Origin of the sequence: Dankookia rubra (assembly GCF_004355005.1) — a bacterium.
GTDB lineage: Bacteria > Pseudomonadota > Alphaproteobacteria > Acetobacterales > Acetobacteraceae > Paracraurococcus > Paracraurococcus ruber_A.
In genome coordinates this window covers 1-40,954 of record NZ_SMSJ01000050.1, presented here as the reverse complement: position 1 = coordinate 40,954, position 40,954 = coordinate 1, and the positions used below count along the sequence as shown (strand labels likewise).

General features: G+C 72.9%; 37 protein-coding genes. 13 read left to right on the top strand and 24 right to left on the bottom strand.

Annotated features, from left to right (window positions below):
• The 6 genes from mutL to E2C06_RS25010 form a co-directional block, all read right to left on the bottom strand.
• A partial coding sequence (mutL, locus tag E2C06_RS25035) for a DNA mismatch repair endonuclease MutL (RefSeq protein ID WP_165982639.1) occupies positions 1-1,139 on the bottom strand: 1,139 nt, incomplete at its 3' end.
• A gap of 2 nt (positions 1,140-1,141) precedes the next feature.
• The gene (pgi, locus tag E2C06_RS25030; RefSeq protein WP_133291317.1) at positions 1,142-2,827 is read right to left on the bottom strand and encodes a glucose-6-phosphate isomerase; all 1,686 of its coding nucleotides are present in this window, start codon (positions 2,825-2,827) and stop codon (positions 1,142-1,144) included.
• 88 nt (positions 2,828-2,915) lie between these two features.
• Positions 2,916-4,256 carry a M16 family metallopeptidase gene (locus tag E2C06_RS25025; protein ID WP_241671459.1) on the bottom strand — a complete coding sequence of 447 codons (1,341 nt, stop codon included), beginning with the start codon at positions 4,254-4,256 and terminating at the stop codon, positions 2,916-2,918.
• Positions 4,253-5,680, bottom strand: coding sequence for a M16 family metallopeptidase (locus E2C06_RS25020; RefSeq protein WP_133291316.1), 1,428 nt, complete (start codon positions 5,678-5,680; stop codon positions 4,253-4,255). The genes E2C06_RS25025 and E2C06_RS25020 overlap by 4 nt, the downstream gene beginning before the upstream one ends.
• Positions 5,681-5,780: 100 nt before the next feature.
• On the bottom strand, positions 5,781-6,362 hold the full coding sequence (locus E2C06_RS25015) for a DUF3035 domain-containing protein (RefSeq protein WP_133291315.1): 582 nt from the start codon (positions 6,360-6,362) through the stop codon (positions 5,781-5,783).
• A 195-nt stretch (positions 6,363-6,557) separates the two neighbouring features.
• Positions 6,558-7,319, bottom strand: a complete 762-nt coding sequence (locus tag E2C06_RS25010; RefSeq protein ID WP_133291314.1) for an HpcH/HpaI aldolase family protein — start codon at positions 7,317-7,319, stop codon at positions 6,558-6,560.
• Between the two features lie 233 nt (positions 7,320-7,552).
• Here E2C06_RS25010 and E2C06_RS25005 point away from each other — a divergent pair, with 233 nt between their 5' ends.
• The gene (locus E2C06_RS25005; protein ID WP_133291313.1) at positions 7,553-7,822 is read left to right on the top strand and encodes a hypothetical protein; all 270 of its coding nucleotides are present in this window, start codon (positions 7,553-7,555) and stop codon (positions 7,820-7,822) included.
• Between the two features lie 27 nt (positions 7,823-7,849).
• On the opposite strand, the gene E2C06_RS25000 is transcribed toward E2C06_RS25005, so the two are convergent.
• Positions 7,850-9,025, bottom strand: coding sequence for an MFS transporter (locus tag E2C06_RS25000; RefSeq protein WP_165982642.1), 1,176 nt, complete (start codon positions 9,023-9,025; stop codon positions 7,850-7,852).
• A 140-nt stretch (positions 9,026-9,165) separates the two neighbouring features.
• On the opposite strand from E2C06_RS25000, the gene E2C06_RS24995 reads away from it, so the two are divergent.
• The 6 genes from E2C06_RS24995 (at position 9,166) to E2C06_RS24970 (ending at position 16,754) form a co-directional block, all read left to right on the top strand.
• Positions 9,166-10,788 carry a flavin-containing monooxygenase gene (locus E2C06_RS24995; RefSeq protein ID WP_133291311.1) on the top strand — a complete coding sequence of 541 codons (1,623 nt, stop codon included), beginning with the start codon at positions 9,166-9,168 and terminating at the stop codon, positions 10,786-10,788.
• 6 nt (positions 10,789-10,794) lie between these two features.
• Positions 10,795-11,646: an alpha/beta fold hydrolase gene (locus E2C06_RS24990; protein ID WP_133291310.1), complete on the top strand. Its 852-nt coding sequence runs from the start codon at positions 10,795-10,797 to the stop codon at positions 11,644-11,646.
• A gap of 43 nt (positions 11,647-11,689) precedes the next feature.
• Positions 11,690-12,559: a dimethylarginine dimethylaminohydrolase family protein gene (locus tag E2C06_RS24985; protein ID WP_133291309.1), complete on the top strand. Its 870-nt coding sequence runs from the start codon at positions 11,690-11,692 to the stop codon at positions 12,557-12,559.
• The gene (locus E2C06_RS24980) at positions 12,556-13,950 is read left to right on the top strand and encodes an FAD-binding oxidoreductase (protein ID WP_241671458.1); all 1,395 of its coding nucleotides are present in this window, start codon (positions 12,556-12,558) and stop codon (positions 13,948-13,950) included. The genes E2C06_RS24985 and E2C06_RS24980 overlap by 4 nt, the downstream gene beginning before the upstream one ends.
• 157 nt (positions 13,951-14,107) lie before the next feature.
• The gene (locus E2C06_RS24975) at positions 14,108-15,331 is read left to right on the top strand and encodes an MFS transporter (protein WP_241671457.1); all 1,224 of its coding nucleotides are present in this window, start codon (positions 14,108-14,110) and stop codon (positions 15,329-15,331) included.
• 28 nt (positions 15,332-15,359) lie between these two features.
• Positions 15,360-16,754 carry a phospholipase D-like domain-containing protein gene (locus E2C06_RS24970; RefSeq protein ID WP_206664682.1) on the top strand — a complete coding sequence of 465 codons (1,395 nt, stop codon included), beginning with the start codon at positions 15,360-15,362 and terminating at the stop codon, positions 16,752-16,754.
• Between the two features lie 146 nt (positions 16,755-16,900).
• Here the strand turns inward: E2C06_RS24970 and E2C06_RS24965 are convergent, their stop codons facing one another.
• The 5 genes from E2C06_RS24965 to E2C06_RS24945 all read right to left on the bottom strand — a co-directional run bounded on the left by E2C06_RS24965 (position 16,901) and on the right by E2C06_RS24945 (position 21,495).
• The gene (locus E2C06_RS24965; RefSeq protein ID WP_133291306.1) at positions 16,901-18,181 is read right to left on the bottom strand and encodes a TRAP transporter large permease; all 1,281 of its coding nucleotides are present in this window, start codon (positions 18,179-18,181) and stop codon (positions 16,901-16,903) included.
• 14 nt (positions 18,182-18,195) lie between these two features.
• Positions 18,196-18,726 carry a TRAP transporter small permease gene (locus E2C06_RS24960; RefSeq protein WP_133291305.1) on the bottom strand — a complete coding sequence of 177 codons (531 nt, stop codon included), beginning with the start codon at positions 18,724-18,726 and terminating at the stop codon, positions 18,196-18,198.
• A gap of 5 nt (positions 18,727-18,731) precedes the next feature.
• A complete protein-coding gene (locus E2C06_RS24955) occupies positions 18,732-19,718 on the bottom strand; it encodes a TRAP transporter substrate-binding protein (RefSeq protein WP_133291304.1) in 987 nt (328 codons plus the stop codon).
• Between the two features lie 155 nt (positions 19,719-19,873).
• Positions 19,874-20,797, bottom strand: a complete 924-nt coding sequence (locus E2C06_RS24950) for a dihydrodipicolinate synthase family protein (protein WP_133291303.1) — start codon at positions 20,795-20,797, stop codon at positions 19,874-19,876.
• Entirely contained in the window at positions 20,794-21,495 is a 702-nt protein-coding gene (locus tag E2C06_RS24945) for a GntR family transcriptional regulator (protein ID WP_133291302.1), read from the bottom strand. The genes E2C06_RS24950 and E2C06_RS24945 overlap by 4 nt, the downstream gene beginning before the upstream one ends.
• Positions 21,496-21,598: 103 nt before the next feature.
• Here E2C06_RS24945 and E2C06_RS37885 point away from each other — a divergent pair, with 103 nt between their 5' ends.
• Both E2C06_RS37885 and E2C06_RS24940 read left to right on the top strand, forming a co-directional pair.
• A complete protein-coding gene (locus tag E2C06_RS37885) occupies positions 21,599-21,748 on the top strand; it encodes a hypothetical protein (RefSeq protein WP_165982641.1) in 150 nt (49 codons plus the stop codon).
• Between the two features lie 100 nt (positions 21,749-21,848).
• Positions 21,849-23,198, top strand: a complete 1,350-nt coding sequence (locus E2C06_RS24940) for an amidase (RefSeq protein WP_133291301.1) — start codon at positions 21,849-21,851, stop codon at positions 23,196-23,198.
• 18 nt (positions 23,199-23,216) lie between these two features.
• On the opposite strand, the gene E2C06_RS24935 is transcribed toward E2C06_RS24940, so the two are convergent.
• The 7 genes from E2C06_RS24935 to E2C06_RS24905 form a co-directional block, all read right to left on the bottom strand.
• Positions 23,217-24,065 (bottom strand): TauD/TfdA dioxygenase family protein, encoded by an 849-nt coding sequence (locus E2C06_RS24935; RefSeq protein ID WP_133291300.1) that lies wholly within the window; start codon positions 24,063-24,065, stop codon positions 23,217-23,219.
• A gap of 275 nt (positions 24,066-24,340) precedes the next feature.
• Positions 24,341-24,907 carry an NADH-quinone oxidoreductase subunit B family protein gene (locus tag E2C06_RS24930; protein ID WP_165982640.1) on the bottom strand — a complete coding sequence of 189 codons (567 nt, stop codon included), beginning with the start codon at positions 24,905-24,907 and terminating at the stop codon, positions 24,341-24,343.
• On the bottom strand, positions 24,907-26,409 hold the full coding sequence (locus tag E2C06_RS24925; protein ID WP_133291299.1) for a hydrogenase large subunit: 1,503 nt from the start codon (positions 26,407-26,409) through the stop codon (positions 24,907-24,909). The genes E2C06_RS24930 and E2C06_RS24925 overlap by 1 nt, the downstream gene beginning before the upstream one ends.
• The gene (locus tag E2C06_RS24920) at positions 26,406-27,857 is read right to left on the bottom strand and encodes a hydrogenase 4 subunit F (RefSeq protein ID WP_133291298.1); all 1,452 of its coding nucleotides are present in this window, start codon (positions 27,855-27,857) and stop codon (positions 26,406-26,408) included. Before E2C06_RS24920 ends, E2C06_RS24925 begins: the two co-directional genes overlap by 4 nt.
• Positions 27,857-28,525: a hydrogenase-4 component E gene (locus E2C06_RS24915; protein WP_133291297.1), complete on the bottom strand. Its 669-nt coding sequence runs from the start codon at positions 28,523-28,525 to the stop codon at positions 27,857-27,859. The genes E2C06_RS24920 and E2C06_RS24915 overlap by 1 nt, the downstream gene beginning before the upstream one ends.
• Positions 28,526-28,658: 133 nt before the next feature.
• Entirely contained in the window at positions 28,659-29,618 is a 960-nt protein-coding gene (locus E2C06_RS24910; protein ID WP_241671456.1) for a respiratory chain complex I subunit 1 family protein, read from the bottom strand.
• A 1-nt stretch (position 29,619) separates the two neighbouring features.
• Entirely contained in the window at positions 29,620-31,701 is a 2,082-nt protein-coding gene (locus E2C06_RS24905) for a proton-conducting transporter transmembrane domain-containing protein (protein WP_133291296.1), read from the bottom strand.
• A 103-nt stretch (positions 31,702-31,804) separates the two neighbouring features.
• Here E2C06_RS24905 and E2C06_RS24900 point away from each other — a divergent pair, with 103 nt between their 5' ends.
• The 4 genes from E2C06_RS24900 to E2C06_RS24885 all read left to right on the top strand — a co-directional run bounded on the left by E2C06_RS24900 (position 31,805) and on the right by E2C06_RS24885 (position 35,714).
• Positions 31,805-32,908, top strand: a complete 1,104-nt coding sequence (locus E2C06_RS24900; protein ID WP_133291295.1) for a TRAP transporter substrate-binding protein — start codon at positions 31,805-31,807, stop codon at positions 32,906-32,908.
• Positions 32,909-32,971: 63 nt separating this feature from the next.
• Positions 32,972-33,520: a TRAP transporter small permease subunit gene (locus E2C06_RS24895; protein WP_133291294.1), complete on the top strand. Its 549-nt coding sequence runs from the start codon at positions 32,972-32,974 to the stop codon at positions 33,518-33,520.
• 112 nt (positions 33,521-33,632) lie between these two features.
• On the top strand, positions 33,633-35,048 hold the full coding sequence (locus E2C06_RS24890; RefSeq protein ID WP_206664681.1) for a TRAP transporter large permease: 1,416 nt from the start codon (positions 33,633-33,635) through the stop codon (positions 35,046-35,048).
• A gap of 123 nt (positions 35,049-35,171) precedes the next feature.
• Positions 35,172-35,714, top strand: coding sequence for a DUF4142 domain-containing protein (locus E2C06_RS24885; protein WP_133291293.1), 543 nt, complete (start codon positions 35,172-35,174; stop codon positions 35,712-35,714).
• Between the two features lie 43 nt (positions 35,715-35,757).
• On the opposite strand, the gene E2C06_RS24880 is transcribed toward E2C06_RS24885, so the two are convergent.
• The 5 genes from E2C06_RS24880 to E2C06_RS24860 form a co-directional block, all read right to left on the bottom strand.
• Entirely contained in the window at positions 35,758-37,161 is a 1,404-nt protein-coding gene (locus tag E2C06_RS24880; RefSeq protein ID WP_133291292.1) for an amidase, read from the bottom strand.
• A 97-nt stretch (positions 37,162-37,258) separates the two neighbouring features.
• Positions 37,259-38,269, bottom strand: coding sequence for a hypothetical protein (locus E2C06_RS24875; protein WP_133291291.1), 1,011 nt, complete (start codon positions 38,267-38,269; stop codon positions 37,259-37,261).
• A gap of 108 nt (positions 38,270-38,377) precedes the next feature.
• On the bottom strand, positions 38,378-39,115 hold the full coding sequence (locus E2C06_RS24870; RefSeq protein ID WP_133291290.1) for a 2OG-Fe dioxygenase family protein: 738 nt from the start codon (positions 39,113-39,115) through the stop codon (positions 38,378-38,380).
• A complete protein-coding gene (locus E2C06_RS24865; protein WP_133291289.1) occupies positions 39,112-39,879 on the bottom strand; it encodes a (Fe-S)-binding protein in 768 nt (255 codons plus the stop codon). Before E2C06_RS24865 ends, E2C06_RS24870 begins: the two co-directional genes overlap by 4 nt.
• A gap of 167 nt (positions 39,880-40,046) precedes the next feature.
• Positions 40,047-40,954 (bottom strand): MltA domain-containing protein (locus E2C06_RS24860; protein WP_133291288.1); only part of this gene is annotated, 908 nt, incomplete at its 5' end.

The following is a 40,954-nucleotide window of genomic DNA, read 5'->3' as shown; positions in this document are numbered from 1 at the left end:
GGGGCCGCGACGGCGCCCGGCGCCAGGGCGAGCTGCGCCTCGGCCAGGCCGAGCGCCGCGGCCGCGGCCGGCAGCGGTGCCGGCGGACGGAGCCGCCAGCCGGACCAGCCCGGGCTCGGCCGGTACTGGGTCAGGGCCGGTGTCGGCACCGCCTCCCCCGCCCCGGCCGAGAGGGCGCGGCGCAGCGCCGCGATCAGCATCCCGCGCACCGCCGCCTCCTCGCGGAAGCGCAGCTCGGTCTTCATCGGATGGACGTTGACGTCGACCGCCTCGGGCGGGATCTCGAGGAAGAGCGCGGCGACGGGATGCCGCCCCACCGTGATCAGGTCGCGATAGGCCACGCGCAGGGCGGTGCGCAGCAGCGGGTCGCGGACCGGGCGGCGGTTGACCACCAGGTGCTGCTCGGTGCCGGTCGCCCGCGTATGGGCCGGCTGGGCCGCGAGGCCCGAGAGCAGCAGCCCGCCCGCCTCGGCCCCCACTGGCAGGGCGGCCGCGGCGAAATCGGCGCCGAGCAGGGCATGGATGCGGGCGTCGCGGTCCTGCGGCGGCAGCGACAGCACCTCGCGCCCCTCGACCTGCACGCGGAAGCCGCAGCCGGGCCAGGCAAGGGCCAGGCGGCGCACCGCCTCCACCGCCGCTTCGGCCTCGGAGCGCGGGGTCTTGAGGAATTTCCGCCGCGCCGGCACCGCGTAGAAGAGGTCGCGCATCTCGATCCGGGTGCCCGGCGCGCCGGCGGCGGGGGTGACGGCGCCCTTGCGGCCGCCCTCGACGGCCAGCGCATGCGCGTCGCCGCCCGCCGGCCGCGAGGTGATCGCCAGCCGGGCGACGGCGCCGATCGAGGGCAGCGCCTCGCCGCGGAAGCCGAGGGTGGCGATGCGGAAAAGCATCGCCTCCTCCGGCAGCTTCGAGGTGGCGTGGCGCTCGACCGCCAGCTCGAGGTCGGCCGGGCCCATCCCGCAGCCGTCGTCCTCCACGGTGATCCGCTCGATCCCGCCGCCTTCGAGCGTGACCGCGATGCGGGTCGCGCCGGCATCGAGCGCATTCTCCACCAGCTCCTTCACCACCGCGGCCGGCCGCTCCACCACCTCGCCGGCGGCGATGCGGTTGGCGGTGGTCTCGGGGAGAAGGCGGATCGCCACGCTCAGCCCGCGGGTGGCCAGAGTTCGGCGATGCCGCGCAGCAGCCCCTCGGTCAAGCCGTCCTGCGCCGCCGTCCCGCCGCCCTCCAGCGCCGCCAGGATCGGGCCGGTGAGCTGCTTGCCCAGCTCCACCCCCCATTGGTCGAAGGCGTTGATGCCCCAGAGCGCGCCGAGGCTGAAGACCTTGTGCTCGTAGAGCGCCACCACCTGCCCCAGGGTGAAGGCGTCGAGGCGCGGCAGCAGCAGCGTCGTGCTCGGGCGATCGCCTGGGAAGACGCGGTGCGGCGTGAGCCGGGCGATCTCCGCCGGATCGGTGCCGGCCGCCGTCATCTCGGCCTCGACCTCGGCCGCCGGCTTGCCCTGCATCAGCGCCTTCGACTGCGCCAGGCCATTGGCCAGCAGCTTGCGGTGGCTGTCGGCATGCGCGTGGTCGGGCCGGGCGACGAGGATGATGTCGCAGGGCACCGGGGTGGTGCCCTGGTGGATCAGCTGCAGGAAGCTGTGCTGGGCATTGGTCCCCGGCTCGCCGAAGACCACCGGCCCGGTGGCGCGGGCGACCGGGCTGCCGTCCAGCGTCACCCGCTTGCCGAGGCTCTCCATCTCGACCTGCTGCAGATGCGCCGGCAGCCGCGCGAGGCGCTCGTCGTAGGGCAGCACCGCCCGGGTCGGGTAGCCGAGCCCGTTGACGTGCCAGACCTCGGCCAGTGCCAGCAGCACCGGCAGGTTCTGGTCGAGCGGCGCCTCGAGGAAATGCCGGTCCATCGCCCGGGCGCCGGCCAGCAGCCGGGCGAAGGCGTCCCAGCCCAAAGCGAGGGCGATGGAGAGGCCGATCGCCGACCAGAGCGAGAAGCGCCCGCCGACCCAGTCGCGGAAGGGGAAGACCCGGTCGGGGGCGATGCCGAAGGCCGCGGTATCCTTCAGGTTGGTCGAGAGCGCGGCGAAATGCCGCCCGGCGCCTTCCCCCAGCGCCGCCCGCAGCCAGTCCCGCACCAGCGCGGCATTGGTCATGGTCTCCTGGGTGGTGAAGGTCTTGGAGGCCACCAGCACCAGGGTCCGCGCCGGGTCGAGCTGCGGCCTGAGCGCCTCCCAGGCATGCGCGTCGACATTCGCCAGGTAGTGCGCGCGCAGCGGCGCGGCGGGCGTCCAGAGCGCCCGGGTCACCATGGCCGGGCCGAGGTCGGAGCCGCCGATGCCGATATTGACCACGTCGGTGAAGGGCAGGCCGGTCGCGCCGGCAGGCGCGCCGAGCGGCGTTGCGCCGCGGGCGGTGCCGTCATGCACCGCGGCGCAGAAGTCGCGCATCCGCTCCAGCACCGCGGCGACCTCGGCCGAGGCGTCCTCGGCGCCGGCCTTGAATCCCGCCTCGCGCGGCGCCCGCAGCGCCATGTGCAGGACGGCGCGACGCTCGGTCGCGTTCACCGCCTCGCCGCGCGCCATGGCATCGCGCTTCGCCGGTAAGGCCGCGGCCTCGGCCAGGGCCAGCAGCGCGGCCAGCAGATCCCCGGTCAGCGCGGTCTTCGAGAGGTCGAGCAGCAGCCCCTCGGCGCGGCGGGAGAAGCGCCGGAAGCGGTCGGGATCGGCGGCGAAGAGGGGGCGGATCGACCGCGGCGCGCTGCCATCCGGGCGCGCGGTCCGGGCCATGGCCTCGACCGCCGCCCAGGCCTCCTGGAGCCTGCCCGCTTCCGTCATGCCCGTGCCCTTCCCGCCCTGTTGGGATAGGGATTAGAGCAGATCGCCGCCCGGCGGAAATGCCCCGGTCACCGCGCCCCGCGGCAGGTCACAGCCCGACCGGCTGCCCCGCCACCACCACCGCCAGCGCTTCCGGCCGCAGCAGCCGCGCCGCGACCGCGGCAAGCCGCCCGGTCGGGATGGCCTGCAGCCGCGCCGCCCGCCCGGCCAGCCATTCGACCGGCCGGTCGTTCTGCCGCAGGCTGAGCAGCGAATCGGCGACGCGCCGGCTGTCGGTGAACTGCAGCGGCAGCGACCCCGTCATGAAGGCGACCGCATCCGCCCGCTCCGCCTCGGTCGGGCCGTCCTTCGCCATGCGGGCCCATTCCTCCCGCGTCACCGCCAGCGTCTCGGCGACCCGGGCATTCTCGGTGGCGACCGAGCCGACCACGATCCCGCGCCGGAACATCACGTCGAGCCCGCCGCCGATGCCATAGGCGAGGCCGCGCTGCTCCCGCACCGAATGCATGAGGCGGGAGGCGAAGCCCCCGCCGGCGAGGATCCGCAGCACCACCTGCGCCGCCTCCCAGTCCGGATCCCCGGCGGCTAGGCCTTCCTGGCCAAAGACCACGGCCGATTGCGGCGAGGCGACGTCGACCACCGCCTGGCCGAAGTCGCGGAAGCCCGGCAGCGGCGGCGTCGCCGGCGGCGCCCCGGCGGGCAGCCCGGCGAAGAGCTGGACCAGCACCGCGCGCAGGGCCTCCGGCGCGATGGCGCCGGCGGCGCAGACCAGCAGCCCGCCCTGCCGCAGCTGCCGGTCGAGGGCGGCGCGCAGCGCCTCGGGCGGCACCGCGGCGATGCTCTCGGCGGTGCCGCCGGAGGGACGCCCGGCCGGGTGTTCGGGGAAGGCGCGGGCCCAAAAGGCGCGGCCGGCCTGGCCGCGCGGGGTCTCGAGCGCGCGGCGGGCGCCGGCCGCGGCGCGGGCGCGCACCCGCTCGACCGCATCCGCATCGAGCCGCGGCTCGGCCATGGCGAGGCGGGCGAGGCGCACCGCCTCGGGCAGGGCATCGGCCAGGGCTCGGAAGCCGCCCTCGAAATGGTCGCGGTCGGCGCCGAAGTTCAGGCTGATCGCCGCGTCGCGCAGCGCATCGCCGAAGGCGGTAGCGCGCAGCGGCCCGGCGCCCTCGGTCAGCAGGGCCGCCGCCATTGCCGCCGTCCCCTCCTGCCCCGCCGGGTCGAGCGCGGCGCCCCCGGCCCAGGACCAGGCGAGCGAGACCACGGGGACGGCATGATCCTCGACCAGCCAGGCGGTGATCCCGCCGGCCTCGACCACCTGGATCGGCAGGCTGAACCCGGCCGCCTGGCCCTCGGCCGGCATCCCGGCGCCAGGGAGCACGGCCGGCGCCGGCGCGTCGGCGGTCACGGCCGGCATCTCTGCGCCGGGGGTCACAGCCTGCGCTCCGGCACCGCGGTGCCTTCGGGCAGCAGCCAGCCGGTGGTGGCCGGGGCATTGCCGAGCACGGCGCGGGCGGCCTCGGTCACCTGCGGCAGGGTCACCGCGCGGAGGTGGCGCGGCCAGAACTCGACCAGGTCGAGCGGCAGGCCGGAGGCGAGCGCCGAGCCCAGCATGCGCGGCGCGGCGCCGATGCCGTCCAGCGCCAGCAGGGCGCCGGCGGTGATCTGCCGCTGGGCGCGGGCCAGCTCGGCCTCGGCCGGGCCGTCCTGCAGCAGCTTCGCCACGATGTCGTCCACCGCCGCCTCGACCTTCTCCGGCGCGACGCCGGGGCGCGGCAGGGCCGAGAGCACGAAGGAGGTCGCCCCCACCGCCTCGCCGTCATAGGAGGCATTGGCCGAGACGCAGAGACCGGTCTCCACCAGCGCCTGGTGCATCCGGCTGCCCTGGCCGCCGCCCAGCAGATGCGCCAGCACCTCCAGGGCCCAGGCCTGCTGGCGGTCGCCGAAGGTCAGCGACGGCGCCATCGCGGCGCGGAGGAAGCTCGCCTCCCGCACCCCGGCGTCGTGGCGGACGACGCGGGCCGCGGCCGGTGCCGCGGGCGGGGCGCTGCGGGTGCGCGGGGTCACCGGGCGGCTCGGCACGCCGGCGTAGAACTCCTCGGCCAGCGCGCGCACCGCCTCCGGCCGGGCATCGCCGGTGACCACCAGCACGGCATTCGCCGGGGCATAGCGGGTGGCGTAGAATCCCATCAGGTCGTCGCGGCTGATGGCGCGGATCTCGTCCTCGAAGCCGATGATCGGCCGGCCGCGCCAATGCTGCGGCCCCCAGAGCGAGGCCTCGAACTCCTCCCAGAAGCGGGACCGCGGGTTGCTGTCGGTGCGCTGGCGGCGCTCCTCGAGGATCACCGCGCGCTCGGGCTCGACCGTCTCGGGCGGGATCAGGGGGCCGGCGAAGCGGTCCGCCTCCATCCGCATCACCAAGGGCAGGCGGGAGGCCTCGACCGTCTGGTGGTAGGCGGTGACGTCGCGCGAGGTGAAGGCATTGTCCTGCCCGCCCTCCCGCGCCACCGCGAGGCTGAGGGCGCCGGGCGCGACATGCGCGCTGCCCTTGAACATCATGTGCTCGAGGAAATGGGCGGTGCCGCCGCGGCCGGCAGGATCCTCCCCGGCGCCGGCGGCGTAGAAGAGGTAGTGGCCGACCACCGGGACGCGGCGGCTCTCGGCCAGGACGACGCGGAGCCCGTTCGGCAGGGTCCAGGTCGTGGCGCCGAAGAGCGGGCGGTCGCCGGCGAGCTTGGCCTGGTCCTCCGGCGCCGGCAGCACTGGCGGGGCGGCGAGGCCTGGCTCCGGCTTCAGGGAGGCGGCGACCGGCAGGGCGGCGGCCGAGGCGAGGGCAGTGCGGCGGGTCACGCTGGGCATGCCCGAGCATGTGGGGAAGCCTGGCCGGGGCGCAAACCCGCCATGTGGCGCGCCGGCGGGCGCGCCCCGGGTCGATGCGCCGGGTGCCCGCCGCGCCGGGTCAGAAGATGCTCTCGAAGAACCGGGTGACCGGGTTGCCGGACTGGCTGCGCTGGATGATCGGGGTCTCGCCCTCCGTCGAGTCGCGGCCCAGCGCCGCGTTCTCCCGCAGCCGCTGGGATTCGCGGCGGCTGTCGAGCGCGATGCCCGGCTTCTCCGGCTCCTTCCAGAAGATAAGCCGGTCGACCAGGCTGCGGTCGGGACTGTCGAGCTTCAGGCTTTCCTCGTCCACCCGGCGACGGATATCCGGCCCGGCCGGGCGGCCGGCCTGGGTGAGCAGCGCCGCCTCGGCCGCGCTCGGCCTGGTCGGGCCGCCGGAGCTGAGGGCGGCGCCGGGGGAAAGCGTCGATTCGGCGGCGGCGCGGGGCGAGAGCTCCTGCGGCCGCACCGCGCCGGGCCGCGGCACCGGCAGCTCGCCGAGCGCGGGCGGCAGGGAGAGCGGCGCCCGCGTCGTCACCTGGAACTCGTCCGGGGCGTCGCGGGTGAAGCCGAAGGTACGCGCGGTGTCGCCGCCGCAGCCCTGGAGCAGGCCGAGGGCGAGGGTGGCGACGGCGAGGGGCAGGTGGCGTGGACGCGGGCTCATGACGGTTGATTAGACCAGATCGAGGGCGGCCGGAACGGGCCTTTGCATGGCGCCCGCCCGCGGCATGGATCGCCGCGCCGCGGGCGCCGGGCGGATCGCCGCCGGCGGCGATCCTGCCATGCAGCGAATTACCTGGGCGGACCGCCGGAGGGCGGCGTGGCCCAGGCGCCGATCCGCTCAGGAGCTGCCGGGGCCTCAGGACCCGCGGGCTTCCTTCACCGCCGACTTGGCCGCATTGACCATCAGGCCGACCTCGTTGCTGATCGTCACCAGCTTGAAGCCCATCTTGATCATGCGGTTGGCATAGGCCGGGCTGCCGTTGTGCAGGCCGGCGGCGATGCCGCGCTTGGCGGTCTCGGTCAGCAGCTTCTCGTAGATCTTCAGGATGAAGGGATCCTCGACGTCCAGCCTGGGCTCGAGGCCATAGGAGAAGCTGAGGTCGGAGGGGCCGACATAGATGCCGTCGATCCCCGGCACGTCGAGGATCGCCTCGATGTTCTCGATCGCCGTCTTGGTCTCGATCATCGGGATGACGAGGATGTTCTCGTTCGCCGTCTTCTGGTAGCCGCCGGCCTCGCCGTAGACGCCGGCGCGGATCGGGCCGTTGGAGCGCGTCCCGGCAGGAGGGTACTTGGAGTACTGCACCAGGCGGGCGGCCTCGTCCGGCGTGTTGATCATCGGGCAGATCACGCCGTAGGCGCCGGCGTCGAGCACCTTGCCGATGATGCCCGGCTCGTTCCAGGGCACCCGGACCATCGGGGTGACGCCGGAGGGCTGGATGCCCTGGAAGCAGGCGACGCATGACAGGTAGTCCTGCACGCCGTGCTGCATGTCCACGGTCACGCTGTCCCAGCCGCACTGGGCATACATCTCGGCGCTGAAGGCATTCGGGATGGCGAGCCACCCGTTGACCACGGCGCGGCCGGCCTTCCACGCGTCCTTGACCTTGTTCGCCATCTCGGATGTTTCCCCCAAAGGATTGCCTGCCCAGGCGGGTCTGGGCGCTGTCTGCCCGCGGACGCTAGACCAGAACGGCGGAGGCCGGAACCGGCCCCGGGCGCGAAAAGTCCGGCCGGCTGCCCCGGTTGTCCCCGGTCACCGTTCCGGCACCGGCAGCGGCCGCAAGCCATTGGCCATGCGGCGGCAAGATGGGCTGGGGCAGGGTGGCAGCGTAGAAGGAGGCCCCGCCGATGCATCTGCGCACCCTGCTGATCGAGCGCGACGACCCGACCGAGCCCGGGCTGCTGATCCGCCGCTATGCCCGCATCGGCGTCTGCTGGGAGCCGACGCTGGGGGACTGGGCCTGGATGCGCTTCAACGCGGCGGGGGAGGCGCTGACCCCGGTGGTCGGCCCCTTCCCGGCCAGCGAGGCGGCCTTCGAGGATGCGTTGCTGCAACTGGGCGGGCGCTGGGAGGAGGCGGAGGCGCAGCCGGTCCCGGAAGGCCTGGCCGGCGCCTGAGGCGGGGCCGCCCTGCGGCGCTCCGCCTCAGCCCGCCGCCCGCTGCCGCACCGCGACGCCCCAGCGGAAGACCTGGAACAGCGGCAGCAGGGACAGCACCAGCGCGGCGGCGAGCCAGAGCGGCGCCGCCGGGCTGCCGGCGCGGTCCTGCACCCAGCCGGCCAGCGGCGGCAGCCCGGCATGGCCGGCATAGAGCCAGAGGAAGAAGACTCCCATCCCGAGCGCCCGGTCCTCCGGCCGCAACGCCTGGGAGGGCAACGCCATGATGACGCCGACCGGCAGCCCCATCACCAGCCCGGAGCCGATCATCGCCAGGGCGGGCGGCCCGGTGCGCGTCGCCAGCGCCAGCAGGCAGGCCGTCCAGCCCAGCGCGGCGACGGTGAGCAGCGGCCCCGGCCGGCCCCAGCGCTGCGCCAGCATCCCGCCCGCCTGGGCCGAGGCCACGACCAGCCAGGTCGCCGCCCCGGTCAGCAGGCCGATCTCGGCCGGCCCGAGCCCGGCGGCGCCGAGATAGCTCGGCGCGAAGCCGACCATGATGGCGAAGGCGCCGTTGAGGATGCCCCAGAGCGCCCCGGCGATGCAGACCAGCGCCACGTCCAGGCGCGGAATCCGCCAGCTGCCCGCGGCGGCCGACCCGGCCCGCTCATTCGAATGCGGCCGGTAGGCGAGCAGCAGCAGCATGAGGGCCGCCAGCGCCAGCCCGGCGCCGGAGGCGATCACCGCCGGCCATCCCGCCGCCCCGGCCAGCCCGCCCAGCACCAGCACCGCCAAGCCGATGCCGATCGGGAAGGAGTTCATGAAGATCGCCATGGCCAGCACGATCTCCCGCCCGGCGAACCAGTCCGTCACCATCTTCGACAGCGGCACGCTGAGCAGCACCGCGCCGATGCCGGACAGCAGCCGCCCCGCGGCGAGCCCGGCGAAGCCGCCGGCCATGCTGCCGAGCACCGCCCCCGCCGCCATCAGCAGCAGCCCGGCGAGCGCCACCCGGCTGTCGCCGAAGCGGCGGCCGAGCGCGCCGGCCGGCAGGGCGATGAAGAGGCCGGGCAGGAAATAGAGGCCGATCAGCGTGCCGAGATCGGCATAGGACAGGCCGAGCTCGCCCACCAGCTGCGGCGAGGCGGCGGCCACCGATTGGAACTGGAAGCCGAGGCTGGTGCGCGCGGCGGTCAGGATGGCAAGGGCCCGCCAGCGATCTTCCATGGTTGCGACACCCCGGTCCGCGGTTGCGGGCCAGCCCATCATGCGCCGGACGCGTCGGCAATCCCGCAAGCCGCCCCGGCGTGACGCCGAAGGCGATCCATGGTGAGCTTGGCGCAAGAACCGATTGGAGGATTCCAGAAATGGCCAGCAGCCCCACCTCCGCCACGACGCTCGACGTCGCGGTCGTCGGCGTCGGCCTCGGCGGGCTCTATGCCCTGCACAGGCTGCGCGGGATGGGAATGACGGCGCGCGGCTACGAGGCCGGCAGCGGCATCGGCGGCACCTGGTTCTGGAACCGCTACCCCGGCGCCCGCTGCGACATCGAGAGCCTGGAGTATTCCTATTCCTTCTCCGAGGACTTGCAGAACGAGTGGCACTGGCCGGAGCGCTACGCGACGCAGCCGGTCATCCTCGAATACATCAACCATGTTGCCGACAGGTTCGACCTCCGCCGCGACATCCAGTTGAACACCCGCATCGCCGAGGCGCGGTTCGACGCGGCCGACCGGTGCTGGACGCTGCGCACAAAGGCGGGGGAGGAGATCCGGGCGCGCCATGTCATCATGGCGACCGGCAACCTTTCGACGCCGCGCGTGCCCGATTTCCAGGGGATCGAGGATTTCCAGGGCAAGTGGTACCACACCGGGCTCTGGCCGGCCGAGGGCGTGGACTTCACCGGCCAGACCGTCGGCGTGGTCGGCACCGGATCGACCGCCATCCAGATGATCCCGCGCATCGCCGCCCAGGCGAAGCACCTCTATGTCTTCCAGCGCACCGCGAATTTCAGCCTGCCCGCGCGCAACGCACCGATGGATGCGGCGACGGAAGCCGACCACCGCGCCCGCTACGCGGAGCGGCTGGTCGATGCGCGGCAGACCGCCTTCGGCGTCTCCGGCGTGCCGATCCCGGTGCAATCGGCGCTGGCGGTGCCCGAGGCGGAGCGGCGCGCCAACTACGAGGCGATGTGGGCGCGCGGCGGCACCATCCCGCTGCTGAACTGCTACAACGACTTCCTGGTGGACGAGCGCGCCAACGAGACGGCGGCCGAGTTCGTGCGGGAGAAGATCCGCGGCATCGTCAAGGACCCGCGGACGGCGGCGCTGCTGACGCCGAACGACCACCCGATCGGCTCGAAGCGGCTCTGCCTCGATACCGGCTACTACGAGACCTACAACCGCGGCAACGTCACCCTGGTCGATGTCCGCAGCGACCCGATCGAGCGGGTGACCCCGCGCGGCCTGCGCCTGACGGGCGGCACGGAATACGCGGTGGACAGCCTGGCCTTCGCCACCGGCTTCGACGCGATGACCGGCGCGCTGCGCGAGATCGACATCCGCGGCGCGGAGGGCCAGGCCCTGGCCGAGGCCTGGGAGGGCGGGCCGCTGACCTATCTCGGCCTGATGGTCGCCGGCTTCCCCAACCTGTTCATGGTGACCGGCCCCGGCAGCCCCGGCGTGAAGAGCCAGATGATCCATTCGATCGAGCAGCATGTGGACTGGATCGCCGATTGCCTGGCGCATCTGCGGGCCAAGGGGCTGGCGACCATCGCGCCGACCGAGCAGGCCCAGGCTGACTGGGTCGACCACGTCAACAAGGTGGCCGACCGCACGCTCTATCCGCGGGCGAATTCCTGGTATGTCGGCGCCAATGTTCCGGGCAAGCCGCGCGTGTTCATGCCCTATGTCGGCGGCGTGGCGGCCTATCGCCGCAAGTGCGACGAGGTGGCGGCCAAGGGCTATGCCGGCTTCGTGCTGGCGGACTGAACCCGCATGGATCTGCATCACGCGGAAGCCGATCTCGGCGAGGTCCGGCTGCACTACGTCACCGCGGGCGCGGGCCCGGCCGTGCTGCTGCTGCATGGCTGGCCGCAGAGCTGGCGGATGTGGGAGGCGATCATCCCTGGCCTCGCCGCGCGCCACCGGGTGGTGGCGCCGGACCTGCGGGGCCTGGGCGACAGCTCCCGCCCCGCAGGCGGCTACGACAAGAAGACCGTGTCGAACGACCTCTGGCGGCTGATGGCGGAGGTGCTGGGGGAGCGGCGCTTCTTCCTGGTCGGGCATGACTGGGGCGGGCCGACCGCCTTCTCCCTCGCGGCGCAGCACCGCGACGCCGTGCGGCGGATGGCGATCTTCGACGCGCCGGTGCCGGGCGATGGCTCCCCGGTCTTCCATGCCGGCCGCTGGCACCACGGCTTCCACTGGGAGGACGGGCTGGCCGAGGCGCTGACCGCGGGGCGGGAGGAGGTTTACCTGCGCTTCTTCTACCGCACCTTCGGCGGCAGGCCGGACTGCGTGCCGGAGGCGGCCCAGCGGGACTACATCCGCGCCTATAGCCAGCCCGGCGCCATGCATGCGGGGTTCGAGTACTACCGCGCCATGCGCCAGGACGTCGCCGACAACGAGGCGATGCTGGCCCGGGACGGCACGTTGCGCATGCCGGTGCTCTGCTACGGCGGCCCGCTCGGCCGCGGCCGGGGGCTGGGGGCGATCGAGTCCTGGCGCCGGGTGGCCGAGGACGTCCGCGGCGGCATCGCCGAGGGCTGCGGCCACTGGATCCCGGAGGAGCGGCCGGACTGGGTGACCGCGCAGCTGCTGGAATTCTTCGCCGGGGAGGCCGGCTGACCGGCCCTGGACGCCGGGCGGCGGCGCGGCCACTCTCGGCCCCATGCCGCCCCCCTGGACCGTCAGCTCCGAGACCGGCCGCCTGACCGAGGTGCTGGTCTGCGCGCCCGACCATTATCGCTGGATCCCGACCAACGCGATCGCCCGGCGGACCCTGGCGGCCGGTGGCCAGGCGGATCTGCAGGGGTTGCAGGCGCAGCACCGGGAACTGGTCGCGGCGCTGGAGCAGGGCGGGGCGCGGGTCCACCACCTGCCGCCCGAGCCGCACCTTCCCTACATGGCCTATACCCGCGACAGCGTGGTGGTGACCCATCGCGGCCCCGTCCTATGCCAGCTCGAGCGGCCGCAGCGGCGCGGCGAATATGCTCCCCTGATCGATTGGCATGCCGGGCAGGGCAGCGGCTTCTGGCGGAAATCCTCGGCCGGGACGCTGGAGGGGGGCGACATCCACGTCCTCCGCCCCGGCCTCGCCGTGATCGGCGCCAGCGGCGGCCGGACCGACGAGGCGGGCGCGGAACAGCTCGCCGGCTGGCTGCGGGCCGAGGGCTGGGAGGTGCGCATCGAGCCCTTCGACGAGCATTTCCTGCATCTGGACGTGCTGTTCTGCCTGGCCGCGCCCGGCCTGGCGGTGGCCTGCCTCGACGTCCTGCCGGAGGATTTCGTCACCTGGCTGCGGGACCGGGGCATCCGCTGCCTGCCCGTCCCCTACCGGGACATGATGCGGCTCGGCTGCAACCTGCTGTCCCTCGGCCGGGAACGGGTTATATCCGCGGCCGAGAGCCGCGACCTCAACGCCGCCCTGCGGGCCGAGGGGCTCACGGTGCTCGATCCCGCGCTCTCGCTCTTCACCGCCGGCGGCGGCGGACCGCATTGTCTCACCTGCCCCTTGAGCAGGGTGGAGGAAACCCCGTGAACACCATCGCCCCCCGCCCCGTCGACGCCGTCATCGCCGCCGTCCGGGAGTTCCTCGGCGACCGGCTCTCCACCGCCCAGGCGATCCGCGAGCAGCACAGCCGCGGCGAGGACCAGACCCCGCCGACCCTGCCCGACGCCGTCGCCTTCATCGAGACGACCGAGGAGGTCAGCCGCGTCCTCGCGCTCTGCCACCGGCACGAGGTCCCCGTGGTCGCCTTCGGCGCCGGGACCAGCCTCGAGGGCCACGTGAACCCGGTGCGGCGGGGGATCTCGCTCGACCTCTCCCGCATGACCGCGGTGCTCGAGGTCAACCCGGAGGACATGGACTGCCTGATCGAGCCCGGCGTCACCCGGCAGCAGCTTAACGACTTCCTGCGCGACCAGGGCATGTTCTTCCCCGTGGACCCCGGCAGCGTCTGCACCATCGGCGGCATGTGCGCGACGCGGGCCTCCGGCACCAATGCGGTGCGCTACGGCACGATCCGGGAGAACGTCCTCGGCCTCGAGGTCGTGCTGGCCGATGGCCGGGTCATCCAGACCGGCGGCAGGGCGCGGAAAGGCGCCAATGGCTACGACCTGACCCGGCTGTTCATCGGCTCCGAAGGCACGCTCGGCGTGATCACCAAGGTGCGGCTGCGGCTGCACGGGATCCCGGAGGCGATGTCCTCCGCCGTCTGCCAGTTCCCCGACCTGGAATCGGCGGTGAACACCACGATCGTCACCATGCAGTCCGGCATCCCCGTGGCGCGGATCGAGCTGATCGATGCCGACCAGATGGAAGCCTGCATCAAGTACTCGAAGCTGGAGGGCCTGCGCGCCACCCCGACGCTCTTCCTCGAATTCCACGGCACCCAGGCCGCGGTGAAGGAACAGGCCGAGGGCGTCGAGGCGATCGCCGCGGATTACGGCGGCGAGGGCTTCTCCTGGGCGACCGATACCGAGACGCGCACCAGGCTCTGGCAGGCGCGGCACGACGCCTATTGGGCCGGCATCGCCCTGATCCCGGGCTATCGCGGCATCACCACCGATGTCTGCGTCCCCATCAGCAAGCTGGCCGAGGCGATCCTCGGCGCCAAGGCGGACGCGGTGGCCTCCGGCTTCACCACCTGCATCGTCGGGCATGTCGGCGACGGCAATTTCCACCAGATCATCCTCTTCGACCCGAAGGACCCAACCGGGCTCGACCGCGCCTGGGAGCTCGACCGCAGGATCGTCGCGCGCGGCCTGGCGCTCGGCGGCACCTGCTCGGGCGAGCATGGCGTGGGCCTCGGCAAGCGCGAATTCCTGGAGGCCGAGCATGGCGCCGAGGCGCTGGCGGTGATGCGCGGCATCAAGGCCAGCCTGGATCCGAAGGGCATCCTCAACCCGGGCAAGATGTTCCGGAACTGAGCGGCGCGGCCCCGCGATCCCGAGGCTTGCGTGCCGTGGGTCGGGTGCCGCCGCGCCGCGGCTGCCAGACCTGGAACAAGAGATGAGGGGGCTGGGGAAAATACCGTCTCCCCGGCCTTCGTTTCCAGGTCGGATTTTCAAGAACAGTGGGGGAAACGTGCCGCGCTTCCGCGGCCCCGAGCTGCCGATATTGGCGCTCACCTTGGGGCATGTCTTCTCGAACGCCGTGCGCACCCTGCCGGCGATGGCGGCCGATGTCCTCTCGCGCGACCTCGGCCTGACGCCGGAGGCGCTGGCGGCGCTGACCGGTGCCTTCCCCGCCGCTTTCGCCCTGGCCATGGTGCCGGTCGGCGTCGGGCTCGACCGCTGGGGCGTCCGCCGCACCGCGCTGGTGCTGCTGGCGATCGGCGGCTTCGGCTGCGCCCTCGCGGCGCTGGCGGGCGGGCCGGCCGGGATGCTCGTCGCGCAATGCGTGCTCGGCATCGGCTGCGCCGGCGCGCTGATGTGCCCGATGACCTATGCGGCGCGGGCCATGGACGGGCACCGCTTCGCGCTCTGGTCCGGCATCATCCAGGCCTTCGGCAATTGCGGCATGCTGCTGAGCGCCTCGCCGCTCGCGCTGCTGGTCGAGGCCGAGGGCTGGCGGGCCGGGTTCTGGGCCTCGGGCGGACTGGCGCTGCTCGCCTTCGCCGCGGTGGCCGCCACGGTGCGGCAGCCGCCCCCGGTGCGGCAGGGGCACCGTTCGCTCTGGCAGGACACGCGGGAGATCCTGGCGATCGCCGCCTCCCCCCGGCTGCGCGCGCTGATGGTCATCGCCTTCGCCAGCTTCGCCGTGGTGCTCGGCGTGCGCGGGCTCTGGGGCGGGCCCTGGCTGATGGAGGCGAAGGGGCTGACCCGCGTGCAGGCCGGCAACGTGCTGCTGCTGGTGGCCGTGGCGCTGGTCGCCGGGCCGGCGCTGGCGGGGGTGGTGCAGCGCTGGGTCGGCCGTCCCGTGGCGCTGCTGGTCGGCAGCCATCTCGGCGTCGCCGGCCTGGTCTTCCTGATGGTCGGCGGCGGGCCGGGCGGCTGGCTCGCCGCGGCGCTCGGCCTGCCGGTGCTGCCGGCCGCCTTCGACGCCACGGTGATGGTCGCCTTCGGCCTGGTGATCTCCTTCCAGATCCTGGTCTTCGCCCAGGTCCGCGCCGCGGTGCCGCCGGACCAGACGGGGCGGGCGCTCTCGGCCAACAACATCGCCTTCTTCGGCGGGGCGGCGGTGCTGCAGGCGGTCTCCGGCTTCGCCGCGGGCTGGGGCGGGATCGGCGCGGCGCTCTCGACCTTCGCGGTGGCCCTCGTGGTCTGTTCGCTGGGCTTCCTTTGGCTGCGGCGCCGGGCGGGCGGCTGAGCCGGGGATGTGGCAGGGTGGCCCGGCCATGACGCTGACCGCCATCGCCCTGACCGCCCTGCATGCCGCGCTCTCGGCGGTGGTCACCGCGCATGTGCTGCTGCGCAAGCGCGAGGTCGGCAGCGCCATCGGCTGGATCGGCCTCGCCTGGCTGTCGCCCTTTCTCGGCAGCGCGATCTATGCCCTGTTCGGCGTCAACCGCGTCCGCCGCCGCGCCCGCACCCTGGGCCGGCCGGAGAGCGCGCGTGACGAGGCCCCGCACCCCGTTGCGGCGGGGGTGAGCCTGGCGGCGGTGCTCGACCGCAGCGGCCACCGGCTGACGCGGCGGGCGGCGGCGCCGGGCAATGCGATCCGCCTGCTGCGAAACGGCGACGAGGGCTATCCGCGCATGCTCGCCGCGATCGAGGCCGCCACCACCCGCATCGGCCTGTCCAGCTACATCTTCCGCGACGACGCCGCCGGCGCCCCCTTCATCGAGGCGCTGATCGGCGCGCATCGCCGCGGCGTCGACGTGCGCGTGGTGATCGACGGCATCGGCGGCGGTTATTTCCTTTCCCCGGCCTATCGCCGGCTGCGGCGGGCGGGGGTGCCGGCGGCGCGCTTCATGCACGCGCCGCTGCCCTGGGACATGCCCTTCCTGAACCTGCGCTCGCACAAGAAGATCCTGGTGGTGGACGACCGCATCGGCTTCACCGGCGGCCTGAACATCGGCGCCGAGAACCTGGTGCTGGGCGACCCGGCCGACCCGGTCCGCGACACGCATGTGGAACTGCAGGGCCCGGTGGTGCGGCAGCTGGCGGCCGCCTTCGATGCCGACTGGTGCTTCGCCAGCCGCGGCGAGCCCTGGCGCTTCGACGCGCCGGCGGGGCCCGGCCCCGGCGGGGCGACGGCGCGGGTCATCACCTCCGGCCCCGACCGCGACATCGAGAAGATCGAGGCGACGATGCTGCAGGCCGTGACCTGCGCCCGGCAATCGGTGCTGGTGATGACGCCCTATTTCCTGCCGGACGACAGGCTGGTCTCGGCGCTGGCGCTCGCCGCGCTGCGCGGGGTTGGCGTGGACCTGGTGGTGCCGGAGCGCAGCAACCACCGCCCCGTCGACTGGGCGATGCGGGCGCATGTCGCGCCGCTGCTGCAGGCGGGCTGCCGCATCTGGCTGAACCCGCCGCCCTTCGACCATTCGAAGCTGATGGTGGTGGACGGGGAGTGGAGCCTGGTCGGCAGCGCCAATTGGGACATGCGGAGCCTGCGGCTGAACTTCGAGCTGGACGTCGAGATCTACGACCGTGCGACGGCGGCGGCGATCACCGCGCGGATCGGCGCCGGGCGCGGGGCGCGGCTGACCAGCGAGGCGCTGGCGCGGCGGCCCTTGCCGGCGCGGCTGCGGGATGCGGCGATGCGCCTGGCCTTGCCCTACATCTGAAAGGAAGGTCGGGAAGGGAAACAGGTATTCCCTCCCCAAACCCCACCCTTCCCTTTCGTGGGTCGGGCGCCGCGGTGCGGCGAGTGCCGGACTCAGAGAAATAGAGGTGGGTCCAGGGAGGATACCTCCTCCCTGGCCTTATCCTTCTACCGGAACGCCGCCGGCAGCCAGAGCGACAGCGCCGGGATGTAGGTCACCAGCCCCAGCACGATCAGCATCGCCACGTAGAACGGCCCGCTATGCTTGGTCGCATCCCACATGCTCACCTTGCCGACGGCGCAGGCGACGAAGAGCGCCGGCCCGACCGGCGGGGTGATCAGCCCGATGCCGAGGTTGACGATCAGCACGATGCCGAACTGCACGGGGTCCATGCCCAGCGCCTTGACCACGGGCAGGAAGATCGGCGTGCCGATCATGATCAGCGGCGCCATGTCCATGAAGGTGCCGAGCACCAGCAGGATCACGTTGATCAGCAGCAGCGTCATGATCGGGTCTTCGGTGATCCCGCGCATGAAGGCGACGGTCTGCGCCGGCACCTGCAGCAGCGCCATCAGCCAGCCGAAGGCGGTCGCCGTGCCGATGATCAGCATGACCATCCCCGTGGTGCGCACCGCGCCGCCGACCGCCTCGCGGAAGCCGGTCCAGCCGAGGCTGCGATAGACCAGAACCGTCACCAGCAGGGCGTAGATGACGGCGACGCAGGCGGATTCGGTCGCGGTGAAGATGCCGCTGCGGACGCCGGCGAAGATGATGACGATCAGCATGAGGCCGGGGATGGCGCCGACCACCAGCCGCAGCAGCGCGATCCAGCCGGGGAAGGCTTCCCGCGGGTAGCCGCGCCGGATCGCGACCAGCCAGGCCACCACCATCAGCGTCAGCATCATCACGATGCCCGGGATGATGCCGGCGGTGAAGAGGTCCGCCACGCTGATCGCCCCGCCGGCGGCGATGACATAGAGGATCATGTTGTGGCTGGGCGGGATCAGCAGGTCGATCAGCGCCGCATTGGCGGTGATGTTGACGGCATATTCCGGCGCATAGCCGCGCGCCTTCATCTGCGGGATCATCACCCCGCCGACCGCGCTGGCATCGGCCACCGCCGAGCCGGAGACGCCGCCGAACAGCGTCGCGGCGACGATGTTCACCTGCCCCAGGCCCCCGCGGAGATGCCCGACCATGGCGGCGGCCAGCGCCACCAGCCTATCGGCGATCTGTCCCCGCAGCATCAGGTCGCCGGCGAAGACGAAGAAGGGGATCGCCAGCATGGAGAAGACGTTCATGCCGGAGGAGAGCTGCTGGAACACCACCACGGGCGGCAGGTCCATCCAGAAGACGGCGGCCAGCGTCGCGCCGCCGAGCGCGAAGGCGACCGGCGTGCCGATCAGCAGCAGCAGCGTGAAGCTGCCGAGCAGGACGGTGAGTTCCATCTGGTCCCGCTTCCTCAGGCGTCGGTCAGCAGCGTGTGTTCCGGCACGCCGGCCGGGGCCTCGCCGGTCACGGCATGCGCCAGCAGCCTCTCGAGCCCGAAGAGCGCGATCAGCACGCCGCCCATGACCAGCGGCAGGTACTCGACCGTCCCCGGCAGCCCGAGCGTCGGCAGCGTCGCGTCCCACACTTCCAGCGCGAGCTCGCCGCCATACCAGGCCATGGCGGCGCCGAAGAGGGTGACGACCAGGTCCGACAGCACGCGGAACAGCCGCGTCAGCGGCTCCGGCAGCACGTCCCGCAGCGTGTCGAAGCCCATGTGGAAGCCTTCCCGCACCCCCGCCGCGGCGGCGCCGAGGATCACCCAGGCGAGCAGCAGCAGGGCCGAGGCCTCCGCCCAGGAGGGCGTGTCGTTCAGCACGAAGCGGCCGAAGACGCCCCAGGCGACGATCAGCACCATCGCCACCATCGCCACGCCGGCGATGCCGATGGCGGCGCGGGCGACGATGTCGAGCGCGGCGGAGACGCCGCGGGCGAAGGGTTGCATGGCGGTCAGGCCGCCCGGATGCGCTCGACCAGCGCCTTCAGCTTGGCATCCTTGACGAACTGGTCGTAGACCGGCTGGGTCAGCTTCGCGTAGGCAGCCTTGTCGGCCTCGACGATCTGTGCCCCGCCGGCGGTGACCTTCGCCAGCGCCTCCTCCTCCATCGCCACCCAGAGCTTGCGCATGTGCGGCACGCTCTCCTTCGCCGCGGCGCGGATGATCTCCTGGTCGGGCTTGGCCAGCTTGTCGTAGCTGCGCTTGCTCATCGCCAGGATCTCGGGCGAGAGGCTGTGCTCGGTCTTCGTGTAGAACTTCGCCACCTCGAAGTGGCGGGAGGTGTAGTAGGTCGGCACGTTGTTCTCGGCGCCGTCGACCACGCCGGTCTGGATGGCGGAATAGACCTCCCCGAACGGGAGCGGCGTCGCGTTGGCGCCGAAGGCGCGCATCAGCGCCACCCACATGTCGGACTGCTGCACCCGGACCTTCAGGCCTTTCAGCTGGTCGGGCTCCTGCACCGCGCGGGGCTTGGTGTAGAAGCAGCGGGCGCCGCTGTCGTAGTAGGCCAGCGTGATCAGGCCGTGGGACGCGGTGTCCTTGCCGATGTCCTCGCCGATCGGCCCGTCCATCACCTTCTGCATGTGCGCGGTGTCGCGGAACAGGAAGGGCAGGCCGACCACCAGCGTGGCGGGGACGAGGTTGTTCAGCGGCGCGGTGTTGACGCGGGTGAAGTCGATGACGCCGAAGCGGGTCTGCTCCAGCGTGTCCTTCTCCTCGCCGAGCTGGCGGGAATGGAACATCTGGATCCTGATGCGGCCGCCGGTGCGCTCCTCGACCAGCCTGCCCATCAGCTTCACGCCCTCGATGGTCGGGTAGCCGTCGGGGTGGATGTCGGCGGCCCGCAGCGTGATGCCCTGCGCCGCGGCGCGGTCGGCGATCCAGGGGGCGGCGAGCGCGGTGCCCAGGATGGCGCGGCGCGATGCGGTGATAATGGTCATGGACTGTCTCCCTCCCTGCGGGGCGGTCTTGTGCCGCCCCGATCGTCACAAACTGCTATAGCAGATGGCAGAAAGCGCCGGAAGCGCCTGATGTTTGTTGGGCGGGCAAATCACCCCGGTCAGGCCCGGGCGCCTGACCGGGGTTTGCCCTTGGCTCACTCCGCCGCGGCGCGCTGCAGCATTCCCCAGCCCGCCAGCAGGTCGCGCAGCGCCGCCGCCGAGCCCGGCGGCAGCGGCCAGGCGGCCGGCGCGCGGGCGGCGCCGACATCGATGCCCGAGAGCGTCAGCGCCGCCTTCACCACGGCGACATTGGCGCCGTTCTGCTCCTCGGACCGCAGCGCCTCGAAGCCGTGGATCGCGGCGATCTCCGCATTCGCCCGGGCGAAGTCGCCGGCGCGCAGCGCCTGCAGGATCGCCACCGACCGCTCCGGCACCAGGTTGATCAGGCCCGAGGTGAAGCCCTGCGCGCCGAGCGCCGTCATCGGCGGCGCCCAGGGCTCGGCCAGGCCGCAGATGAAGGAGACATCCGCGCCGGCGCGGCGGATCGCCTGGGCCAGCACCATGACGTTCGGCGTCGCCCATTTGACGCCGACGACGCCCGGGACCCTGCACAGCGCCTCGATCGCCGGCAGCCCGATCCCGTCGTTCCGCAGGTACAGCACCACGGGCAGGCCGGCCGCGTCGGCGATCTTCGCGACGTAAGCCACCACGCCGCGCGGCGCGACGAAGGGGTCGGGCGGCTGGTGCACCATGATGGCGTCGGCGCCGTCCGCCCTGGCACGGCGGGCGAGCGCGGTCGCCTCCCCGATGCTGCGGCCGACGCCGGCGACCACCGCGGCGCGGCCGGCGACCAGCGCCGGGACCTCGGCCTGCATCCGCTCGGCCTCGGCGAAGGAGAGGCTGTAGAACTCCCCGGTATTGCCGTTGACGGTCAGCGCATCGACGCCGGCCGCGGCGGCGCGCGCGATGACGGGGGCGAGGCGCGGCGGGGCGATGCGGTCCTCGGCATCCATCGGCGTCACCAGGATGCCGGAGATGCCGGTCAGCGCGGCGCGGACGCGCTCGGGGGGAAGGGTCATGCGGGGCGTTTCCTCGTGCTGGGCAGCAGGCCGCCGACCTCGAGCGAGCGCAGCACGTGCGCCCGCATCCGGCCCTCGGCCGCATCCGGATCCTTCGCCTGCAGGGCCGAAAGGATCGCGGCATGTTCGCGGAGCGCGCGGGGCAGCTCCTTCGGGGTGGCGTTCAGCGCGCGGACGCGGCCGAAATGGTCATAGGCGCGCAGCGCCGCCAGCGAGCGGATCAGGAAGACGTTGTCGGTCGCCTTGTGGATCAGCGCGTGGAAGCGCTCGTTCGCCTCCGACACCAGCTCGGGCTTGCCCGCCGCGGTCGCGTCGCGCATCGCCTGTAGCTGGGCGTCCAGCGCAGCCAGCGCCGCATCGTCCGCCCGGGCGGCGGCGAGCGCCGCGGCGGCGCCTTCGAGGGCGGCGCGGATGCGGCCCATCTCGGCCTGCCGCTCGGGGCCGAATTCGGCCACCACCGTGCCGCGGCGCGGCAGGGTGACGACCATGCCGTCCTGTTCCAGCCGGCGCAGCGCCTCCCGCACCGGCTGGGCGGAGATGCCGAGCGCGGTGGCCAGGCTGCGTTCGGAGATGCGGCTGCCCGCGGGCAGGGCGCCCTGGACGATGGAGTCGCGCAGCCGGCGGTAGGCGCGCTCGGCCAGCGAGAGCGTATCCTCCTCGGCCAGCCTTTCGACCGGGTGGGGTGCGGCGGCACTCATGCAGTCTGCAATAGCAGATGGCAGTTGGGTTTGGAACCCACGCTGTCGTGGGAACCCCCCGCGCCGCGGATGGCTTATGCCCCAGGCATCAGGGGAGGCCGGCATGAGCGAGAATGGCGCGGGCGACCCGCCCGAGGCGGATGAGGGCTTCGTGCTCTGGGAAGGCTGGATGTTCGGCGCGGTGATGTTCGAGCCGGCGACCGAGTATGTCACGCTTTTCCCTCCCGCCAACGACAACGAGGGGGAGGCCTGAGGCCGCGATCGCCCGGGGCGCCTGCGCCGAGGGCGTGAATCGCCGGTCCCGATTATCGCCCCATCTTGCCCATCGGTCCGGTCCCGGCCAGCATCGCCCGATGCAGCATATCGCCGACGCCGCCGCCGCCCTGGCCGCGGGCCGCATCTCAGCCGCCAGCCTGGTCGACGCCGCGCTGGACCGCATCGCCGACCCCGCGGGCGAGGGAAAGCGCGCCTTCACCGCCGTGCATGCCGAGGCCGCCCGGGCCCAGGCCCGGGCGATGGACGCGCTGCGCCATGCCGGCCGGGCGCCGAGCCCCTGGGCCGGCATCCCCGTCACGGTGAAGGACCTGTTCGACGAGCATGGCCATCCCACGAGGGCGGGCTCCGCCGTGCTGCGGGACGCAGCCCCGGCGACCGCCGACGCACCTGCGGTGGCGCGGCTGCTGCGGCAGGGCTTCGTCGTCATCGGCCGCACCAACATGGTGGAATTCGCCTTCAGCGGGCTCGGGGTGAACCCGCATCACGGCACGCCGCTCAGCCCCTGGGACCGCGCCACGGGGCGGCTCTCGGGCGGCTCCTCCTCGGGCGCCGCGGTGGCCGCGGCCGACCACATGGGCTTCGGCGGGCTCGGCACCGATACCGGCGGATCCTGCCGGGTGCCGGCGGCGCTCTGCGGCGTGGTCGGCTTCAAGCCGACGGCGCGGCGGGTGCCGCTGGACGGCGTGCTGCCGCTGGCGCCCTCGCTCGATTCGGTCGGGCCGCTGGCCCGCAGCGTCGCCTGCTGCGCCCTGCTGGATGCGGTGATCAGCGGCGAGGACCTGCCGCAGCCGCTGTCTCACCGCGGAGTCGCCGGCCTCAGGCTCGGCCTGCCGCGCGGCACCTTCCTGACCGAGGACCAGGACGACGCCGTCGCCGCCGCCTTCCAGCGCGCGCTGGCGCGGCTTTCGGCGGCCGGCGCGCGGATCGAGCTGTTCGACATCCCGGAGCTGGCGGAGCTGCCCGTGGTGAATGCCGCCGGCGGCTTCGCCGCCAGCGAGGCCTGGGCCTGGCACCGCCGGCTGCTGGCGGACAAGGCGCATCACTACGACCCGCGCATCCTGGCCCGCATCCGGCGCGGGGAGCGCATGTCGGCCGCCGACTACATCGACCTGCTGGACCACCGCGCCCGGCTGATCGCGGCGGTGGCGAGGCGCACATCGGCCTTCGACGCGGTGCTGTCGCCGACCTGCCCCATCATCCCGCCGGCGATCGCCGAGGTGGAGGCGGAGCCGGCCTACAACCGCATCAACATGCTGCTGCTGCGGAATACTGCGGTGGGCAATTTCCTCGACCGCTGCAGCATCAGCCTCCCCATCCACCGCCCGGGCGAGGCGCCGGTCGGGCTGATGCTGACCGGCGAGGCGATGGCAGACAAGGCGCTGCTGGCGACGGCGCAGGCGGTGGAGGCGGCGCTGGCCGTGCATTGAAGCGGGGTGGTCGGGGACTCAGGCGGGCACGTCGCCCGCCAGCGTCACCCGGTGCATCACCCGGCGATGGCCGTGATAGTCGTTGACCGGGTTGTGCAGCACGCAGCGATTGTCCCAGAAGGCCAGCGCGCCCGGGGTCCAGGAGAAGCGGCAGGTGAATTCCGGCCGCACCTGATGCGCGTGCAGGAAGTCGAGCAGCGGCACGCTCTCGGCCACCGTCATCCCGGCGAAGCGCAGCGTGTGGCCGCCGTTCACGTAGAGCGCGCGGCGCCCGGTCTCGGGATGCGTCCGCACCACCGGGTGCTCGACCTCGTAGACCTGCTTGGCACCGGCGCGGGCGGTGTCCTTCAGCCGATCCTCCCGCGTCTTGGTCACGTCCGCCTTGGCGCTGCTGTTCACCGCGCGCAGCGGGTCGAGCAGGCGGCGCATCCCCGGCGACAGCGTCTCGTAGGCGGCGATGCCGCTGGCGAAGAGGGTATCGCCGCCGTAGGGCGGAACCTCGCGCGCGATCAGCATGGTCGCCATCGGCGGCCGGTCGAGATAGGCGGTGTCGCTGTGCCAGAGCCCGCCGAAATTCACCGTCTCGGTCTCCAGCTTCACCACCGGGATGACCTCCGGCGCCTCGGCCAGGCCCTTGATGAAGGGGTATTCCACCACCTCCCCGAAGCGTCGGGCGAAGGCGGCCAGCGCGGGCGCGTCCAGGTGCTGCTGGTCGCGGAAGAAGACCACGCCGTGCTCCAGCCAGATGCCGCGGAGTTGAGCGATGGTATGGTCGGGCAGGTCGGGGGAGAGGCGGATGCCGCCGATCTCGGCGCCCACCGCACCGGACAGCCGCCGCACCGTCAGCGGAAGCGCAAAGCCGTCCATCGGTTTTCTCCAACTGGTTCTCTCGCTTCGAATCCTAGCAATGCGCGCCAAGGCGAACAATGCACGCGAGCGTACCGGATTGCCCGGATGTAAGCGGGCTCACATCTCCTGTTGAGATGCGGTGCGGGATGCTGGCTTCGTCGTCCTGATGCCCCTGCGGGGGTTCGGACGGACGGCGTTCGGTGGTGGCTATTTCCCGGCAAGCCATCGCCAGACTGGTAGCCCTCGGGCCGCCGACGGGCCGGCTGGATTCGTCCGGTCGGCCCGCTTCTTTTTCAGCCGGCCCCGGCCTGCCGCGGCTTCGCCGGGACCTGCGCTTCCAGCAGCGCCAGCAGCCCTTCCAGCAATTGCGCCGGCGTCGGCGGGCAACCGGGGATCACCAGGTCCACCGGCACCGCCTCGCCGATCCCGCCGAGGACCGCGTAGCTGCCGCGGAAGACGCCGCCATCCACCGCGCAGTCGCCGGCGGCGACGATGAAGCAGGGCTCCGGCGTGCAGTCACGCGTCCGCAGCAGGGCTTCCTGCATGTTGCGCGTCAGCGGCCCGGTCACCAGCAGCACGTCGGCATGGCGGGGAGAGGCGACGAAGCGCAGCCCGAAGCGCTCGAGGTCGTAGACCACGTTCTGCAGCGCGTTGATCTCCAGCTCGCAGCCGTTGCAGCTGCCGCAATCGACCTGGCGGATCGAGAGGCTGCGGCCGAGCCGCGCCTGCGCGCTTTCCTCCAGCCGGTCGCGCAGCGCCTGCACCACGCCGTCCGGGACCAACGGCGCCGGATCGGTGACCGGCTTGCCGAACAGGCCGCGCGCGAGCTGCGGCCACAGCATGCGCTTCAGCGGCTGCATCACAGGTCCACCCCGCTGTAGGAACAGTTGAAGCTCTTGTTGCAGAGCGGGAAGTCGGCGACGATGTTGCCCTCGATCGCGGCTTCCAGCAGCGGCCATTGCAGCCAGGACGGGTCGCGCGGGAAAGCGGCCCGCACCAGCCCGCCATCGTCCAGCGCGACCCAGTGCAGGCAATCCCCGCGGAAGCCCTCGACCATCCCGATCCCTTCCCCGGCGCGCTGCGGCAGGGCGCGCTGCAACTCGCCTTCCGGCAGGGCGGCGAGCAGGGCGCGGACCAGGCGGATGGCTTCGCCGAGCTCGGCGATGCGGATGCGGACGCGGGCATCGACATCGCCCTGCGTCAGCACCGGCACCACCGGCGGCACCGTGTCGTAGGGCGCGTAGGGTGCCGCGGCGCGCGCATCGAAGCCGCGGCCGGAGGCACGGCCGACATGGCCCCCCGCGGCGAAGCGCGCGACCAGCGCGGGCGCGACGATGCCGGTGCCGACCACGCGGTCCTGCAGGCTGGCATGGCCCTCGTAGATCGAGACCAGCGCGGGGATCGCCGCCTCCACCACCTCGAGCGCCGCCAGGATCGCCGCGGCGCCGGCCGGCGTCAGATCGTCCGTGACGCCGCCGGGGACCACGCGGTCCATCATCAGCCGGTGGCCGAAGGCGGCGGCGCAGGCGCGCAGCACCGCCTCGCGCAGCGCTCCGGCCCGCGCGTGCGGGAAGGCGAAGGCGGCGTCGTTGCAGACGAAGCCCCAGTCGTTCAGGTGGTTGTGGAGCCGCTCCAGCTCGGCCATCACGCCGCGCAGCGCCGCGGCGCGGGGGGAGGGCTGCACCTCCAGCGCCTGCTCCACAGCCATCGAGAACGCCCATGCATGCGCGACGGTGGAATCGCCCGAGAGCCTGGCGCCGAATTTCGCGGCGACCCGCACCGGCTTGCCGAGCATCAGCCCGATATGCCCCTTGTGCAGGTAGCCCAGGCGCTCCTCCAGCCGCGCCACCGTCTCGCCCTGGACGTGGAAGCGGAAATGCCCGGGCTCGATGATGCCGGCATGCACCGGGCCGACCGGGATCTGGTGCACGCCCTCGCCCTCGACGGCCAGGAAGACCGGCTGCGGCACCGGATAGGGGGCGGGGCCCGGCCGGGTGGAGAGCGGCGCGATGCTGGGCCAGCGGCCGTGGTCGAGCCAGGGGCGGAGGTCGACCGCGCCCTCCGCGACATGGCCCCAGAGGTCGTGGATCATCCGCTCGAGGCGCACCGCGCCGGGCCGCGCCGGCGACAGCGCGGGGTAGCGGCCATCCGGCGCGGGGCAGGAGACGAGGTGCGGCGCGCCCTCCGCCCAGAGCGCCGCATGGACCATCCCGGGATCGGCCCAGAGCCCGAGCAGGTCGGTGCTGTCCTCCCGCGCCAGGTCCTCGGCCAGGGCGCCCCATTGCGGCCGGGTCAGCAGGAAGCGCGGGACGGGGCGGCAATCCTGCGGCGAGCCGCGGCGGAGCAGGTCGGGCAGGCTCATCCCGGGATCCTCGCGGCGGCGTCGAGCAGGGCGGCGAGCGGGGCCGGCAGCGCCGCGCCGAGGGCCAGGGCAAGGCCGAGATGCAGCCAGATCGGCCCGAGCGTGGTGCGCTCGGTCCAGGCCGGGGGCGCGTCGTCGCTGTCAGGCGTCGGGTCGCCGAGGCAGAGCGCCTGCATCATGTGGATCTTCGCCGCGGCCGCGGTCAGCAGGCCGATGCCGAGCGGCAGGATGAGCCACCAGCGGGTCGCCGCGGCCTCGACCAGCAGCAGGAATTCGCTGGCGAAGAGCGCGAAGGGCGGCAGCCCGGCGACGGCGGCGATGCCGAGCGCCAGCGCCCAGCCGAGCCCGGGATGCGAGGCGGCCAGGCCGCCGATGTCGGCGACCTTCTGCGAGCCCTTCAGCTGCGCCGCATGGCCGACGCCGAAGAAGACCGCCGACTTCGCCAGCGAATGGCCGAGCATGTGCAGCAGCCCCGCGAGGTTCGCGGTCGCCCCGCCGAGGCCGAAGGCGAGCGCCGCGAGGCCCATGTGCTCGATGCTGGACCAGGCGAAGAAGCGCCGCGCGTCCCGCCGGCGCCAGAGCGCGAAGGCGGCGAGGCCGAGCGAGGCGAGGCCGAAGGCGACCAGGAAGGGGCCCGGCGCGACGGCGTCGGGATGCGCGCCGACGATCGCCTTGGCGCGCAGCACCGCGTGCAGCGCCGCGTTCAGCAGCAGGCCGGACAGCACCGCGGAGATCGCGATCGGCCCCTCGGCCTCGGCGTCCGGCAGCCAGGAATGCAGCGGCACGAGGCCGGCCTTGGTGCCGTAGCCGACGAGGAGGAAGACGAAGGCGAGGTTCAGCACGCCCGGGTCGCAGCGCGCGGCGAGGCCGTGCAGCACGGTCCATGAGAGGCCGCTGTCGCCATGGCCGACGAAGGGCTGCGCCGCCAGGTAGAGGACGATGGTGCCGAACAGCGCCAGCGCGATGCCGACGCCGCAGAGGATGAAGAGCTTCCAGGCGGCCTCGATGGCGGGCGGCGTGCCGTGCACCGCGACGATCAGCACGCTGGCCAGCGTCGCGATCTCGATCGCCACCCACATGACGCCCATGTTGTCGGCCAGCAGCGCCAGGGCCTGGGCGCCCATGAAGACCTGGAAGGCGACGTGGTAGGCGCGCAGCCGCAGCAGGTCGAAGCGCTCCGCCGCGATGGCGCCGAGCGAGAAGACCGCGGTGGTCAGGCCGACTAGGAAGGACAGCACCACCAACGGCAGGTTCAGCGCATCGACATGCGTCCAGCCCTGGGTGCCGCCGGGATGCCAGAGCAGCAGCAGCGAGAGCACGAAGCCGGCGGCGGAGACGGCGATGTTGGCGAGCGCCGCGGGCCGCTCCCGCGGCAGCGCCACCAGCAGCAGCGCCCCCACCCAGGGCAGGAAGACCAGCGCCCAAGGCAGCGGGAAGCCGGCGGGCATCAGGGGCTTTCCCCGCGGTGGCGCTCGAGGAAGCCGATGTCGACGGTGTCGAAGCGTTCGCGGATCTGGAAGACGAAGACGCCGCCGACCACCAGCAGCATCATCACCAGCGCGGCGGTGGAGAGCTCCACCACCAGCGGCATGCCGGCGACGCCGACCGCGGCCAGGATCAGCCCGTTCTCCAGCGTCATCAGCCCGACCACCTGCAGGATGGCATTGCGCCGGGTGATCATCATCAGCATCCCGAGCAGCACGACGGACAGCGCCAGCGCCAGGTCCTCCCGCGCAATGGCGCGGACGCCGGCGGTGATCGGCAGCACCACCAGGATGGCCAGCGCCACCAGCGCCACGCCGGCGATCATGCTGGGCCCGACGCCGAGCGCGGTCTCCACCGTGCGGTGCAGGTCGAGCCGGCGCAGCAGGTGGCGGAGCGCCAGCGGGATCAGCACCGCCTTGGCGGCGAAGGCGATCAGCGCCGTTAGGAAGAGCTGCGGCGCATCCTGCACCACGCCCTGCCAGGCGGCGGCGGCGGCCAGGATGCCGCCCTGCATCGCCAGCGCGTTGATCACCGCGCCGACCCGGCGCTGGTAGAGCAGCATGAAGGACAGCAGCAGCATCCCCCCGCCGAGGAGATGCGCGACGTCGTAGGGGAGCTGGCCGAAGGTCATTGTGTCATGCCCCCAAGCGGCGGGCGGGCGCATCCGCGCCCTGGCCTTCCGCGCGACTGCGCGCGGGCCGCAGAACCGGCCTCGGCGCGCGAAGGCGCGCGCCGTCCGCGTTCTGGCCCTGCCGCCGGCACCATCACGCCAGCCCCGTCGAGACGAAGAGCAGCGCCGCCGCCAGCAGCGCCAGCAGCAGCGCGGCGCCGAGGAACTCCGGCACGCGGAAGACCCGCATCTTGGCGATCGCGCTCTCGAAGCCCGCCAGGCCGAGGCACATCGCGCCCATCTTCGCCAGCCAGGCGACCAGCCCGGCCGCCCAGGCCAGCGGGCCGCTCGCCTCCGGCGCCGCGCCGAAGGGCAGGAAGACGGCGACCAGCAGCGACAGCCACAATGTCAGCCTCAGCGCCGACTGGTATTCCCACAAGGCCAGGTGCCGGCCGCTGCTCTCGAGCAGCATCGCCTCGTGCACCATGGTCAGCTCCAGGTGGGTCGCCGGGTTGTCCACGGGGATGCGGGCATTCTCGGCGACGGCGACCGCCAGCATCGCCATCGCCGCCAGGGCGAGCGAAACGCGCAGGCCGAGCGCGCCGTCGCGGATGGTGGTGGCGATCAGGTCGAGGTTGGTGGTCCCGGCGAGGATCGCGAAGGTCAGCACGCAGAGCAGCAGGGCCGGCTCGGCGAAAACCGCGAAGCTCATCTCCCGCGCCGCGCCGAGCCCGCCGAAGGCAGTGCCGACATCCATCCCGGCGAGTGCCAGCGCCATCCGGGCGAAGGCCAGCAGCCCGGCCAGCAGGATCAGGTCCGACAAGGGCGCGAAGGCCATGCCCCGCGCGAAGCTCGGCACCAGGGCGATCGCCACCAGGCAGGCGGCGAAGCCGGCATAGGGCGCGGCCTCCGAGACGAGGGAGGCGTTCTCCGCCAGCACCGGCGTCTTGCGCAGCAGCTTGTCGAGGTCGCGCGCCGGCTGCAGCGGGGAGGCGCCCCGCCTGCCCATCATCCGTGCCTTCAGCCAGCGCGTCACGCCGACCACCAGCGGCGCGGCGGCCAGCATCAGCGCGAGGTGCAGCACCTGGGTCAGGATGGCACCGAAGGTCTCCACCTCAGCCCGCCTCCAGCCAGGCCAGCAGGGCGAGCAGCCCGACCAGGGCGGCGAAGCTGAGCGAGAGGCATTGCCGTATCGTCAGGTCGCGCAGCCGTTCCGCCTGGGCGGCGATGCGGTCGCGCAGCGCCGCGGCGGGGGCGATCAGCAGCGGGCCGGAGGGATCCTCGAAGCTGCTGGCATAGTGGCCGGGGCGGGTTTCGCCGGGGCGCGGCATCTCGACGCTCTCGCGCGCGCGCAGCAGGTTCTCCCCCAGCATCCGGCGCAGCGGCTGGGCGATGCCGCCGGCGGAAGGCTGGGCCAGCGGGTCGCCGAAGGGGCCGAAGGGCCCGTCGATGAAGCCGCAATTCCAGACCGGGCCGCGCTGGGTGGCATTGGGCGACCGCCGCCGGACCAGCAGCGCCACGCCGAGGAAGGCGACGGCCAGCAGCAGGGCGACGGCAAGCGGGGCATAGCCCGCGGCGCCCTCGCCCGCGGTCAGCCAGGCGCCGCGCGCCGGGGCCTCGGCCGGGCGGCCGGTCAGCACCCGCAGCGCCGGCGCGGCGAGGCCGAGCAGCACCCCGGGGAAGAGGCCGAGGAGCAGGGTGAGCGCGGTCGGCAGCAGCAGGGCGCCGCGCTCGATGGCGGAGACCTCCTCGGCGCCGGCGCCGCGCGGGCTGCGCGGACGGCCGAGGAAGACCAGGCCGAACAGGCGCAGCATGGCCGCCGCGGCCAGCGCCGCCGCCATGGCGGCGATCGCCGCGGCGGCGGCGGTGATGACCTGGAAGCCGATGTCGCTGACCCGCCAGCCCGCCAGCAGCGACTGCAGCAGCAGCCATTCCGAGGCGAAGCCCGAGAGCGGCGGCAGGGAAGCGGCGGCGGCGGCCCCGACCAGGGCGCAGCCGGCGGTGACCGGCATGGCATGGATCAGCCCGCCGAGCCGGTCGAGCCTGCGGCTGCCCGCGCCGTGCAGCACGGCCCCCGCGACGAGGAAGAGCAGGGTCTTGAAGACGCCGTGGTTCAGCGCGTGCAGCAGCGCCGCGCCGGCGGCCAGCGCCGCCAGCGGGCCGAGGTCGGCCCCGCGGAAGGCCAGCGCCAGGCCGAGGCCGAGCACGACGAAGCCGATGTTCTCGATGGTCGAGCAGGCCAGCAGGGTCTTGCTGTCGTCCTCGAGGTTGGCCCGCAGCGCGCCGAGCAGCGCCGACCCCGCGCCCAGCACCAGCAGCGGGATGCCCCACCAGGACGGCTGCGCCGGGCCGCAGAGGTCGAGCAGCAGCCGCGCCAGCACGTAGACCGCGACCTTGGTCATGGCGCCCGACATCAGCGCCGAAACGTGGCTCGGCGCCGCCGGATGGGCCAGCGGCAGCCAGGCATGGAAGGGCACGAGGCCGGCCTTGGCCCCGGCCCCGGCCAGGGCCAGGGCCAGGACGGCGGCCGCGCCCCAGCCCTCGGGCGGCGCGGCGCGCATCGCCTCGAAGGTGATGCCGCCGGCATTGCCGGCGAGCAGGCCGAAGGCCGGCACCAGGCAGCCGCCGGCCAGCACCGCGAAGATCAGGTAGAGCCGCGCCGCCGCCCGGTTCTCCGGCTTTTCGTGGTCGGCCGCGACCAGCGCCCAGGACACCAGCGACATGAGCTCGAAGCCCAGCAGCAGGACGAAGGCGTCGGTGGCGGCGAGGGTCAGCGCCATGCCGGCGAGGAAGAGCGGGAAGGGCGGCAGCGTCCGCGCCGGGCCGGGGGGGTGGCCGAGGGCGAAGAACGAGGCGCAGGCACCGGTGACGCCGAGCAGCAGCAGGAACCAGGCGGACAGCCCGTCGAGCCCGAGCCGCGCTGCCGCCCAGGGCGGGCCGAAGGGCAGGACCAGCGGCTCGGCCGGGGCGCCGGCGAGCAGGGCGGTGAGCGCCACCGCAACAAACCCGAGTGCCACGATCAGGCATCCGCCGTGGACGAGCCGCCCCGCCTGGCGGTGGCGGCCCAGCGGCACCGCCAGGGCACCGAGCAGGACCAGGACCCCGAGGCAGAGGGCTAGCGCCGTCAGCACGGCGACGGGAGGCGGGCTTTCACGGGACCGAGTGTAGCCGCCGGCCCCGAGCGGCGCGAGGGCCACAGACGCGTACCGAGTCGAAACACACCCTTAACTTTCCAGCACCGAGAGTTTAGGTACGCGCCTGCGGCTCCCGCTTGGGGGCGCCAGGGAGAATTTCGCTACCATGGACCGTCGCGGTTTCATCGCCGGCGGGACCCTTCTCGGGTCCGCCGCGCTGGCTACGCCCGCTCTTGCCCAGGGCACGCTGCCGGAGATCCGCTGGCGCTGCGCTTCCTCCTTCCCCAAGTCGCTCGACACCATCTACGGCGCCGGCGAGCACGTGGCGAAGCGGGTCGCGGCGCTGACGGACGGGAAATTCCAGATCCGCGTCTTCGCCGCCGGCGAGCTGGTGCCGGGCCTGGCGGTCGCGGATGCGGTGCAGGGCGGCACGGTGGAATGCGCCCATACCGCCAGCTACTACTTCGTCGGCAAGGACCCGACCTTCGCCTTCGACGGCGCCATTCCCTTCGGGATGAACATGCGCCAGACCAGCGCCTGGCTGAATGCCGGTGGCGGGCGCGAGCTGCTGCGCGACTTCTTCGCCGGCTACAGCATGGTCTCGCTGCCCGCCGGCAACACCGGCGCGCAGATGGGCGGCTGGTTCCGCAAGGAGATCCGCACCGTCCAGGACCTGAACGGGCTGAAGATGCGGATCGGCGGCTTCGCCGGGAACGTGCTGCAGAAGCTCGGCGTGGTGCCGCAGCAGATCGCCGGCGGCGACATCTACCCCTCGCTGGAGAAGGGGACGATCGATGCCGCGGAATGGGTTGGCCCCTATGACGACGAGAAGCTCGGCTTCCAGCGCGTCGCGCCCTTCTACTACTACCCCGGCTGGTGGGAGGGCGCGCTGAACCTGTCCTTCTACGTCGGCAAGTCGAAGTGGGAGGAACTGCCGCAGCAGTACAAGGACGCGCTCGAGAGCGCCTGCCGCGACAGCACGATCGAGACCATGGCGAAGTACGACGTGCAGAACCCGCAGGCGCTGCGCCGGCTGGTTGCGGCCGGCACCCAGCTTCGCCCCTTCCCGCGGGAGGTAATGCAGGCCTGCTACAAGGCAGCCTTCGAGCTCTACGACGAGACCGCGGCGAAGAACGAGAATTTCCGTAAGGTCTACGAACCGTGGAAGGCCTTCCGCGACAGCCAGTTCCAATGGTTCCGGGTTGCCGAGAGCACATTCGACAATTTCGTTTACTTCATGCACGCTCAGGAACAGCAACAGCGCCGCTGAGACGCTGGTCCGGTGCTGCCCCCGCCGCGGCGGGGGCGGGCCACAGGGAGGTTAGGTCTAAAGATGGGTCCCCTGCTCGCCTTCAGTCGCGGCGTGGACAGGCTGAACGCCGCGATCGGCAAGCTGGCCGACTGGGCGGTCCTGCTTGCCTGCGCGATCAGCGCCGGCAACGCCTTCGTCCGCTACGGCATCTCCTACTCCTCCAACGCCTGGCTGGAGGTGCAGTGGTACCTCTTCGGCGCCACGGTGATGCTGGGGGCGTCCTACACGCTGTTCCGCAATGAGCACGTGCGGGTCGACATCCTCTACAGCAACATCTCGGAGCGCGCCCGGCTCTGGGTCGATGTCTTCGGCTTCATCTGCTTCATGCTGCCGGCGGTGACCCTGCTGGCCTGGATGACCTGGCCCTTCTTCGTCGACAGCTTCGTCCGCAGCGAGGGCTCGCCCAATGCCGGCGGCCTGCTGCGCTGGCCGGTGAAGATCCTGCTGCCGGTCGGCTTCTTCCTGCTGTCGCTGCAGGGGCTGTCGGAGCTGATCAAGCGCATCGCCCTGCTGCGCGGGGTGCAGCCGGATGCCGAGGTGGTGGTCGAATACCACCGGCCCGAGCAATGATCAGGACCACCGACCGCATCATGGTTTGGCGGGCCGATCGACGGCTCCGGGCTTCGCCGCCCGCCGCCGATCGGACCTCGCCCGCCACCGCCCGCCAGGACGCCCCCGCCCAATGACCATCGACATGGACGTGATGGCGCCGCTGATGTTCGGCGGCCTCGTGCTCTTCCTCCTGCTCGGCTTCCCCGTGGCCTTCAGCCTCTCGGCGGTCGGACTGTTCTTCGGCTTCATCTCGATCGAGCTGGGCTTCTTCACCAGCGCCTATCTCGGCAACCTGCCGCTCAGGGTCTTCGGCATCGTCCAAAACGACCTGCTGCTGTCGATCCCCTTCTTCACCCTGATGGGCGCGATCCTGGAACGCTGCGGCCTGGCGGAGGACCTGCTCGAGGGCACCGGGCAGCTCTTCGGCAAGGTCCCGGGCGGGCTCGCCTATGCCGTCATCCTGGTCGGCGCCGTGCTCGGCGCAATCACCGGCACGGTCGCCGCCTCGGTCATCGCCATGGGCATGATCAGCCTGCCGATCATGATGAAGTACGGCTACGACATGCGGATCGCCACCGGCGTGATCGCGGCCTCGGGCACCATCACCCAGGTCATCCCGCCTTCGCTGGTGCTGATCGTGCTCGGCGACCAGCTCGGCAAGTCGGTCGGCGACATGTATGCCGGCGCCATCGGCCCCAGCATCCTGCAGATCCTGCTGTTCATCGCCTTCATCATCGGCGTCGCCATCTTCGCCCCGCACAAGGTCCCGCCCCTGCCGGACGAGGCGCTGACGATGCGCGGCTGGCCGCTGTACTGGAAGGTGGCCAAGGGCATGGTGCCCTCCATCGTGCTGATCTTCCTCGTGCTCGGCACCATCTTCATGGGCCTCGCCACGCCGACCGAGGCGGGCGCCATGGGCGCGGTCGGCGCGGTCGGGCTGGCCATCGCCAACAACCGCTTCTCCTGGGACCTGCTCTGGCAGGCGACCCAGAACACCATGCGCATCACCGCCATGGTCATCTTCATCCTGATCGGCGCGACCGTGTTCTCCCTGGTCTTCCAGGGCGTCGACGGCTCGATCTGGATCGAGCACCTGATGTCGAAGCTGCCGGGCGGGCAGACCGGCTTCCTGATCTTCAGCCAGATCTTCATCTTCCTGCTGGCCTTCTTCCTCGACTTCTTCGAGATCGCCTTCATCATCATCCCGCTGCTGGCCCCGGTCGCGGCCAAGCTCGGCATCGACCTGGTCTGGTTCGGCGTGCTGATCTGCGTGAACATGCAGACCAGCTTCATGCACCCGCCCTTCGGCTTCGCGCTGTTCTACCTCCGCGGCATCGCGCCGAAGGAGGTCCGCAGCAGCGACATCTACTGGGGCGCCATCCCCTGGGTCGTGCTGCAGCTGATCCTGGTGGCGATCGTCATCTTCTGGCCTGAGAGCGTGACCTACTGGATCGACAAGGGCACCGGCGTCGACCCGAGCACCGTCCGCATCGAGGTGCCGCTGCCCGACCTGCCGGAGGACGACGCGCCACCCGTCTTCAAGTAGCGCCGTCGTCCGGCAGGGCGGTCCGATCCCGCCCTGAACGGTTCCCGCTTCGGCACGTTGGCATCCCGGGCGGCGGGCGTGTCCCGCCGGCCGCCCCCTCGTGCCAAAGGGAAGGGAATCATCATGGATCGCAGATGGGGAATCGCCTTCGTGCTGCTGGGCCTGGCCGGCTGCGCGGAAACCCAGCGTGGCGCCGACACGGTCGCCGCCGCCGCCGCCGCGCAGGTCAATCCCACCCTCTCCACCAGCGACGCCAGCTTCATGACAACGGCCGGGCGCGGCGGCATCGCCGAGGTGCAGATGGCCCAGCTCGCCGAGCGCAACGGCCGGTCCCCCGCGGTGAAGCGCTTCGCCCGCAGGATGATCGAGGACCACGGCGCGGCCAACCAGGCCATGGCGGAGCTGGCCCGGCGCAAGCAGACCTCGCCGCCCGAGACCATGGGGGCCGGCCAGCAGCAGACCTATGACCGGCTGGCGGCGCTGCAGGGCCGGGCCTTCGACCGCGCCTATGCCGAGGCCATGGTGGCCGACCACCAGGAAGACCTGCAGCTCTTCCGCACCGAAGCCGCGGAAGGCACCGACCCCGAGGTGAAGGCGATGGCCGCGCGCCACGTGCCGATGCTGCAGGAGCACCTGCGCATGGCCCAGGCGCTGCCGCGGAAGTAGCCGCCGAAGCCGTGCCGGGGGCTGGCCCCGGCGCGGCGGGCGCTCAGCGCGGGTCGACCGGGGTCGGCATCGGGCAGGCGGCCTCGATCGCCTCCGCCGCCGCCAGGGCCAGGTCCTCGCGCCAGCGCGGCGCCACCACCTGCACGCCCATCGGCAGGCCATCGACCAGGCCGGTCGGCACCGCGACGCTCGGCAGGCCGAGATGCACCGTCGGGAACAAGGGCCCCTGCGCCCTGAACACCCGGGCGAAGTCGGTCTCGTCCAATCCCTGTTCGAAGGGCGGCTCGGCCGAGACCGGGACCAGCAGCAGCGGCCAGTCCCGCATCCAGCCGGCCCAGGCGCGCTGGTGCGTCGCCTTGGCCGCCAGCAGCCGCATCCATTCGGGCAGGGTCGGCTCCGGCGTCCCCGCCATGTTGGCGAAGATCGCGCGGGCCCTGGCATCGGCGAGCGTCTCGAAGCCCTCCCGCATGAAGACCATCGCCTCGGCATGGATGAAGGCGTTCCAGTCCTCGGCCACCGCGGCGAAGCCGGGCGGCGCCGCCTCCTCCACCAGGTAGCCGGCGCGGGCCAGCGCCTGGCCGGCGGCGGCGACCGCGGCGGCGACCGCCGGGTGCACGCCCGTCCCCATCGGGTCCGGGCAGAGCGCGACGCGGAGCGGCCCGGGCAGGGCCGGCCCTTCCAGCGGCACCGGCGCCTGCCAGGGGTCGCGCCAGTCGGGCGCGGCCATCGCCGCCAGCGCCAGCCGCAGGTCGCCGACCCGCCGCGCCAGCGGCCCCTGGGTCGAGAGGATCTGGGCCGAGAGCGGGCGTTCCGCCCTGGCCCCCGGATTGAAGGCCGGGATGCGGCCGAGCGATGGCCGCAGCCCCGCCACCCCGCAGGCATAGGCGGGGTAGCGGACCGACCCGCCGATGTCGTTGCCATGCGCGACGGCGCCGATCCCGGCCGCCACGGCCGCGGCGGCGCCGCCCGAGGAGCCGCCCGGGGTATGCCCGGCATTCCAGGGGTTCAGGGTCTTGCCGTGCAGGTCGTTGTCGGTGAACCAGCGCCAGGAAAAGGCCGGGGTATTGGTCCGGCCGAGGATGACGGCGCCGGCGCGGCGCAGGTTGCCGACCACGGCGCTGTCCTCGGGCGCGATCGCGTCCTTGAAGGCGACCACGCCGTTGGTGGTGGCGCGGCCGGCCATGTCGGCATTCACCTTCACCGTGACCGGCACGCCGTGCAGCGGGCCGAGCGCGTCGCCGCGGGCCCGCGCCGCGTCCGCCGCATCCGCGGCCTCGAGGGCAAGCTCCGGCAGCGGGTCCACCACCGCGTTGATCGCCGGGTTCACCGCTGCCATGCGGGCCAGCGCGGCCTCCGTCGCCTCGCGCGCCGAAAGGGCGCCGAGCCGGATGGCGCGGGCGATGTCGGCGGCGTCCCAGCGCCAGGTCTCGGGGGGGAGGTGCTGCATCGGGGGGCGGGTCCTTCGCCTGCTGATCCCGCCCAGCCTGCGGCAGGTCGGCCGGGAGGGAAACCTCCCCCCGGCCCGGCCGCCCCTTCGCTTTGGGTCAGCCGAGGATGAAGTCGCCCGCCGCCAGCAGCGGCGCGCCGCGCAGGGTGATCGACATGTCGGCGCTGCTGTCGCCGTCGACGTCGACGCGCAGCGTGCCGGAGCCGTCGCCCCATTCCCAGATGCCCCAGGCCTTCACCGGGCCATCGGGGTCGATCCCCGCCCAGTGCAGTGCGGCGGGACGCTCCGCGCCGACCAGGGCGACGTCCGAAAGGTCGATCCGGTCGCCGGCCTGCCAGTCCAGCGTGACGGGCGCGTATTTCGGGCTGTCGGCGACGGCGTTGAAATCCCAGACCCGGCCGCCCCCGGCCGGGTCGCCGCCCCCCGTGTTGCCCGGGCCGGAATCGCCCGGGCCGGCGACGCCCGCCCCGCCGGCCAGCGTCGCGACCGTGCCCGCCATGATGTCCGCCAGGCGCCCGGCGACCGCGTAGCTGTCCCAGTAGCCGATATGCCCGTTGGGCGGGTAGCCGGGCCCGTCCATCGCCAGGCCCTGCAGCGCGCCGGGGTCGAAGCGGGCATTGAAGCCCGGATCGGCCGAGAGCCGCGCCATCCCCGCCTGGATCGCCTCCGGGCTGCCGGAGGCGGTGAAGGGATAATCGACATAGGTGAACTCGTAGGGCGTGGTCGCCGCGCCCTGGCCGAGCGCGTCCCGCACCAGCGCCGCATCCGCCTGCACCGCGGCGACCCACCGGTCGGTCGTCACGTCCGGCGTATTGCCGTCGTACTCGTTGTGCATCCAGAGGGTGATGGTGGGATTGTCGCGGATATCGGCCGACTGGTTGCCGATGAAGGTGAGCAGGCCCTGCTGCTCCCCGTCGCGCGGCCAGTCGAGGAAGCCGGTCGCCGAATACATGGTGCTGGTGTCGGTGTCGTATTCCGCCAGCAGGTGGATGTCGGTCCCCGGAACCCTGGCTTCGAGCTGCTGCTCGAGGCTGGCGGCGGCGCCGAAGGCGGTGAAGAGCAAGGCATTGCTCTGCCCGCGGATGAGTAGGTTGATGTCCGTCGCCATGCCGGCCTTCCGTGCTGCGCCCGCTGCCGGGCTGGGTTCACCACGGAAACTTAAGTACGGTTTGAAAAGCTAAAAGAACATTTCTGCTTGATGCGGGGGCGGAAAGCCTCAGCCCGGCAGCCCGCGCTTCCAGGTGATGACCAGCACGTCGCGGCAGGAGGGCAGCGCCGGATCCAGCGGCGCCACCGGCGTCACCCCGTGCATCACCCGCGCATCCTCGATGAAGGCGGCATCGAGCCGGTCGAGCAGGGTGAAGCGGGCGAGCTCGCCGCCGGCGTCGTCGGTGATCAGCGTCTCGCCGCCCGCCAGGTTGGTGCGGGCGATCATGCCGATCAGCACGTAGTCGACGCCGTCGTGGTGGGCGCCCTCGGGCGTCGGGAAGCCGGGGGCGCCGGCCACGGCCTCGATGCGGAACTGGTGCACCTCGACGAACCAGTCGGTCCCCGGGCTGCGCGCATCGGCGACGGCACGGCCGAGGTCGAGCAGCCTCTGCAAGGGCGCGCCGGCGGCGACCGCATCCTCCATCGGGCCGAACCAGCGTTCGACGCCGCCATTCAGCGTGTTGTGGACCACCGCCTGGAAATGCGGCCGGTGCGGGCCGCGGAGATGGCCGGGCCGGCCGGCGCGGGCGGCGAAATTGGCGATCCGCCGCCGCCGGTAGCGGCCGCCATCGGCCATGAAGCCGTCGGTCTCGAGCCGCTCCCAGCTCGCGGCGAAGTCGTCGAGCGCGGCGGCCGGCAGGGCCAGCCGCGCCGTCATCGCGGCGCCCGGCACCAGGGCGTAGCCGTGCTCGGTGATCGCCTGCAGCAGCGGGTCGCCGGCGGGCAGGGAAAGGGCTGCGCTCATTCCGCCTCGCCGATCGCCGGCGCCTCCCGGGTGCGGCCGGCGAGGACTTCCGCGACGTGGCGCACCTTCACCGGCGTGCCCTCCCGCTTCAGCCGCCCGGCCATGTTCAGCAGGCAGCCCATGTCGCCGGCCAGCAGCGTGTCGGCGCCGGTCGAGGCGATGGACTTGGTCTTGTCGGTCACCATCCGGGTCGAGATGTCCGGGTACTTCACGCAGAAGGTGCCGCCGAAGCCGCAGCAGATCTCGGCATCCGGCATCTCCTTCAGGGTCACGCCCGGCATCCCGGCCAGGAGCTTGCGCGGCTGCGCCTTGACGCCGAGCTCGCGCAGGCCGGAGCAGCTGTCGTGGTAGGTGACGACGCCGTCGAAGGCGGCCTTGACGCTCTCGACCCCGAGCACGTCGGTGAGGAACGACACCAGCTCGAAGGTCTTGGCGGCCAGCGCCTCCGACCTGCCGCGGTAGTGCGGGTCGTCGTCGAAGAGGCCGGGATAGTGGTGCGAGATCTGCCCGCCGCAGGACCCCGACGGCACCACGGTATAGTCGTAGGGCAGGAAGGCATCGACCACGGCGCGGGCGAGGTCCTTCGCGGTGGCGCGGTCGCCGGTGTTGTAGGCGGGCTGGCCGCAGCAGGTCTGGGCGTCCGGCACCTCGACCAGGCAGCCGGCATCCTCCAGCAGCTTGATGGCCGAGAAACCCACATTCGGCCGGTAGAGGTCGACGAGGCAGGTGACGAAGAGCGCGACGCGCGGCCGGGTCTGGAGCATGGGGCAATCTAGGTGCGGGGGGGTGGCGGAAGGAAGGCCGTGGGACCGGTATTCTCCCCGGACCCCTCATCTATTTCTGCGCACAGGCACCCTCCGCGTGGCGAGCGCCGACTCCCAGAAGGGAAGGGTGGGGTCCGGGGCGGGAATACCTGTTTTCCTCCCCGGCCTTACTCCGCCCGCGGCACCAGCACCCACATCGCCGCCGCCTCCCGCATCGGCCCTGCCCGCGTCGCGGCGTCCGCGTCCCAGCCCCAGAACAGGTCGCCGCGGCCCGGCCCGCGGATCGCCCCGCCGGTGTCCTGGGCCTGCACCAGCCGCCGGATCGGCCTGCCGTCCAGCGGGTCCCGCGTCACCAGCCAGATGGGTGCGCCCAGCGGCACCTGCGCCGCATCCACCGCCAGCGACCGCCCCGGCGTCAGCGGCGCGCCGAGCGTCCCGGGCGGCCCCTGGTCCGGCCGCAGCGCCTCGTCCCGGTGGAAGAAGACGTAGCTCGGGTTCTCCCGCAGCAGCGCCGCGGCCTCCTCCGGCGGCGCCGCGGCCAGCCAGGCGCGGATCGCCTGCATCGACATCGCCTCCCGCGCCACCGCGCCGCGCTCGATCAGCCGGCGGCCGATGGGGACGTAGGGGTGCCCGTTCTTGCCGGCATAGAGCAGCCGCAGCAGCCCGCCATCCGGCAGCAGCACCCGGCCGGAGCCCTGGATCTGCAGGAAGAAGGCCTCGACCGGATCGGCATAGGCGAGGTGCGGCGCGAGCCCGGCCAGCGCCCCCGCCTCGATCGCCGCCCGGTCGGGCAGCGGCGTGCCATCCGGCGGGGGGCCGCGCAGCGGAGTCGGGTGGGCGGCATCCGGGGCGAGGCGGCCGGACAGCTCCGGCTCGTAATAGCCGGTCAGCAGCCCGGGCGTGGCGGGCAGGACCGCGAATCGGCGCTCGAGGAAATCGCGTTCGCCGCCCGGCGGCACCAGCGCCGCCTCGGCGCAGGCCCGCGCCCAATCGGCCGGGCGGCCGCCGCGCGCCGCGGCGTCCCCGGCGCCGCCCAGGCTCTCGTCCGGGTCGCGCCGCGCCAGCGCCTGGCAGC

Coding starts and splice junctions, on each gene's coding strand:
- pgi (WP_133291317.1), bottom strand. CDS start 2,827: ATGACGGAAGCGGGCAGGCTCCAGGAGGCCTGGGCGGCGGTCGAGGCC.
- E2C06_RS25020 (WP_133291316.1), bottom strand. CDS start 5,680: ATGCCCAGCGTGACCCGCCGCACTGCCCTCGCCTCGGCCGCCGCCCTG.
- E2C06_RS25015 (WP_133291315.1), bottom strand. CDS start 6,362: ATGAGCCCGCGTCCACGCCACCTGCCCCTCGCCGTCGCCACCCTCGCC.
- E2C06_RS25010 (WP_133291314.1), bottom strand. CDS start 7,319: ATGGCGAACAAGGTCAAGGACGCGTGGAAGGCCGGCCGCGCCGTGGTC.
- E2C06_RS25005 (WP_133291313.1), top strand. CDS start 7,553: ATGCATCTGCGCACCCTGCTGATCGAGCGCGACGACCCGACCGAGCCC.
- E2C06_RS25000 (WP_165982642.1), bottom strand. CDS start 9,025: ATGGAAGATCGCTGGCGGGCCCTTGCCATCCTGACCGCCGCGCGCACC.
- E2C06_RS24995 (WP_133291311.1), top strand. CDS start 9,166: ATGGCCAGCAGCCCCACCTCCGCCACGACGCTCGACGTCGCGGTCGTC.
- E2C06_RS24990 (WP_133291310.1), top strand. CDS start 10,795: ATGGATCTGCATCACGCGGAAGCCGATCTCGGCGAGGTCCGGCTGCAC.
- E2C06_RS24985 (WP_133291309.1), top strand. CDS start 11,690: ATGCCGCCCCCCTGGACCGTCAGCTCCGAGACCGGCCGCCTGACCGAG.
- E2C06_RS24970 (WP_206664682.1), top strand. CDS start 15,360: ATGACGCTGACCGCCATCGCCCTGACCGCCCTGCATGCCGCGCTCTCG.
- E2C06_RS24965 (WP_133291306.1), bottom strand. CDS start 18,181: ATGGAACTCACCGTCCTGCTCGGCAGCTTCACGCTGCTGCTGCTGATC.
- E2C06_RS24960 (WP_133291305.1), bottom strand. CDS start 18,726: ATGCAACCCTTCGCCCGCGGCGTCTCCGCCGCGCTCGACATCGTCGCC.
- E2C06_RS24955 (WP_133291304.1), bottom strand. CDS start 19,718: ATGACCATTATCACCGCATCGCGCCGCGCCATCCTGGGCACCGCGCTC.
- E2C06_RS24950 (WP_133291303.1), bottom strand. CDS start 20,797: ATGACCCTTCCCCCCGAGCGCGTCCGCGCCGCGCTGACCGGCATCTCC.
- E2C06_RS24945 (WP_133291302.1), bottom strand. CDS start 21,495: ATGAGTGCCGCCGCACCCCACCCGGTCGAAAGGCTGGCCGAGGAGGAT.
- E2C06_RS37885 (WP_165982641.1), top strand. CDS start 21,599: ATGAGCGAGAATGGCGCGGGCGACCCGCCCGAGGCGGATGAGGGCTTC.
- E2C06_RS24940 (WP_133291301.1), top strand. CDS start 21,849: ATGCAGCATATCGCCGACGCCGCCGCCGCCCTGGCCGCGGGCCGCATC.
- E2C06_RS24935 (WP_133291300.1), bottom strand. CDS start 24,065: ATGGACGGCTTTGCGCTTCCGCTGACGGTGCGGCGGCTGTCCGGTGCG.
- E2C06_RS24930 (WP_165982640.1), bottom strand. CDS start 24,907: ATGCAGCCGCTGAAGCGCATGCTGTGGCCGCAGCTCGCGCGCGGCCTG.
- E2C06_RS24925 (WP_133291299.1), bottom strand. CDS start 26,409: ATGAGCCTGCCCGACCTGCTCCGCCGCGGCTCGCCGCAGGATTGCCGC.
- E2C06_RS24920 (WP_133291298.1), bottom strand. CDS start 27,857: ATGCCCGCCGGCTTCCCGCTGCCTTGGGCGCTGGTCTTCCTGCCCTGG.
- E2C06_RS24915 (WP_133291297.1), bottom strand. CDS start 28,525: ATGACCTTCGGCCAGCTCCCCTACGACGTCGCGCATCTCCTCGGCGGG.
- E2C06_RS24900 (WP_133291295.1), top strand. CDS start 31,805: ATGGACCGTCGCGGTTTCATCGCCGGCGGGACCCTTCTCGGGTCCGCC.
- E2C06_RS24895 (WP_133291294.1), top strand. CDS start 32,972: ATGGGTCCCCTGCTCGCCTTCAGTCGCGGCGTGGACAGGCTGAACGCC.
- E2C06_RS24890 (WP_206664681.1), top strand. CDS start 33,633: ATGACCATCGACATGGACGTGATGGCGCCGCTGATGTTCGGCGGCCTC.
- E2C06_RS24885 (WP_133291293.1), top strand. CDS start 35,172: ATGGATCGCAGATGGGGAATCGCCTTCGTGCTGCTGGGCCTGGCCGGC.
- E2C06_RS24880 (WP_133291292.1), bottom strand. CDS start 37,161: ATGCAGCACCTCCCCCCCGAGACCTGGCGCTGGGACGCCGCCGACATC.
- E2C06_RS24875 (WP_133291291.1), bottom strand. CDS start 38,269: ATGGCGACGGACATCAACCTACTCATCCGCGGGCAGAGCAATGCCTTG.
- E2C06_RS24870 (WP_133291290.1), bottom strand. CDS start 39,115: ATGAGCGCAGCCCTTTCCCTGCCCGCCGGCGACCCGCTGCTGCAGGCG.
- E2C06_RS24865 (WP_133291289.1), bottom strand. CDS start 39,879: ATGCTCCAGACCCGGCCGCGCGTCGCGCTCTTCGTCACCTGCCTCGTC.